This is a genomic window from Mycobacterium sp. NGS49 (genome assembly GCF_059812565.1).
The window spans coordinates 57,672-105,278 of sequence record NZ_JCALCX010000022.1 but is presented as its reverse complement, the minus strand read 5'-3'; the positions used below and the strand labels follow the sequence as shown (position 1 = coordinate 105,278).

Below are 47,607 nucleotides of genomic sequence, written 5' to 3'. Positions count from 1 at the left end.
CGGCGTTCACCACCCCGGCCAATGTGCAGGTGGGTGGCTTCGGGCTGCCGCCGGTCACCGTGCCGTCGCTGACGATCCCGCCATTCAGCACCCCAGCCGACATCGTGGTGGGCGGCTTCAAATTACCCTCGGTGACGGTGCCCTCGTTGACGATTCCGCCATTCAGCACCCCAGCCGACATTGTGGTGGGTGGCTTCAAATTACCCTCGGTGACGGTGCCGTCGTTGACGATTCCGCCATTCAGCACCCCAGCCGACATTGCGGTGGGTGGCTTCAAATTACCCTCGGTGACGGTGCCCTCGTTGACGATCCCGGCGTTCACCACCCCGGCCAACATCGTGGTGGGCGAGCAGCCTGGAGGCTTCGCGCTTCCCGAGATCTACATACCGCCGGTGTATGTCAAAGACTTCATCACGCCCGGCTTCAAGACCGCCTCGACTGGATTCATCGAATTTGGCGGAGTGACCGTCACCGGCTTTACCATACAAAACATAAAGCTAATTCTTCCCAATACATTTGCGGCGTTGCAGTCGGGTGAAAACGGAATTTTGCCTCAGATAGGCGCTTACGTCAATGTACAGGGCAACCTCGTACAAGAACCAGCGTGGTTCTCAACCGGAGAGATAAAATTCGCGGGGGTCAGGATCGACGGCATCAAATTCGAATTGCCGCGACTCCAAGTGTCCGATTTCGGTACCCCGGATTTGTACTTCCAACGTATCATCATTCGGGAATTTGCGTTGCCCCAGATCTCGGTTCCGGAGTTCAACACACCGGCCTTGACGTTGCCGCCGCTGGAGGTGGGGCAGTTCACGTTGCCGCAGGTCGCGGTGCCGGAGTTCAGCACCCCGCCCTTGACGTTGCCGCCGCTGGAGGTGGGGCAGTTCACGTTGCCGAAGGTCGATTTCCCGGGGTACACCACCCCGCCCTTGACGGTGCCGCCGCTGGAGGTGGGGCAGTTCGCGCTGCCGAAGGTCGACTTCCCGGGGTACACCACCCCACCCCTGACGCTGCCGCCGCTGCAGGTCGGCCAGTTCACCCTGCCCCAGGTCGCGGTCCCCGAATTCAGCACCCCGCCCCTGACGTTGCCGCCGCTGCAGGTCGGCCAGTTCACCCTGCCCCAGGTCGCGGTCCCCGAATTCAGCACCCCGCCCCTGACCTTGCCGCCGCTGCAGGTCGGCCAGTTCACCCTGCCGCAGGTCGCGGTGCCCGAGTTCAGCACCCCGCCCCTGACGCTGCCGCCGCTGCAGGTCGGGCAGTTCACCCTGCCGCAGGTCGCGGTGCCCGAGTTCAGCACCCCGCCCCTGACGTTGCCGCCGCTGCAGGTCGGGCAGTTCACCCTGCCGCAGGTCGCGGTCCCCGAGTTCAGCACCCCGCCCCTGACGCTGCCGCCGCTGCAGGTCGGCCAGTTCACCCTGCCCCAGGTCGCGGTCCCCGAATTCAGCACCCCGCCCCTGACGCTGCCGCCGCTGCAGGTCGGGCAGTTCACCCTGCCCCAGGTCGCGGTCCCCGATTTCAGCACCCCGCCCCTGACGCTGCCGCCGCTGCAGGTCGGCCAGTTCACCCTGCCCCAGGTCGCGGTGCCGGAGTTCAGCACCCCGCCCCTGACGCTGCCGCCGCTGCAGGTCGGGCAGTTCACCCTGCCCCAGGTCGCTGTCCCCGAATTCAGCACCCCGCCCCTGACGCTGCCGCCGCTGCAGGTCGGCCAGTTCACCCTGCCCCAGGTCGCAGTCCCCGAATTCACCACCCCGCCCCTGACGCTGCCGCCGCTGCAGGTCGGCCAGTTCACCCTGCCCCAGGTCGCAGTCCCCGAATTCACCACCCCGGCCTTGACATTGCCGCCGATTGGCCTGGGGGCTTTCAACACACCCCCGCTTACCGTGCCGAGCATCCGCTTGCCCGCAACCATCTTGGCGGAATTCGACATACCTTCGGGCCCCGGCTTCCTCAACACGAGCCACGCACCCTCGTCAGGTTTCTTCAACACCGGCGCCGGCGGAAGCTCCGGGTTCGGCAACAACGGCACCGGCTTGTCAGGTTGGTTCAACTCCAACGCTGCAGGCCTGTTGGGCGGATCGGGCTATCAGAACTTCGGGGGCCTGATGTCCGGCTTCTCCAACCTGGGCAACGCCGTCTCGGGCGTGGCCAATACCGCAACCCTTCCCCTGGCCCTGCCCAGCTTGCTCTCCGGCGTAGGCAGTTCCGGAAACGCACTCGCGGGCTTCTTCATGAGGTTCTCGTGAGAACAACAGCCGCTACGCCACGATGCTGGCCGCCACGAAAGTCCCGGTAGTCGGGCGTCGCCCCCAATCCCGCCGATAAAGGAAATCGACATGTCGTATGTAATCGCAGCGCCGGAGTTTCTTGCTGCGGCGGCCAACAACTTAGCCGGTGTTGGCTCGACGCTGGGAGAAGCAAATTCGGTCGCGGTGGCCTCCATCACTCGGGTCGCTGCTCCCGCGTTGGACGAGGTATCGAAGGCCGCGGCAGTGCTGTTCAGTCAGCATGCACGTACGTACCAAACGTTGAGCAGGCAAGCGGCTGAGTTCCATGAGCAGTTCGTGCGCTCTCTGACCGCCAGCGCGAACCTCTATCAGAGCGCTGAAGCCGTCAATGCACTGGGCGCCGCAGCGGCAACCAACCCGATGACCGCGATCAACTCGGCGGCCCAGACTCTCTTGAGCCCGGTCAGGGCGGTAAACGCCGCCGCCAACGCGCAGTCCCTGGCGCTCACCGGCCGACCGCTGGTGGGTAACGGGGCCGACGGGGCGCCCGGTCAGCCCGGCAAGCCTGGCGGGTGGCTGGGCGGCAATGGAGGCCGCGGCGGCGATGGTCTGCCCGGTCAGGCCGGTGGTCGAGGGGGCGATGCCACGTTCGGCAACGGCGGCGCGGGCGGTCGTGGCGGAATCGGCGGTGGTGCCGGCGGCGCCGGCGGCAACGTCCAAACACTGGGTAACGGGGGAGCGGGCGGCGCCGGCGGTGCCGGCGCACCCGGCGCAGCCGGCATCAACCCGACCCAAAGCATCACCCAACCCGCGGCCGCATCCGGCAGCGTCGGAGGTGCGGGTACCGCCGGCGGCGCTGGATCCGACGGTGTCGCCGGGCAAGCCGGTGGTGCCGGTGGCGCCGGTGCTGCTGGCGCTACATCCCCGTCGGGAAGCGGTGCCCACGGCGGAGATGGTGGCAACGGCGGTACCGGCGCTCCAGGCGGAGTCGGCGGCAAGGGCGGCAACGGTGTCACGGGTCAATCCGGCGGCAACGGTGGTGACGGCGGCGACGGTGGTGCTGGCGCGCCAGGTGGCGCCGGAGGCAGCGGCGGCACCGGCAGCATCGGAGGCGCCGGGGGCGACGGTGGGAACGGCGGGGTCGGTGCTCCCGGCGGCAGGGGTGGCGCCGGCGGTGCCGGAACTACAGCGGGAGTCGGTGGTGACGGCGGTGACGGCGGTGACGCCGGTGGTCCCAGAAGTATTGGCGGAACCGGTGGTCCAGGTGGGCGAGGCGGCGATGGCGGGCACGGCGGCGCCCTCGGTGGCAACGGTGGAGCCGGAGGAGTCGGGGGAGTAGGTGGTGCTGGCGGCGCCGGTGCTTCCGGCGCCAGTGGCGGAAACGGTGGGCCGGGCGGCACGTTCGGCGCAAACGGAGGTGATGGTGGCGACGGCGGCGCCGGGGCTGCTGGCGGCCTCGGGGGCGCAGGCGGCGGGGGCGGCAACGGCGGTAATGGCGGACAGTACGGACGCGGCGGCGCAGCTGGAGCCGGGGGTGCTGGTGGTGTTGGCGGTACCGGCGGTGGCGGCGGCAATGGCGGCATCGGCGGTGGCGCGCAGATATCGGGTAGTGGCGGTAGCGGCGGAGCCGGCGGCGTCGGTGCTCCGGGTGGTGCCGGCGGTGTGGGCGGCGCTGCCGGATCACCCGGAGCTGGGGGTCCCGCCGGTCCTGAAGGTCCCGCCGGACCCGTCGGCGCCGTCGCTTCTGGTGGTGCCGGAGGTCGTGGCGGCACGGGCGGGACCGGCGGCCGGGGCGGCAGCGGGGGAACCGCGCTCTACGGCGCAACTCCCGGACCAGGCGGCGCCGGCGGCAAGGGCGGCGCCGGGATGGTCGGCGGGCTGGGCGGGCCCGGTAGCCCGGCCGGAGGCGCGGGTGCGAGCGGCAGCGCAGGTGCCGCAGGCAGCAACGGCGGGGCAGGCGCGAAGCCACCGGTTCTGGGCTTCTAGCGTGCAACCAATTCCTGTGGGGTCACCACCAACGCGGATTACCCGACCACGCGCGGACAATTCGCCGCAAATCTGCTGGGGGCCAGTGGGATTCGCCTCAAGACGTTCTTCAAAGCTGACGATGCACTGGCTGGTTCTGCCTAGCTCGTCGCCGGTTCACCGCCTGCTGGCTTCGACTGCCGCGAATCTATGCCGGCCGCAGCTACCGGACACCGGCGGAGCTCGAACCCCTCATACGCGTCGTCAGCGCGAAGAGCGAAGAGGCATGGCATTCCGGTCGGCGACACCCGGTAAATCGTGCGCTCAGGAGCGGCTCCACTTGACGCGTCGCGGCTGAGCCGCATTGCAGGCAATTCGGACGCGCGACTCTTTCCTCGACCGCAGTCCCCGCCTCGCCCACGGCGAAGCACTCCTGGTGTGGATACCCGCGGATGTGGCCAGTACCTTGCGCGGCGTGTTTCGATTGTTGCGGCCGCGGACGGTTCGATCGGCGCGGTTTCGCAATAGGTGGTCTGGTCGCAGCGGGAGACAAGTGTCTTGCCGTGAGACAGGCGCAGCGTTGAATCTCACCGTCGTTGCTTGTCCGGCGACTGCGGTGAGACGCAGCAAGGCCGGCGGCCCACGCCGACAGATCTCGACTTGTCCGGCGCCGTTGATTTGTCGATCTCTTCCCGTAAGGCTGGCGTGATGACAGTCGCCACCGATGCGATCACCCTCTTCAGTCCCGAGAGCCTGCAGGATCCGTACCCCGGTTATGAACGAATGCGGGCCGCGGGCCCCGTCCACCGCATCGCGGACTCCGACTTCTATGCCGTGTGCGGCTGGGATGCGGTCAACGAGGCCGTACGTCGTACCGCGGAGTTCTCCTCGAACCTGACCGCCACGTTGACCTATACGGCCCAGGGCTCAGTCGAACCCTTCTTTATGGACCCGCTGGGCGGGCCTACCCACGTGCTGGCCACGGCAGACGATCCCGCCCACGCGGTACACCGCAAGCAATTGGTTCGGTACTTGGCCGCCAAACGAATTCGCGTGATGGAACGGTTCGCCGCCGAGACGGCGGACCGGCTCTGGGCCGACGGCGTACAGGAGGGCGGTATCGAATGGATGGGCGCCCTGGCCAACCGGCTGCCGATGATGGTGGTAGCCGAGCTGATCGGTGTCCCCGATACAGATGTTGCGCAGCTGGTGAAGTGGGGATACGCCGCCACTCAACTGCTCGAGGGGCTGGTCGACCACGACCAGCTGTCGGCGGCCGGAGTCGCGGTGATGGAGCTCAGCGGTTACATCACCGAGCAATTCGACAGGGCCGCGGCCGATCCGCAAGACAACCTGCTCGGTGAGCTGGCTACCGCCTGCGCGGCCGGAGAGCTGGACACGCTGACGGCTCAGGTCATGATGGTCACGCTGTTCGCCGCGGGCGGTGAATCCACGGCGTCCTTGCTGGGAAGTGCGGCAATGATTCTGGCCACCCGACCGGATTTACAGCAACGTGTCCGCGACCACCCCGCGCTGCTCGGTGCGTTCATCGAGGAGACGTTGCGCTACGAGGCACCATTTCGGGGCCACTATCGCCACGTGCGCGAGTGCACCACGCTGAATGGTGTCCAACTGCCGGCGGATTCGCATCTTCTGTTGCTGTGGGGAGCGGCGAACCGCGATCCGGCGCAATTCGAGTCGCCCGACGCGTTTCGCCTCGACCGGCCGGAAGTTAAGGGTCATATCAGCTTCGGCAGGGGCGCCCACTTCTGCGTCGGTGCTGCGCTGGCCCGGCTGGAAGCCCAGATAGCACTGCGCATGTTGCTCGGCAGGACATCACATATGGAAGCCGCCGACGTCGGCCCGTGGTTGCCGAGCATTCTGGTTCGACGCCTGGAGCGTCTGGAACTTGCGGTCAGATAACTTCCCGCGCAACAAGATTCGCTTTCGCAGCGGCAGTGCTCGCTATCTGTCTGCAGCGCAACTCATTTGAGTACGAGACTAGGACGGAGGCGGGGCGATGACACCCGGCGACACGATGAATGCCTCGACGGCGGTGGCCTGCTCGTACCCGTCCACCTCGACCCGCCACTCGTAGATGCCCGGTTCCAGCGGAATCCCAGCCGGGATGTTGAGGGTGAGTGGCATCCGGACCGCGGTGCCGTGAATCGCCCCCGGCAGGCGGCCTGCCTCGGCGGCAGCCTCGAACAGGATCCGCTGGGGACCCTGTGGGCCCGAGACCACCACCGGTTGACCGTCGGTGTCCAGCAATTGGCAAGTGAGCTTGTGCTGCTTGTTGGTCTCATCCCAGTCGATGTCCAGAAACATCACCAAAGCAAATGGCGGCGTAGGTGTTTGACACTGCCGCCAGCCCAACCCGAGGGTATGGACCTTGCCTGACTGGACGTCAGCCTGAGCAGCGTCCGCCAGAAACAGGCTGACCCTCATGCGAGTTGCTGCCCTACGATTGCTGCCGTCAGGAGATCCATAGATCCACGTTCCGTTCTCAATCCGTATGCAATTTATGTCGCCGCCGACCTCGAAAGATCATACGCTGCGGCCGACTCGCCCGGATTGCCGCCAGGTGACCCTACCTGCCCGGCGGCAGTTGGCGGGGGCCGTCGGATGACCGCAACTCACGCGGACCTTCCCGCTCGACCAGCTCGCGCCGGGCATCGGTCCCCGCTGCCCCGACTGATAAACCGGCCATATCCCGTGCGGGCACCTGGCCCAGCGATGCCTGTTGCGCCGTGCCGCCGACCTGACCATAGGTGTCGCCGTAGTTCGGCTGCGCCGCCCGGCCACGCGATGAGTCGATCCGGTGGGCGCTGGTGCCGCCGGGTTCCGCAGCAGGGGCTGGCAGTGGTGGCTGCTGCTGGTGCTGCTGTTGGACACCGCCGTCGGAACTCTCGGAATTCACCGTCACTTTGCGGGTCCGCTTGAGCGAGAACGCAATCTCTTCGACTTCCTCGAATACCTGGCGGGCAGTGCGCAGCGGCTGGGTGGTGTTGTCGATTACCCGCGCGACGAAGGGGGGCACCAGCGGACGGATCCACCTGGCGGCCGCCTTGGTGGCGTCCGGAATCGAGGGAATCAGCGGGGCGCCGCGCTGCGCGTCCACTCCGGAAGCGGCCGGTTCTTCGTAATGCTCGACGGTCGCCATCAGGGGTTCAGCCGGTGCCGGCAGGTTCTCGGTAGCCGGTGCCGGCGCGTCCCGCTCCGCTGCCGGCAACTCGGCCACCGCCCGGCTTGCGGCTTCGGCTTCGGCGGCGATCGGCAGATACATGTCTTCCTCCACTGGCTCGAAAGTACGCTCCGATGACGCGTGCACCGGGGCGTCGAGTGCCTCGACGACTCGACGGCGCTGGTGTTCGCGGTCGATCTCGGCCTGGGCCTCGATGGCAAGGCGCGTCTGCGCGAGTTGGTGTTCGGCCCACATGATTTCCGCCTCGCGGCGGACCTCGGCCCGTTTGATCGCGATCGCCGTGTCGGCCTCCAACTCGGCCCGTTCTTGTTCGGCGCGTGCCGCGGCGTGGCGGTCGTGGGTGGTTTCGCCCCGCCATGTCCGCAGGATCAGCGGCAGCAGATACAGCAGTGCGAAGAATGCGATCGTCAGAATCCGCAGGATCAGCGCCCCGGCACCGGCCAGGGTCAGGTCGTTCATCGCGACCCACCGTGCGCCCAGCCCTCGACCGGCGTCGGCGACCACGGCCTGTCGCGCTTGGGTGAGGGCCTGTTCGGCGCGCGACACGTTGGCGTCCAGCGCCGGCGCCTGCCGGTCGCGTGCGGCCAGCGCGGTGTCCAGCTCCCGTTGAGCGTCGGCGAGAAGTTCGTTCGCTGTACGGGTTTCGGGCCCGCGGCCGGGCACGCCGGTGATCCTGGTCTGCGGGCAGGCCGGCGTCGGGTTGTACTCGCAACGGGCGATCACCAGCGCGTTGTCCAGGTGTCCGCGTGCCTGGTCGACCGTGCCGTCCAGCGCACTACGTGCCGAACGCGCCTGTTGCACAGACGCCGCCGCCTGGGCCACGGCCGGTGCGGAGTCCGCCGTGCGCAGCGCCCGCTCGTCAAGACGATGGTCGATCGCGCCGGAGAACAGGACGAGCGCGGCGAGGTCACCGACAACGACTCCGATGAGGAGGGCGACGGCCGCGCGACCCGCGGTGCCGGCCCGGCCCTTGGCCGGACCACCGGCGATGCCGCGAGTGATCGCACCGACCAGCAGTCCGAAGACGAGGGTTGCTGCCACGACGGCCCATATCGGCGCGGTAGCAACCGCGGGGCGGACAGCCAGGGCCGCGATCAGCCAGGCCAGTACCGCCCCGAGCACCACCACGGCTCCGGCGACGGCGTGCGTAGACCGCTCGTGGCGTTCTCCCAGCTCGCGTGCGTGTCCGCCGCCAAGCCAGGTCAGCAGCCCCTCGAGCCGGGTGACGACCGGGCGCTGCTCAGAGATTTCGTGCGCGCGCATGAGACTCCAAACACCTCCAATTACGTCAAGGGTGGCAGCCCACCGCCCGACACACCCAATCGAAGGGCCCGCTTGTGGTGTTGTTCACAACCGGCCGGGTAGTGGCCCAGATCACAGTCGCGATGAGGGGCCCGGCCGAATTTTTCGGCGACTCGAGCGGATCAGCGGCCGATCTTGCAGACGGCATGAGACCGTATAAACCTTATGGAAAACCACGCCTTCCTCAGCTACGAAGAGTTCGGCCGCAGATTTTTCGAGGTTGCCGTAACGCCGGACCGGGTCGCCGCCGCGTTGTCCGACATAGCGGGCAGTGAGTTCGCCATGGAACCGATCGCCCAAGGGCCGGGCGGGATCGCCAAGGTGAGCGCACAGGTCAAGATCCAAGAGCCCCGGGTGACGCGCAAGCTCGGGGACCTGATCACCTTCGTCATCCACATTCCGCTGTCCATCGACCTGCTGCTGGACCTCCGCTTGGACAAGCAGCGGTTCGTGGTGGCCGGCGACATCGCCCTGCGTGCCACCGCGCGTGCGGCCGAACCATTGCTGCTCATCGTGGACGTGTCCAAGCCGCGGCCGTCGGATATCACCGTCAACGTCTCGTCCAAGTCGATCCGCGGCGAAGTGTTGCGCATCCTTGCCGGGGTCGACGGGGAGATCCGGCGCTTCATCGCCCAGTACGTCCGGGAGGAAATCGACTCGCCGCAGTCGCAAGCGGCTCAAGTCATCGACGTGGCCACCCAGGTGGCTGCGGCGTGGGGGACCTAGATGCGGCCCTGACCCTGTCCTACAGGGTCTGGTGCCGGCCGAAGAACTTGTGGTCTTCGCTGTAACCACCGTAGCCGCTGCCGATTTCGGAGTAGTGCGCGACGAACTCGATGCCTTTGATCCATTTGACCTGCTTGAACCCGTGCTGCAATTCGTTGCGCAGCCGTAGCGGTCGGCCGTGCAGGTAGGGGAGCGGCTCGCCGTTCATGTTGTAAGCCAGCATGCTCATGTGGTGCGTCATCTGGTCGAGCGGATGTGCGTTGTAGTAGATGCCGCCGGTAGCGCCCAGGCCCATCGAGTAGAAGACCACCCATCGCGCTTCGGGTAGCGGTTTGACGATGTCCATGATTGTCTGCATCGACACCCCGCCCCACTTGGCCACCCCTGACCAGGCCTGGATACAGAAGTGTTGGGTGATCTGGTCGTGGTACGGCAACGCGCGCAGATCGTCGAGCGAGAACGCCGTGGGGTTCTCGACCAGGCCGTAGACCCTCAGCCGCCAGTCTTTGAAGTCGTTTTTCTCCAGCTCCTTGTACTCCACGGTCTCCGGCAGGCGACCGTTGCGCCAGTGGTACGGGGAGATGTCCTTCTCGGTGAACGCGCCGGGTTTGGGGTTCAGGTGCTCCAGCGCTCGCTGGAAGGGCCCGACCAGCGCGTACCCGACCCGCTGGACCACGCGGGGATGCCGAATGGTGAAGGGAGTCGCGGCGACCCAGCCGATCGCCACGATCACCATGGCCAGGCAGAACACGGCGAAGCCGGCCCAGCCGTTGTCGTCGCGTGCCGCGAACATGTGGTTGAGGTTGCGCAGCGCATCGGTCGCGAAAACCATCGTGACGTGGGTGAGGATGAAGAACAGGAAGTACACCAGGACCAGGAAGTGCAGCGAGCGGGCGTGCTGGATGCTCAAACGCTTGCTGAGCCAGTGCACCCGCTGTGACAGTGCCGGCGACATGCCCAGGCCGGTGATCAGGGCTGCCGGGGCCGCGATGAACACGGTGGTGAAGTAGGTGAGCAACTGCAGGCCGTTGTAGGCGACCCAGCCGTTGTCGGTGGGCCAATCCAGTGACGCGTACTGAATCGCGACGGACAGGGCGTGGGGGAATACGTCCCAGCTTGTCGGCACGAGGTGCCGCCACTGTCCCGTGGCGAACAGCAACACGTAGAAGACCGCGCCGTTGACCAACCACAACACGTCGATACCGAGGTGCCACCATCGCGCCAGCCCAATGGAATGACGGAATCCTGGTAGCCCGAATTGCGGTGGGAGAGCAACGGTATCGGCGTTGGCGGTCCACAGCGGGTCGTCCGGGACGGGCGGTCCGACACGCAACCACTCATCCTTGCCGGGCGTGGCGTTGCGGCTGAAATACAGCCGCGGATGGTCGCACAGGATCTGAATCCCGGAACGAATGATGAACACCATCATGAAGAGATTGAAGAAGTGGGTCCAGCCGATCCAGGCAGGCCGGCCGGCGACGGCACCGGATGGCGCCGTGCCGGGGTACCGCTCGATGAACGAATGCACTGCCGGCATGTGGTGCAGACCCTTGCCGATCGCCACTCCGGCGAGCAGGAAGACGAAGCCGATCGGGATCAGCCAGAGCAGGTTGAACCACTTGTCTCGACCGACCCGCAGCCGCGGGGCGGTGGCACGCCGGGTGAGGTCGAATCCACCGCCGTACGCCTCCACGTCGACGACGTCCTCGGCCGAGTGCACCTCGCTCGCATAGTCCACTCCGAGCTGCCGATTCGCCGCAGGTGTGTCGGAGGCCGTGTCGTGGGTATGCGCGGATGCGGTTACGCGTAGATCTGAACCCGTGTCAATGGATTTACTCACGATCAGCGAATTTACACTATGCCGACTGTATAAATTAGAAACAGTCGCAAGATGGCGCGTTCGGCCGTCACCGCGCGTTTATCCTCCCCGGGAACCCGGGTATGTACCCGCACTGACCGGAGTGCAGAGGAGCGATTGCGGTGGCCAAGGTAGACGTTTCGACCAATTCGGACGTGGAGCCGGAAGCCGCGTGGAAGCTGGCTTCCGATCTGGAGCGATTCGGCGAGTGGATGACCATCTTCGGCGGCTGGCGCGGTGAGGTGCCGTCCACCATCGAGAAAGGCACCTGTGTCGCGTCTCTGATCAAGGTCAAGGGTTTTCGCAATGTCATCTATTGGGAAGTCACGCAATACGACGAGCCCAACGCGATTGAACTGAAAGGCCGTGGTCGCGGCGGCGTCCGAATCACCGTGGCGATGGCGGTCAAGCGCCGAGATCCGGGCTCGGACTTTCAACTCACCGCCGACATTTCGGGCGGAATCCTCAGCGGACCGGTGGGCCGGTTGGTGGCCCGTGTGCTCCGTTCCGACGTCAACAAATCGGTGGAGAATCTCGCACAGCTGCGCTGAGGCTCAACGACGTCGCGAATCGGGTAGCAGCAGCTCACGTTCGGCGGCCCGCACGCGCCGGCGTTCCATGCCCAACCACGACAGCCCGGCACCGAACACCAGCATTCCGGCGCTGGCCAGTGAAACACCCAAGCCAACCTGGCCGAAGGCGAACGCCGCCATCGAGACCACGAACGCCAGGATGGCCCCGGCCATGACCACGAGTACCGGCGTGCGCTCCGCGGCATCCTCGAAGTCGTTCAACTCACCCACGGCGCGGGGCGGGGGCGCGATCTCGGCCATCATCGTCTCCTCTGCAGTCGGCGCAGGCGGCCGTCCCGAAGGCCGATTCGACTTTCTCTAGGCCTACCCGAAATGCTTTCGGAACAAACGATTTCGGCCTATTCGGGCGGCCGCAATCGGCGCACCGCACGGGTTTCGATGGCGTTGACGGACAGCGCCCGCCGGCTGATCCGCCAACCCGCGTCGGTCAGCTCATACTCGTCGTCGTAACGCAGATGCCAAACGACATCGACGATTTCGGTCCCGCCGCTGTCGCCTGGGCGCTGACTCCAGTGGTGCGCGATACCGGTGACACGACCGAGCGCCGAGGCCGGACGCCGGCCCTCGTCATACACTTCGCCGACGATTGCGTGCTCGGTGCGGGCGACGCGGGCCACGGCCGCCACCGCCGCGGCAATGGCGTTGCGGCCCCGGTGCGCGTGCACCGCTTCGAGCACGGACGGCGGGTCGGCCACTATCAGCTCGGCGGTATCGGTGAACAGTGTTGGCACGGAATCGAACTGGCGATCGTCGATGAGTGCGGCATATCGATGCACCAGATCGCTGAGGGCGGCCCGGTCGGCGGGCAGTGGTTTCACCGCGTCTCACCGGCGGTGACGTCGCGGACCGCGTCCAGCAGCGTCGCGGCCCGGGGATCGGTGAACACCTCTTCGAGCAGCACCGGCCGGCCGTCGGGTCCGGTCAGCGGCACCCGCCAATTCGGATACTCGTCGGTGGTGCCCGGCTGGTTCTGGGTGCGCCGGTCACCGACCGCGTCGGTAAGCGCCACACCGAGCAGCCGGGACGGAGTCCGGCCAAGGTAACGGTAGAGGGCAAGAATCAGCTGCCCGGAATCGTTCTCCTCGCCACCGAGCAGACCTACTTTGCGCAGCTCGGCCAACCAGGCCGTTCGCTCGCACGCAGCCGCTTCCCGCTCGACCTGGACGGGCCGGGTCAGCAGCCCCAGCGATTCCCGCAGCCGGACGTGGTCGCCGGACAGGTAACCGGCGGTCGGCGGCAGGTCGTGCGTGGTGACCGACGACAGGCAGTACTCCCGCCAGCGTTCGGCCGCAAGGGGTGCGCCGGTCGAGTCATCCTGCTCGAACCACAAGATCGACGTCCCCAGTAAGCCGCGCAAGAGCAAATAGTCCCGCACCCACGGTTCGACGGTGCCCAGATCCTCGCCGACCACCACCGCTCCCGCCCGCTGGGCTTCCAGGGCAACGATCCCGATCATCGCCTCGTGGTCGTAGCGCACATAAGTGCCTTCGGTCGGCGGCTTGCCCTCGGGGATCCACCACAGCCGGAAGAGCCCGATGATGTGGTCGATACGGACTCCGCCCGCATGGCGCAGCACCGCCTGAATCAGTGCCCGGAACGGCCGGTACTCCAGCTCGTCGAGCCGATCGGGCCGCCACGGTGGCTGCGACCAGTCCTGCCCGAGCTGATTGAACTCGTCAGGCGGTGCTCCGGCGGTCACCCCCAGCGCGAGCGCGTCCTGCAGGGCCCACGCGTCGGCCCCGGTCGGATGCACACCGACGGCCAGGTCATGCATGACACCCAGCGCCATGCCGGCCCGGGTGGCCTGTGACTGCACCGCGGCGAGCTGTTCGTCCAACTGCCACTGCATCCAGCGGTGAAAATCGACGGACGCCGCGTTCTTGGCGGCGAAAGCGGCGACGCCGGGGGCATCGGGGTGCCGCACCGACTTCGGCCATCGAGACCAATCGGTGCCGTGCTTGTCGGCCAGCGCGCACCAGGTGGCGAAATCGTCCAGGGCCCGACCCTGCTGCGCACGGAAGTTGGCGTAGGCCAGGTTCCGCCCGGCTGATCTGGGAACGCTGTAGACCAGCTTGAGCGCCGCACACTTGGCGGCCCAGATGCTGTCGCGGTCGATGGTGTCCAACCGCGCGGCCCGCCGCTGGATACGGTCGCGCAGATCCCGCACCCGGCCGCGTTTCGGCAGTTCGGCATATTCGGGGATGGCCTCTACGCGCAGGTAGAGCGGGTTGACGAAGCGTCGCGAGGTCGGCAGGTACGGCGACGGTTCGATCGGGCCACCGCGCCCGCCGGGGCCGGGGAGAGCGGCGGCGTGCAGTGGATTGACCAGTACGTAATCGGCGCCGTGCGCCGCGGCCGACCACAGTGCGAGGTCGCCGAGGTCGGTGAGGTCGCCCATGCCCCAGGACTGCCTGGACCGCACGCTGTACAGCTGGGTGGCCAGACCCCAGGCGCGCCGGGCGCCCAACTTGTCCGGCAGGCCCAGCCAGTCCGGTGTGACGATGAGGGCGGAGCTGGTGCGGTAGTCGCCTGAGCGCAGGTGCACGCGGTGGTATCCCAACGGCAGGTCGGCAGGCAACACGAAGCTGGCCTCGCCGACCTGTCGGCCGTCCAGGTCGAACGGCGGGGTGAAGTTGTCGACCTGCACCGGGCCGTTGTCCGGGCCCCGGCGCTCAGTGCCGTCCTCGAGCTGCAACCACACTTCGGCCGGAGCGCCGTGCGTCACGTGCACCCAGAATCGCAGTTGGTTACCGGCGCGCCCGACGATGGTCGGTGGCAGCGACCGGGCCCAGTACCTGCGCAGATGCGCGGTCAGCGCCGCGTTGCGCTCGTGCTCGGTGCCGGCCGAGACGCCGAGGGCGGCCAGGACGGCGATCAGGGTGGCTTCGGAGACGAGTACCTGCTGTGCGCTCCAGTCCTGGTAGCTGGTCGCGATGCCGAGTCTGCGGGCGAGTTCGGCAAGCGAGGGCGCAGGCTCGGTCATCCCGACATTCTGACGTCCGGTGGCGAGATCCGCCGGAATACGTCAGCACCGGCGAGCAGTCTGCGACTTGGCGCGCCGACGCGACCATTCGCAGCTAACATGCCCAGTGAAGTCACGATGACTCCAAGGGGGATCGATCGCGCGGATCCAGGCGGCTTCTCGGCGGGTGTTGTCACCTGGCAAGGTCTGCGCGGGTGCCCTACGGTTATCAGTGTGATCAGCGCTTGACAATCAACAAGCACTGCATATCCAGGCGTTTTGACCGAAAGGTGACCAAGCGTGGCCGAACATAGCCGCGGACAGCAGCGGGGGTCGGGTTACGGCCTCGGGTTGTCGACGCGGACCCAGGTAACCGGTTATCAGTTCCTGGCCCGCCGGACCGCGATGGCATTGACCCGCTGGCGGGTCCGCATGGAGATCGAGCCGGGCCGTCGTCAGACATTGGCAGTCGTTGCGTCGGTGTCCGCGTCCCTGGTGATCTGCCTGGGCGCGCTGCTGTACTCGTTCCTGAGCCCGGCCGGCCAGATCAACGAATCACCGATCATCGCCGACCGCGACTCGGGCGCACTGTACGTGAAGGTGGGAGACCGGCTTTACCCGGCGCTGAACCTAGCCTCGGCGCGGCTGATCACCGGCCGTCCGGACAACCCACACCTGGTCAAGGGAAGCCAGATCGCCAACATGCCCCACGGGCCGCTGGTCGGCATCCCCGGGGCCCCGACGGAATTCGCGCCCAAGGATCCCCCGGCCTCGTCCTGGCTGGTGTGCGACACGGTAGGCGGCTCGTCAGGCCCCTCGGGAATGCCGGCAGTGGGTGGTGTGACGGTGACCGTCATCGACGGCACGCCCGACATGAGCGGACACCGCCGGGTCCTCAACGGGTCAGACGCGGTGGTGCTGAGCTATGGCGGGAACGCCTGGGTGATTCGTGAGGGCCGCCGCTCGAAGATCGACGCCACCGACCGCGCGGTGTTGCTGCCCCTGGGCCTTACACCCGAGCAGGTCAGTCAGGCGCGGCCGATGAGCCACGCGCTGTACGACGCCCTGCCGGTCGGACCCGAGCTGTTGGTTCCCGAGGTGCCGAACGCCGGAGCCGCGGCGACCTTCCCTGGTGCGCCCGGTCCCGTCGGGACGATTCTCGTTACCCCGCAGATCAGTGGTCCTCAACAATATTCACTGGTCTTGGTCGACGGGGTGCAGACCCTGCCGCCGTTGGTGGCCCAGATCTTGCAGAACGCGGGCCGCCCGGGCAATACCAAACCGGTGACGGTCGAACCGTCCGCGCTGGCCAAAATGCCGGTGGTCAACCGGTTGGACCTGTCGGCGTACCCGAACGACCCGCTGAACGTGCTGGACATCCGGGAGAACCCGTCCACCTGCTGGTGGTGGGAACGAACCGACGGTGAGAACCGGGCCCGCGTTCAGGTGCTGTCGGGACCGACGCTGCCGATCAAGGCCAACGAAATGAATAAGGTTGTCAACCTGGTGAAGGCTGACATGACCGGCCGTCAGGCCGACCAGGTTTACTTCGGCCCCAACTACGCGAACTTCGTCGCCGTGACGGGCAACAACCCTGCCGCGCAGACGACCGAGTCACTATGGTGGCTGACCAATGCGGGCGCGCGCTTCGGAGTGGACGACACGAAGGAAGCCCGCGAAGCGCTCGGTCTGACGCTGCAGCCCAGCATGGCGCCATGGGTGGCGCTGCGGCTGCTGCCGCAGGGGCCGACCTTGTCTCGCGCCGACGCCCTGGTGGAGCACGACACCCTACCGATGGACATGACCCCTGCAGAGTTGGTGGTACCGAAGTGAAACGTGGATTTGCGCGGCCGACACCGGAGAAGCCCCCGGTAATCAAGCCGGAGAACATCGTCCTCCCGACGCCTTTGAGCATTCCGCCGCCGGAGGGCAAGCCGTGGTGGCTGATCGTGGTCGGTGTCGTGGTGATCGGCCTGTTGGGCGGCATGGTCGCGATGACCTTTGCCAGCGGTTCGCACGTGTTCGGCGGTGTCGGGTCGATCTTCCCGATCTTCATGGTCGGCGGCATGATGCTGATGATGTTCCGCGGCGTCGGCGGCGGTCAGCAGCAGATGAGCCGCCCGAAACTGGACGCCATGCGCGCCCAGTTCATGCTGATGCTGGACATGCTGCGGGAGACCGCGCAGGAGTCGGCCGACAGCATGGACGCCAACTACCGGTGGTTCCACCCCGCGCCCGACACGCTGGCGGCAGCGGTGGGTACGCAGCGGATGTGGGAACGCAAGCCTGACGGCAAGGACCTGAACTTCGGCGTGGTCCGCGTCGGGGTGGGCATGACACGCCCCGAGGTGACCTGGGGTGAGCCGCAGAACATGCCCACCGACATCGAGCTCGAGCCGGTGACCGGCAAGGCGCTGCAGGAGTTCGGCCGTTACCAGAGCGTCGTCTACAACCTGCCCAAGATGATCTCGGTACTGGTGGAGCCCTGGTACGCGCTGGTCGGCGATCGCCCGCAGGTGCTCGGGCTGATGCGGGCGATCATCTGTCAGCTGGCCTTCTCGCACGGTCCGGACCACATCCGGCTGATCGTGGTCAGTTCCGACCTGGACGAGTGGGACTGGGTGAAGTGGTTGCCGCACTTCGGCGACTCCCGGCGCACCGACGCCGCGGGCAGCGCCCGCATGGTCTACAGCTCGGTTCGCGAATTCGCGGCGGAGCAGGCCGAATTATTCGCCGGCCGTGGTTCGTTCACGCCACGGCACGCGAGCTCGTCGGCGCAGACCCCGACCCCGCACCACGTGATCATCGCCGACGTCGACGACCCCCAGTGGGAGTACGTGATCAGCGCCGAGGGCGTCGACGGCGTGACGTTCTTCGACCTCACCGGCTCCGAGATGTGGACGAATGTCCCGGAACGGAAGCTGGCGTTCGACAAGATCGGCGTGATCGAGGCGCTGCCCCGCGACCGCGACACCTGGATGGTGATCGACGACAAGGCATGGTTCTTCGCCCTGACCGACCAGATGAGCACCGCGGAAGCCGAACAATTCGCCCAGAAGCTGGCGCAGTGGCGCCTGGCCGAGGCCTACGAAGAGATCGGCCAGCGGGTCGCCCACATCGGCGCCCGCGACATCCTGTCCTACTACGGGATCAGCGATCCGGCGGACATCGACTTCGAAGACCTCTGGGGGAGTCGCACCGACACGATGGGACGCTCGCGGTTGCGGGTCCCGTTCGGTAACCGGTCCGACAACGGAGAATTGCTGTTCCTGGACATGAAGTCGCTGGACGAAGGCGGCGACGGCCCGCACGGTGTCATGTCTGGTACCACCGGTTCCGGTAAGTCGACACTGGTGCGCACCGTGATCGAATCGCTGTTGCTCGCCCACCCGCCCGAGGAGCTGCAATTCGTGCTGGCCGACCTCAAGGGTGGGTCGGCCGTCAAGCCGTTCGCCGGGGTGCCGCACGTATCGCGGATCATCACCGACCTCGAAGAAGACCAGGCTCTGATGGAGCGTTTCCTGGACGCGTTGTGGGGCGAGATCGCGCGCCGCAAGGCGATCTGCGACAGCGCCGGGGTCGACGACGCCAAGGAATACAACTCGGTACGGCTCAGGATGCGCGCCCGCGGCCAGGACATGGCGCCGCTGCCGATGCTCGTGGTGGTCATCGACGAGTTCTACGAGTGGTTCCGGATCATGCCGACGGCGGTCGATGTGCTGGACTCCATCGGCCGGCAGGGCCGTGCCTACTGGATCCACCTGATGATGGCCTCGCAGACGATCGAGAGTCGCGCCGAAAAGCTCATGGAGAACATGGGTTACCGCCTGGTGCTGAAGGCCCGGACCGCCGGCGCCGCCCAGGCCGCCGGTGTGCCCAATGCGGTGAACCTGCCGGCCCAGGCCGGTCTCGGCTACTTCCGGAAGAGCCTGGAGGACATCATCCGGTTCCAGGCCGAGTTCCTCTGGCGCGACTACCTGCGTATCTCCTCCGTCGACGGTGAGGAGGCGCCGGTGTTGGTGAACACGATCGACTACGTTCGCCCGCAACTGTTCACCAACTCCTTCACGCCGATGGAAGTCAGCGTCGGGGGACCGGCCGTCGAGCCGGTGGCCGGCTACAGCAACGGCGAGGTGCTCAACGGGCGGGTCGACGACGTCGAGGACGAGGAAGAGGAAGCGATCCGGACGCCGAAGGTGGGCACCGTGATCATCGACCAGTTGCGCAAGATCAACTTCGAGCCGTACCGGTTGTGGCAGCCGCCGCTCACCGAGCCGGTCGCCATCGACGAGCTGGTCAACCGTCTCCTCGGGCGCCCCTGGAACAGGGACTACGGGACGGCCCGGAACCTGGTGTTCCCGCTCGGGATCATCGACCGTCCGTTCAAGCACGACCAGCCGCCGTGGACGGTGGACACCTCCGGCCCCGGTGCCAACGTGCTGATCCTGGGCGCCGGCGGTTCGGGCAAGACCACGGCGTTGCAGACGTTGATCTGCGCCGCGGCGCTGACCCACACTCCCGAACAGGTGCAGTTCTACTGCCTGGCCTACAGCAGCACCGCGCTGACGACGGTGGCGCAGTTGCCGCACGTCGGCGAGGTGGCCGGTCCCACCGATCCGTACGGTGTGCGCCGAACGGTGGCCGAACTGCTGGCGCTGGTGCGCGAGCGCAAGCGCAGCTTCCTCGAATACGGCATCGCCTCGATGGAGATGTTCCGCCGGCGCAAGTTCGGTGGGGAGGCCGGCCCGGTGCCCAACGACGGGTTCGGTGACGTCTTCCTCGTCATCGACAACTACCGGGCGCTGGCCGAGGAAAACGAGGTGTTGATCGACCAGGTCAACCTGATCATCAACCAGGGCCCGTCATTCGGCGTGCACGTGATCGTCACCGCCGACCGGGAGTCGGAGTTGCGGCCACCGGTGCGAAGCGGTTTCGGTTCCCGCGTCGAGTTGCGTCTGGCGGCAGTGGAAGACGCCAAGCTGGTGCGCTCCCGTTTCGCCAAGGACGTTCCGGTCAAGCCCGGACGCGGCATGGTCGCGGTCAACTACGTGCGGTTGGACAGCGACCCGCAGGCCGGTCTGCACACTCTGGTGGCCCGCCCGGCGCTCTCGAGCACACCGAACAATGTCTTCGAGAGCGACAGCATTGTGGCGGCGGTCAGCCGCCTCACCACCGCAGCGGCCCCGCCGGTGCGTCGGCTGCCGGCCCGGTTCGGCGTGGAGCAGGTACGGGAGCTGGCGGCACGCGACACCCGTCAGGGCGTCGGCGCCGGTGGAATCGCTTGGGCCATATCGGAATTGGACCTGCAGCCGGTCTACCTCAACTTCGCCGAGAATTCGCACTTGATGATCACCGGCCGCCGCGAATGTGGGCGCACCACAACGCTGGCAACGATCATGTCCGAGATCGGGCGGTTGTACGCGCCGGGTTCCAGCAGCGCACCGCCGCCGCCACCCGGACGGCCGTCGGCACAGGTGTGGCTGATCGACCCCCGACGCCAGTTGCTCACCATGCTGGGCTCCGACTACATGGAGAAGTTCGCCTACAACCTCGACGGCGTGGTCGCGATGATGGGCGAACTGTCGGCGGCCCTGGCGGGACGCGAACCCCCGCCCGGTCTGTCGGCTCAGGAGCTGCTGTCACGGTCGTGGTGGAGTGGCCCGGAGATCTTCCTGATCGTCGACGACATCCAGCAGTTGCCGCCCGGGTTCGATTCGCCGCTGCACAAGGTGGTTCCGTTCGTGAACCGTGCTGCCGACGTGGGGCTGCACGTCATCGTGACACGGTCCTTCGGTGGCTGGTCGTCGGCGGGCAGTGACCCGATGCTGCGCGCACTGCATCAGGCCAACGCGCCGTTGCTGGTCATGGATGCCGACCCGGACGAGGGCTTCATCCGCGGGAAGATGAAGGGCGGTCCGCTGCCCCGCGGTCGAGGCCTGCTGATGGCCGAAGACACCGGGGTGTTCGTGCAGGTTGCGGCCACTGAAGTGCACAAGTAGGGCCGCGCCGGCATATAGCCGAATAAGCGCCGCCGGGGGGCAGAAGTACGGGTTCCGTCCGACCGTCATGGCGCGGCCGCCGTTTGCCGGTTAGCCGACGCCGTCGTTGTGCGCGGCTTCCGCACCCCAGCGCAGCGGCAGTGATTTCAGGGCGAATGTCTTTGACGGAAAGGCGATTTCGGGCCGGTATTGCGGCGCGAGGTCGAAGTCAGGGATCTGTCTCAACCACTCGGCGACGATGACGGTCAGCTCCATCCTCGCCAGATGAGACCCCAGACACCGGTGCGGACCGCCCCCGAAGCCCCAGTGCCGGTGTACCTTTCCATCCAGCACCAGATCGTCGGTGGATGTTTCGTCACTGCCGTCGCGGTTGACGGCGGCGATACACAACCGGACCTGCGACCCCGGAGGCAACGTCATGCCGCCCACCTTGACGAATTCGGTCGTGACGCGGGGAGCCACCGGCGCCGACGGCTCCAGTCGCACCACTTCTTCGATGAAAACCCGGATCTGGCGGGCGTCGCCGCGAAGCTGCGCACGCAACTGCGGCTTGCGGGCCAGTTGCAGCAACGCGAACCCGATGGCTGCGGTCACCGTGTCCAGCCCTGCCAGTATCAGCAGGTGGCTCATGCCCAGGAGTTCGAGATCGGAGAGATTCCCGGGGCCGGTCATGATCTGCGACAACATGTCCGAGCCCGGTTCCGCGCGGCGCTGCCGGACTGCGTCGGTGAGATACTCGAACAGCTCGAGCTGACCCTGCTCCGCCTCGGACATGGTGAGGAAGGACTTGTCGCCGACGACGGCGTCCTTCCAGGCGATCAGCCGATCACGGTCGGCAAGCGGTAGCCCGTAGAGATCCAGGAAAACCTGGAACGGATACAGGCGCGCGAAATCGGCCATCGCTTCACACTGCCCTCGGCCGGCGAGCTCAGCGATCATCTCGGACGCGTGCCGCTGCAGCACCGGACGCGACACTCCGAGCGCGTTGGGGCTGAAGTAGGGCTGCAGGATCCTGCGGTACCGCGTGTGCTCCGGCGGGTCGAACGAAAGGGGAAGCACCGGAAGGGGATTGGTAGGCGGCTGCAGCAGCCGTGAGGAGAAGACGCCGGGATTCCGCAACGCGCTGAGCACGTCCTCACGTCGCGTCAGGTAATAGGACCCGTTCATGAAGACCACCGGACCGGCGTCTCGCAGCGTCCGCCATCCGACACCCCGGTCGTTGGTCAACGGCAGGGCGGAGTACTCGAGCCTGGGCAGGTGGAATGTCCCCCAGGTTGGGGTCCCCCCACTGCTCATGAGCCCGCCCTTCCGTTCGTTGGTCCATGGTCGCTGTCAACGCGACATGCCGGAGACCGTATCAATCTTGTTGCTGCCAGACATATCCGAGGACCGCAGACAGCTACGCTGGCCCCATGAAGGTTCGCCTCGATCGGTCGAGATGTGTTGGGCACGCCCAGTGTTACGCGGTGGATCCAGAACAGTTCCCGATCGACGAGTCCGGTTATTCCCTCTTGGAAGAACACGACATCGATCCCGGGGATGAACAGGTGATTCGGGATGGCGCCGCCTCCTGCCCGGAGATGGCCATCATCGTCGAGACCGAAGACTGAATTTTCGGTTAACAAACATGGGCGAGCAGTGAACAGTTGGCATCGCCGGAGGCAAAGACCCAACCCCGCCTTTAAGTTTCACATGAGTGCGGATTGCCCGACCGCGCCACGCGGCTCACGCCGCGCGGAAAGCGACGCCAATCGTCAGGAGGGGTGTTGTTCGACTTCGGGGCGTTGCCGCCTGAGATCAACTCCGGCCGCATGTACAGCGGGCCGGGGCCGGGTCCAATGCTGGCAGCGGCTTCGGCATGGGACGGCATCGCAACCGAACTCGCTTTGGCCGCAACAGGTTACGCCGCCATCCTGACCGAGTTGACCAGCGCGCCGTGGGTCGGACCGGCGTCGCGATCCATGCTCGCCGCGGCGACGCCCTATGTGAGCTGGCTCAGTGCGGTGGCCGGCGGGGCCGAGAGTGCCGCCAATCAGGCCCGAGCTGCCGTGGCCGCCTACGAGACGGCGTTCGGCCTGACGGTGCCCCCGCCGGTTATCGCGGCCAACCGGGTACTGCTGGCGACTCTGGTGGCCACCAACTTCTTCGGGCAGAACACTTCGGCGATCGCGGCGACTGAAGCGGACTACCTGGAAATGTGGGCTCAAGACGCCGCCGCGATGTACGGCTATTCGGCCTCGTCGGCTCTCGCGACCGAGTTGAGTCGGTTCCCCGAGCCGCCAAGCACCACCAACCCGGCCGCGGCCACTGCCACGCCGGCCGCCAGTTCCGCAGAAAGCACCTCGACCACCATCCCGCAACTGTTGTCTTCGGCCGCGCTGCCGCAGCTGGCGCAGCAGTTCGCCGCGGCACCGGCGGCGGCAGGAACATCGGACGTGGTAATCATCGCCGACACCCCTGTCAGCGCCAGCGCCGTCCCGAGGCTCGGCTGGTTGCCGACGCCGGACAACAACTGGGCGGGCCTATATCCGGGCATGTACACAGCGATCAGGCAGACACTGCAAGCGTATTTCGGCGTGGGCATTGCCAACTTCGGCTGGTCGATCGCACAGCAGTTGCAGCCTGGCCTTGGTACGACGGCCGGTTCGGGTGGCGCTTGGTATCCGACACCGCAATTCGCCGCGTTGGGCGCAGGTGGCTGGACTCACCACAGTGGTATCGGCCTGTCGGCGAGTGTCGCGTCATCGGCCAAGGTCGGCGGGCTTTCGGTGCCGGCAAGTTGGTCAGGGGCACCCGCTGGTGCCGAGCAGGCCGCCACGAAAGTGCTGACCGCCGGCTCGGTCACCGCACCCGGTGAGACACCCGTCAGCAATAGCATGAACGCCGCTATGCCCGGGTTTCCGGCCGGATCGGGCGGCGGCCGGCGCACTGGCAACATGGGCGTCCGGTACGGCCTGCGTTACACCGTGCTCGCCCGACCACCGTCTGCCGGCTGAGCGATGTGGGCAGCATCCGCTGACGACTACCGAGCCGCAACAGTTGAGGAGGAATCGCATGTCACTTGCGACTGATTTTGGCGCACTGCCTCCCGAGGTCACCTCGGCGATGATGTACGCGGGTCCGGGCTCTGCGTCGTTCGCGGCGGCCGCTTCGGCATGGAATGCGCTGGCGGCCGAACTCACCTCGACCGCGCAAGCCTATGAGACGGTGCTGGCCCAGCTGGCCGGTGAAGAGTGGTTGGGTCCCGCCTCGGCGACAATGGCGCAGGCCGCTCAGCCCTACGTCCGGTGGTTGACCACCACAGCCGGACAGGCCGAGCGCGCCGCCGGGCAATCTCTGTCTGCGGCGGCCGCCTTCGAGACGGCGTTCGCCTCGATCGTGCCGCCTCCGCTGGTGGCAGCTAACCGGGCCGAGTTGGCCCAAGCGTTGCAGTCCAACATCTTTGGGCTCAACAATGGCATCATCGCGCAGCTGGAAGCTCAGTACGCCGAGATGTGGGCGCAGAACGCGTTGTCCATGTACAGCTACGCCTCGTCCGCTGCCCTGGCCACCAGGCTCGACCCCTTCACCCAGGCTCCGACCATCACCAATCCGGCGGGAACCACCACCCAGGCAGCCGCAGTGGCGGCGGCGCAGGCCGCCCCGGCGGCTTCCGTCCAGGAATCACTGCAAAGCTTCTTCAACCAGATCACCAGCCGGCTTGGACTACTGGCCACGCCAACTGGAATCGAGCAACTGCTTTCCGAGTCCGCGACCCAGTTTCCGATCCTGACGGAGATCTGGTTCCTGTTGACCGGACAGACCACCCTGCCCAACAACCTCGGCACATTCATGCAGGGCTACTCGAACTACGCGAGCTTCTTCTACAACACCGAGGGTCTGCCGTACTTCAGCGTCGGCATGGGCAACTTCGGGGTGCAGATGGCCAAGTCAGCCGGCCTGCTGAACGGCCCCGCTCCTGCGGCGGCGGCGGCAGCAGCAGCAGTTCCCGGACCTCCGATCAGCGGGGCGCTCGGTACGGCGGGCGGCCAGGTCGCGGCCGGTTTAGGCCAGGGAGCCCACATCGGCCACCTGGCGGTCCCGTCCTCGTGGCCGGGCGCGACGGCAGCGCCGACGGTACGCCCCGCCGTACAGATGATCAGTGAGCCGATAATCGCGGGCGAGTCCGCAACGACCGGAAACGTGCTGAGCGGTATGCCCGTGGTTGGCGGCGGTAACGGCCGTGGTGCGGGCGCGCCGCCCCGGTACGGGTTCAAACCCACTGTGATGCCCCGTCAGCTGCCCTTCGGGTAGTCGCGACGGCGAGCGTCGGCGTCAGGTGATGGCGTTGACCGCTGTCGACAATCGTGACTTGAATGCATCCGGGATGGGAATGTACCCATGATCCGTCAAGCCGTTCTGGCCCGGCCCGATGATGCTCTGCAGGAATGCCCGGACCGCCATGCCAACCTGGGGATCGGGATATTTCGAACAGACGATCTCATACGTCGCCAGCACGATCGGATAAGAACCGGGCTGACTCGGCCGGTAGAACGAGATGGTGTCGAGAATGAGGTCGTTGTCCTTGTTGATGATCCCGGCTGAGGCGATCGTCTTCGCCACCGAATCGGGGGTGATCGCCACCGGGTCTCCACCGGCCGAGGTGATGATGCGGGCCATGTCCAGGTGTTGGGCCTGAGCGAAGGACCACTCGTTGTAGCTGATCGCTCCTTCGGTGCGCTTGACGGCCGCCGCGGTACCGTCGTTGCCCTCGGCGCCTTCGCCGACGCCGCCCTTGAATTGCCGCGCGGCGCCCTTGCCCCATGCACCGCCGGCAGCAGTGTCGAGATAGCGCTGGAAATTGTCCGATGTTCCGGATTCATCGCTGCGGTACACCACGCGAATGGGTTCAGGGGGCAGCTTCACCGTCGGGTTCAGCGCCGCGATCTCGGGGTCGTCCCACGTAATGATCGTGCCGTTGAAGATTTTGGCGGCGGTCGGCCCATCGAGAGTAAGGGCCGACACCCCATCGACGTGATAGGTGATGGCGATCGGCCCGAAGACCACCGGCAGGTTCCACGCGGGCGAGTTGCAGCGCTGCCGGGCGCCGGCGTATTCGCCAGGGGTGAGCGGCGAATCCGAGCCACCAAAATCGGTCTGGTTGTCGATGAATTCGCGGATCCCGGCGCCCGACCCGTTGGCCGTGTAGTCAACCCGCCGGCCCGGGCAGGCCCGCTCGAACTCAGTCACGAACCGGGTCATCGCGTTGGCCTGTGCCGTCGACCCGCTGGCCTTGAGGGTCATCTTGCCGCCACAACTGATCTTCGACGACGACGCGACAGTCGTCGAACTCGGTGCGCCGGAGGTCTCTTCAGCCCCACATCCGGACAACACCAGGACGGCGGCAGCCAGCGAAACAGGAAAGAAGTCGAGCCGGATGTGCCGCAATTCAGATCCTCTGTTTTCGGAACTCGAATTTGATTCCGGTTAACACCGATCGAGCAGTCATTGCCGAGGCTGTGCGCCCGCAAGAGGAAACACTACTGGAATTGCGAGATGCCGAAAATTAACGGCCGGTAGCTTTCCTGCTACCGCACTATGAACGGCACCTCCACTGCCGCGGCGCGCCCCGGCAGACGAAACGACAGATCCCAATCGTGGTCACCGCAGCCGAGATCCGGAGTTCACTCGTCTCACATCGGTTTGGGGCCCGGTATCCGGCGTTGGAGTGACCGTGGGGTAAATAAAGGGTGTACAAGTAACGCTCAACTGGAACTGTGGTGCGGCACTCGCGAAAATTCAGGTTGGCTAGTTCAAGAGGTCATCTCATCGCGGGAGCAGTTGAATGGAATTGGGCGTTATCGCGGCTCGTCTGGTCACCGTTGTGGCGTTGGGCGCGGTGTGGGGCCCGGTGGCAGTCGCAGTCGCGCACGCCGACACGACCGACGACAAGTTCTTGGCCGCACTGCGGTCCGAGGGCATCACCGACCACATCTCCAATGCCCATGCGATCGAAGCGGGCCATTACGTATGCGTCCGCCTCGACAACGGCATGTCACCCAGCGATGTGGCGAACGACGTGCTGAACAGCAGCAGCATGCCCGCGTATCACTCCGGGTTCTTCGTGGGTGCAGCCATCGATGCCTATTGCCCCCGGCACAAGGCCGAACTGCGTGCCTCGTAGCGCCCAGGTCAGGGGTCCTTTCCATCGGCAGGAGCAGGAGCTTGCGACGGACTGCCGGGAGAACCCCTCCGAAGCAGGTCAGGCGCTGTTACTGTGTCGTTACGAGAGGTCAACCCGTATTGCCGTCTAGTGAACAAATGCCAACCAGGCGGCGTCGAAGGCGACCTGGCGCCGAGCAGTCATCTACTCTCGTGCAGAGGCTGGTTGCTGGGATGATTTTAGGGAGGAAACAGCATGTCGTTCGTGACCACACAGCCGGAGGCTTTGGCGGCTGCGGCCGGAAACCTTCAGGGCATCGGCACCACCATGAGCGCTCAGAACGCCGCGGCTGCGGCGCCGACCACGGGGGTGGTTCCGGCTGCCGCCGATGAGGTCTCGGCGCTCACCGCGGCTCAGTTCGCCGCGCACGCCCAGATGTACCAGGCCGTCAGCGCTCAGGCCGCGGCGATCCACGAGATGTTCGTCAACACGTTGTCGACCAGCTCGGGTTCCTACGCGGCCACCGAGGCCGCCAACGCAGCGGCCGCCGGCTGACCGGCGTCACAGATTTTGGAGACGGATCAGCTACGGACGTGAGTTCACACGCGACGTCTCATCAGGCGGTGATTTCGGAGTTGAACGGCCGGTCGGGGCCCTCGCTTCCGGATCACCTGCATTCGCCGTCAACCCGCACGCCGGTGTGCGGGTTCGACACCTTTCCGACCGTGGAGCACCCGGTGGCCGCCGGCTGACCGAAAGGGGAATTACGCAGTACTACCGGTCGGCGGATACGTCCGCGTGTAGCCGATCGGCCATCGTGTCCTAACAAACTGATCTGAGCAGTAATTAGTTAAGGAGAATCAGGTGACTTCACGTTTCATGACCGACCCGCACGCGATGCGCGACATGGCGGGCCGTTTCGAGACCCACGCCCAGACCGTCGAGGACGAGGCCCGTCGCATGTGGGCTTCCTCGCAGAACATCTCCGGCGCCGGCTGGAGCGGTCTGGCCTCGGCCACCTCGCTGGACACCATGGGCCAGATGAACACGGCGTTCCGCAACATCGTGAACATGCTGCACGGCGTTCGCGACGGACTTGTCCGCGACGCGAACAACTACGAGCAGCAAGAGCAGGCCTCCCAGCAGATCCTCAGCAGCTAGCCCTACAGACCCGAATCAGGAGAAAACCGATATGACCATTAACTACCAGTTCGGGGATGTCGACGCCCACGGTGCTCTCATCCGCGCGCAGGCCGCCAACCTCGAAGCCGAGCACCAGGCCATCGTTCGTGATGTGCTGGCTGCCGGTGACTTCTGGGGCGGCGCCGGCTCGGTGTCTTGCCAGGAGTTCATCGCCCAGTTGGGCCGCAACTTCCAGGTGATCTACGAGCAGGCCAACGCTCACGGCCAGAAGGTCCAGTCAGCCGGCAACAACATGGCGCAGACCGACAGCGCCGTCGGCTCCAGCTGGGCCTAAGAACCAACTCCAGGCGCGGCAGCACACCAAATCACTGGTGTGCTGCCGTGTTCTGCAGTTAACTGGAAGTTCTAACGAAAAAGACCTCTGAGGTAGGGATGGATCAACAGAGCACCCGCACCGACATCACCGTCAACGTTGACGGCTTCTGGATGCTTCAAGCGCTGCTGGATATCCGGCACGTGGCACCGGAGCTACGGTGCCGGCCGTACGTATCCACCGACAACAACGACTGGCTCAACGAGCATCCGGGTATGGCTGTCATGCGCGAGCAGGGCATCGTGGTCGGCGACGAGGTCAACGAGCAGGTCGCCGCGCGGATGAGGGTGCTGGCCGCACCGGATCTCGAGGTCGTCGCGCTGCTGTCGCGCGGCAAGCTGCTCTACGGCGTCGTCGACGACGAGAACCAACCCCCAGGTTCCCGCGACATTCCCGACAACGAGTTCCGGGTGGTCCTGGCCCGTCGCGCCAACCACTGGGTTTCCGCGGTGCGGGTCGGCAGCGACATCACCGTCGACGACGTCGTCGTCTCGGACAGCGCCTCGATCGCCGCGCTGGTGATCGACGGTCTCGAGTCCATTCACCACGCCGACCCGGCTGCGATCAACGCCGTCAACGTGCCCCTGGAGGAGATGCTCGAGGCCACCAAGTCGTGGCAGGAGTCGGGCTTCAATGTCTTTTCCGGCGGCGACCTGCGGCGCATGGGGATCAGTGCCTCCACGGTGGCCGCGCTGGGTCAGGCCCTGTCGGACCCCGCGGCTGAGGTTGCGGTGTACGCGCGCCAGTATCGCGACGACGCCAAAGGCCCCAGCGCGTCGGTCCTGTCCCTGAAAGACGGGTCCGGCGGACGTATCGCGCTCTACCAGCAGGCGCGGACCGCAGGTTCCGGCGAGGCGTGGCTGGCTATCTGCCCGGCCACGCCGCAGCTGGTCCAAGTCGGGGTCAAGACGGTTCTGGACACTTTGCCGTACGGCGAATGGAAAACCCACAGCAGGGTTTAACAGCGCCGTTACCAAACACGCAGTGTGACAACATTTCTGAACATAAAATGCGAGCGAGATGCCAAGACGGCATACTGCTCTGGAATAGGTTGCAAACCAATAGCAATACGTCAACCACAACCAATAACCGCGAGGCGAGGCAAATGAAATTGGAGTCAGTCCAGCCGCAGCGCTACCGGGGCTGCAGCGTCGCAGACGCCCCGGCCGGTGCCCTGGCCGAGCCCCACGCGCGGTCAACAACCAATCAAATCGCTATGGCAGGGGGTGCAGGACGATGACCGCAGTAGCTGATGCGCCACAGACTGACATTGAGGGTGTCTCGTCGCCCAGGGCTGTGGTCGTCGGAATCATGGCCGGCGAGGGTGTGCAGATCGGCGTCCTGCTGGACGCCAACGCCCCTGTCTCGGTGATGACCGACCCACTGTTGAAGGTGATCAACGGCCGGCTCCGGGAACTGGGGGAGACCCCGCTGGAGGCCACCGGGCGCGGGCGCTGGGCGCTGTGCATGGTCGACGGCACGCCGCTGCGTGCCACCCAGTCGCTGACCGAGCAGGACGTCTACGACGGCGACCGGCTGTGGATCCGCTTCATCGCCGACACCGAGCACCGGTCGCAGGTCATCGAGCACATCTCCACCGCCGTTTCGGCCAACCTGAGCAAGCGGTTCGCCTCGATCGACCCGATCGTCGCAGTTCAGGTCGGCGCGACCATGGTGGCGACCGGCGTAGCGCTGTCGTCCGGTGTGCTCGGCTGGTACCGGTGGCACCACAACACCTGGCTGACCACGATCTTCACCGCGATCACCGCTGTCCTGGTGCTGGCGGTGGCGGTGCTGCTGTTGATGCGCGCCAAGACCGACTCCGACCGGCGGGTCGCCGACATCCTGCTGATGAGCGGGCTGGTTCCGCTCACGGTCGCGGCCGCCGCGGCACCGCCCGGTCCCGTCGGGTCCCCGCACGCCGTGCTGGGCTTCGGCGTGCTGGCGGTCGCGGCGGCGCTGGCGCTGCGGTTCACCGGTCGACGGCTGTCCATCTACACCGCGATCGTGACGGTCAGCGCGCTGGCGACCATCGCCAGCCTGGCCAGGATGGTGGCGGCCACCAGTGCGGTGACGCTGCTCTCGTGCCTGGTGCTGGCCAGCGTGATTCTCTATCACGCGGCCCCGGCCCTGTCGCGGCGACTGGCCGGCATCCGGCTGCCGGTGTTCCCGTCGGCGACCAGCCGTTGGGTGTTCGAGGCGCGGCCCGACCTGCCGACCACCGTGGTGCGCTCCGAGGGCGGCCCGCCGACCCTCGAGGGCCCGGCATCGGTCCGCGACGTGTTGCTGCAGGCCGAGCGGGCACGGTCGTTCCTCAGTGGTCTGCTGGTGGGCCTCGGCGTGTTGATGGTCGTCTGCCTGACGGCACTGTCCAATCCGCACACCCATGAGCGGTGGCTGCCGCTGCTTCTGGCGGGCTTCTCGGCCGGCTTCCTGGTGCTGCGCGGCCGCTCCTACGTGGACCGCTGGCAAGCCATCACCCTCGCGGCTACCGGGGTGCTGATCATCGCGGCCGTGCTGGTGCGCTATGCGCTGGTGCTTGCTTCGCCGCTCTCGGTGTCGATCAGCGCCGCTATCCTGGTGGCCCTGCCGGCCGCCGGCATGACCGCCGCGGCCGTCGTGCCCAACACCATCTACAGCCCGCTGTTCCGCAAGTTCGTGGAATGGCTCGAGTACATCTGCCTCATGCCGATCTTCCCGCTGGCATTGTGGTTGATGAATGTCTATGCAGCGATTCGATACCGGTAGCCGGCGCTCGCGGCGCGGTCGTGCGATCAGCGCGACCGTCGCCGCGATGTTGCTGACCTCCGGCGCGCTGGCCGGGATGCCACCTGCATATGCGATAGCGCCTCCGACGATTGATCCGGGGGCGCTGCCGCCTGACAGCCCACCGGGGCCGATCGCGCCGATGAAGCAGAACTCCTACTGCACCGAGGTGGGCGTGCTGCCCGGCACCGACTTCAAGGTGCCACCCAAGTACATGGAGATGCTGAACCTCAACGAGGCGTGGCAGTTCGGCCGCGGCGAAGGGATCAAAGTCGCCGTCATCGACACCGGTGTGACGCCGCACCCGCGGTTGCCGCGCCTCATTGCCGGCGGTGACTATGTCATGGCCGGGGGAGACGGGCTGTCGGACTGTGACGCCCACGGCACCCTGGTCGCTTCGATGATCGCCGGGGCGCCCGCCAACGGGTCTTCCCCTCCGCCGGCGTCGCCGCGCCGGCCGGTGACCGTTCCCACCACCGAAAAGCCACCGCCACCCCAGACGGTGACGTTGTCTCCGGTGCCGGGTCCGACCATCACCATGATTCCCGCGCCGCCGCCGTCGCCGTCGGAAGGCGCCGGCCCCGGTCCGGCGCCGGGCCCCGGCCAGGCCCCGTCGGGTAACCGCGGCGGCGGAACGGTGACGATTCCCGGCTACCCGGGCGGCGGGAAGGTGCTTCCCGTCGACTACCCGCGGGGCCCGCACCCGCTGGCTCCGTCGACTACCACCACCACGCCGAGCACATCGGCCCCGTCGAGCACGTCGGGCACGTCGAGCAGCACGACACCGCCGCCGCCGCCCCCGCCGCCGAGTCCCAATGCGGGACCGCCGCCGGACGCCTTCAGCGGCATCGCGCCGGACGTCGAGGTGATTTCCATCCGTCAGTCCAGCCAGGCCTTCGGCCTCAAGGACGCCTACACCGGTGACGAGGACCCTCAGACGGTCGCGAAGATCGACAGCGTCGAGACGATGGCTCGGGCGATTGTGCACGCCGCCAACATGGGCGCATCGATCATCAACATCTCCGATGTGACCTGCATGAGTGCCCGCAACGTGGTCGACCAGCGAACCCTGGGAGCCGCGGTGCACTATGCCGCGGTCGACAAGAACGCGCTGATCGTCGCGGCGGCCGGCGACAGCAGCAAGAAGGACTGCAAGCAGAACACCATCTTCGACCCGCTGTCGCCGAATGATCCCCGCGCCTGGAACGCCGTGACCACGGTGGTGACGCCGTCGTGGTTCAGCGATTACGTCCTCACCGTCGGCGCCGTCGACACCGGCGGTCAGCCCCTGGCGCAGATGAGCATCGCCGGGCCGTGGGTGTCTATTTCGGCGCCCGGGACCGACGTCATGGGGCTCTCGCCCCGGGACGACGGGCTGGTCAACGCGATCGACGGCCCGGATAACACGTTGCTGGTTCCGGCAGGTACCAGCTTCGCCACCGCGATCGTCTCGGGGGTGGCCGCCCTGGTGCGCGCCAAGTACCCCGAACTGTCGGCGTACCAGGTCATGCAGCGGCTGATTCACACAGCCAGACCGCCCGCCCGGGGCGTCGACAATCAAGTCGGTTACGGTGTGATCGACCCGGTCGCGGCATTGACATGGGATGTCCCGCAAGGGCCGCCCCAGGCTCCTAAGCAACTCTCGGCGCCGCTGTCGCTGCCGAAGGCGCCAACGCCGCGCAACATGGCGCCGGTGTGGGTGGCCACCGGGGGCTTGGCTGCGGCATTACTGATAGGCGGAGCAGTGTTCGGTACAGCGTCCTTGATGCGACGATCGCGGAAACAACGATGAAGGCCCAGCGCAAGTTAGGTTTGTCCCTGTCCTGGCCGCGGGTGACTGCGGTTTTCCTGGTCGACATCCTCATCTTGATACTCGCCAGCCACGCCCCGGATTCCTGGCAGGGTGAGAACCGGGTGGCTTGGTGGGTCGGGGTGGGCCTCGCGGTCCTGGTGGCGTTGCTGTCGATCGTCAGTTATCACGGCATCACGGTGGCCTCTGGGGTGGTCGCCTGGCTGTGGGATTGGTCGGCCGATCCCGGCACCGCCCTGGGCGCGGGATGTACGCCCGCGGTCGACTTCAAGCGCCGTTTCGGCCGCGACACGGTCGGGGTGCGCGAGTACCGCGGCCAGCTGGTCGCCGTGGTGGAGGTCGACGGCGGGAACAGCGACCCGTCGGGCCGGCATCGCCATCGAATCGGTTCGATGCCGGCGCTGCCGGTGGCCGCCGTCGCGGATGGCTTGCGCCAGTTCGACATTCACCTCGATGGCATAGACATCGTGTCCGTGCAGGTGCGTGGCGGTGCCGCAGCCGCCAAGGCCTCCGCCTCGCTCGAGGAGTGGCAGCCCGAAGGCTGGGGCGCCAACGAAACCGGGGGGGAGCGCCCCGCCGCCGACCGTCGTCGCACCTGGCTGGTGCTCCGGATGAATCCGGAGCGCAACATCGCTGCCGTGGTGTGTCGTGATTCGGTCTCGTCGACTCTGGTGGCCGCCACCGAACGGCTGGTTCAGGACCTGGACGGGCAGACCTGCGCAGCCCGCCCGCTGACGGCCGACCAGCTGGCCGAGGTCGACTCCGCGGTGCTTGCCGACTTGGAACCCACCTGGAGCCGTCCCGGCTGGCGACACCTCAAGCACTTCAACGGTTTCGTGACCAGTTTCTGGGTGACGCCGTCCGATATCGACTCCGAGACGCTGGAAAGCCTGTGGCTGCCAGACGCACCGGAGGTGGGCGCGGCCGTACTCACCATACGACTGACCACGCGGGCCCGACGGCCGCAGCTGGCGGCGTTCGTGCGATACCACAGCGAGTCCCGGCTGCCCAAAGATCTGACGACGGGGCTCAATCGCCTCACCGGACGCCAGCTGGCCGCGGTGCGCGCGAGTCTTCCCGCGCCGTCTTCTCGCCCGCCGTTGGCCGTACCCGGCCGCGACCTGCGCGACCACGACGAGCTGGTGTTGTCAATCGGTCACGAGCCGGAGCACGCAACCAGCTCAGCAGCACAATGACCCGCGCGCAGTCCGCCGCCGAAGACGCCCGTAACGCCATGGTCGCCGGACTTCTGGCTTCGGGCATTTCGGTCAACGGACTGCAGCCGAGTCATAACCCGCAGGTGGCCGCGCAGATGTTCACCACCGCCACCACGGTCGACCCGGGCATGTGCGATGCCTGGCTGGCACGGATTCTGGCCGGTGACCAGAGCATCGACGTGCTGGCCGGCGCGTGGGCGGCGGTGCGGACCTTTGGGTGGGAAACCCGCCGGCTCGGCGTCACCGACCTGCAATTCCGCCCGGAAGTGTCCGACGGGCTGTTTCTGCGTCTGGCCGTGACCAGCGTGGACTCGCTGGCGTGCGCGTATGCCGCGGTACTCGCGGAGAACAAGCGCTATCGGGAAGCGGCCGAGCTGCTCGACTCGACCGAACCTCGGCACCCTTTCGATGCGGAACTGGTGACCTATGTGCGCGGCGTCCTCTACTTCCGCACCAAGCGCTGGCCAGATGTGCTGGTGCAATTTCCCGAAGCCACTCCTTGGCGGCACCCCGAGTTGAAGGCGGCGGGTGCGGCGATGGCCACCACCGCGCTGGCGTCACTCGGTGTTTTCGAGGAGGCCTTCCGGCGCGGGCAGGACGCCATCGAGGGCGACCGGGTGCCGGGCGCGGCCAACATTGCCCTGTACACCCAAGGCATGTGTCTGCGGCACGTCGGCCGCGAGGAGGAAGCCGTCGAACTGCTGCGCCGGGTGTATTCGCGCGACGCGAAGTTCACCCCGGCGCGCGAGGCACTGGACAACCCGAACTTCCGGCTGGTGCTGACCGACCCGGAAACGATCGAGGCACGCACGGATCCCTGGGACCCGGACAGCGCACCGTCGCGTGCGCAGGCCGAAGCCGCCCGCCATGCCGAGGAAGCCGCGAAGTACCTGGCCGAGGGCGATGCCGAGCTCAACGCGATGCTCGGCATGGAGCAGGCCAAGCGCGAGATCAAGCTCATCAAGTCGACCACCAAGGTGAACCTGGCACGCGCCAAGATGGGGCTTCCCGTCCCGGTGACGTCCCGTCACACCTTGTTGCTGGGGCCGCCCGGTACCGGCAAGACCTCGGTCGCACGGGCGTTCACCAAGCAGTTGTGCGGCTTGACCGTGCTCCGTAAGCCGCTGGTGGTGGAGACCAGCCGCACCAAGCTGTTGGGCCGCTATATGGCCGACGCCGAGAAGAACGCCGAGGAGATGCTCGAAGGCGCACTGGGTGGCGCGGTCTTCTTCGACGAGATGCACACCCTGCATGAGAAGGGCTACTCGCAGGGCGACCCGTACGGCAACGCAATCATCAACACCCTGCTGCTCTACATGGAAAACCATCGCGACGAGCTGGTGGTGTTCGGCGCCGGGTACGCCAAGGCCATGGAAAAGATGCTCGAGGTGAATCAGGGCCTGCGGCGGCGCTTTTCGACTGTCATCGAGTTCTACAGCTACACACCCGAGGAATTGGTCGCACTGACCGTGCTGATGGGCCGGGAGAACGAGGACGTCATCACCGAGGAGGAGGCGTCGGTGTTGTTGCCCTCCTACATCAAGTTCTACAACGACGAGACCTACTCCGAAGACGGCGACCTGATCCGCGGTATCGACATGCTCGGCAATGCCGGCTTTGTCCGCAATGTGGTGGAAAAGGCGCGCGACCACCGCAGTTTCCGGCTCGACGACGAAGATCTCGATGCGGTACTCAACAGTGACTTCAACGAATTCACCGAAGCGCAGCTGCGCCGATTCCGCGAGCTGACCCGCGACGACCTCGCAGAAGGTCTGCATGCTGCGGTCGCGGAGAAGAAGAGCCAGTAGCCCGCGCCGGTTTTCCCCGCGACAGCTAACATTTCCGCGCTGCCCGCACGGCACGCCGAACGGGTTGTGTCTAACTCGCTGCCGCTGAAGCCTTCGCCCGATACGCTGTGTGCACTCGAGCTAGGACGACGGGGATGAGCGCACCTGGCAAATGTCGCCGGGCCATTCATCCTTCAGTGTGCAACCACGGTGGCGCTCCCGTGTGCCCCGACGGTGACGGGAGGTGGTGCCGCACTGAATCAATCGGTAATGACTGCACGAACTCGCTGACCATTTCTTCCCGATCCGGTCGCGGCGCTTTCCCGCCTCATGGCTGGCGCAACTATCGACGTGCGGTGCCCACGGTGTCCACCATGGCGCCCGCGCTCTCGGCAGCACCCCGACACCGCCTCAGCGGCCAAGGCCCCTAGCTGGGTCGGACTGTTCCTTCAGAAGGAGAAGTCCGATGTCCCTGTCCACCACGCGCCCAGCGTCGCCGGGAGCGCCGGCAGATGCACGCCGAATAGCTTGCGCTGCAAGACTCTTCGCCGCCCACACCCTCATCGTGACCGGCTGAGGAGGTGGCGGCAATGGACTTTGGCGCATTACCACCAGAAGTCAACTCGCTGCGGATGTATTCCGGGCCCGGCTCGGCACCGTTGCTGGCCGCTGTGGGGGCCTGGGAGCGACTGGCCGCAGAACTACAGTCGACCGCTGCCGGGTATGACACGGTGCTCTCGATACTGACAGACGATGGATGGTTGGGGCCCGCTTCGGAAGCCATGCTGGCCGCCGTCACGCCGTATCTGGCCTGGATGAGCCGCACCGGCGCGAAGGCCGAGGAGGCAGCCACCCAGGCCGCAGCGGCAGCCGCGGCCTACGAAGCGGCCTACGCGATGACGGTGCCTCCACCGCTGGTGGCGGCCAACCGCGCTCAGCTTCAGGTGCTTGTCGCGACCAACCTGATCGGGCAGAACACCGCGGCGATCGCCGAGACCGAGGCCGCCTACGGCGAAATGTGGGCTCAGGACGCGGCGGCGATGTACGGCTATGCCACCAACTCCGCGTCGGCCTCCTCGCTGACACCGTTCAGCGCACCACCGCAGGTCACCGATCCGGGCGGGCAGGCCGGGCAGGCGGCGGCGGTCACCCAGGCGGCCGGCAATGCGACCGGCAGCTTGACCCAATCAGAGCTGCCGCAGCTGATGACGTCGGTACCGTCGACGCTGCAGGGTCTTTCGTCGCCGGCCGCCGCGATCGACGCGATCCCGGGTGCCGACCTGCTCGCCGACATCCTGAACTTCCTGGACGGCAACGACGGCAATCCGTACGGGATCTTCCTGAACTCCAGCCTTGTGAACGGCTTCGTGTCGGCGGGATACATAAGCCCCGCCGTCGTCGTACCGGCCGTGTGGGCAGGGATGGCGGACATCAATGCGGTGGCACTCGGGTCCCAGGGCAGCGCCCTGCCACCGATGGGCTCCGGCGAAGGAAATCCGACATGGATACCCGCGGACTCGCCGGACGGTCCCATGGGCATTCCCACCCTGGGAGATGTGGCCGAGATCTCGGCGGTTACCCGCGGCGTGACGGCCGGGACGAACGAGGCCGCGCTGGTCGGACGCATGTCGGTGCCACAAAGTTGGATCGCCGCGACGGCGGTGGTCAACCATGCCGGCGCGGCGAACCCTGGCGGCGGGTGGACCAGTACCGCTGCGGCGCCGGAGGCAGTTGCAGGCGTGCCCGGTTTTCCGGGCATGCCGGCGCCCGGCATGTACGGGCACAGCTTCGCCAATCCTCCGCGCTACGGAATCCGGCCCACCATCATGGGGCGACCGCCCGCCGCTGGATGACAGGGGGGAGGCAACCGCGACCTCGGCGATCGGTTCCGCGTGGCACGCGGCTGCCGAGGCCGACACATCGGTTGGTGGAAGGAGGTGCTGACATTGGATTTCGGAGCGCTCCCACCTGAAGTTAACTCGCTGCGCATGTACACCGGGCCCGGTTCGGCACCGCTGTTGGCCGCAATGACGGCCTGGGCCGAAGTCGGCGCGGAATTGCGTTTGGCCGCAACGGCATACGAGTCGGTGATAACGACGTTGGTCAGCGACGGCTGGCTTGGACCGGCGTCGGTGACGATGACCGCTGCGGTCGCCCCGTATCTGACGTGGATGAGTGCGACAGGCCTGCAGGCCGAACAGACCGCCGGCCAGGCCGCAGCCGCGGCGGCGGCCTTCGAGGCCGCGTTCGCGCTCACCGTCCCGCCGACGGTGGTGGCTGCCAACCGCGCACTACTACTCGCATTGGTCGCCACCAACTTCCTGGGCATCAACGCGCCCGCGATCGCGGCCACCGAGGCCGAATACGCCGAGATGTGGGCCCAGGACGCGACGGCGATGTACAGCTATGCCGCCAGTGCCGCAGAGGCTGCGACGCTGACACCCTTTGCCGAACCGGCACAGACCACCAGCCCGGACGGTGCGGCCGGACACGCCGCGGCCGTCGCTGAGGCAGCCACGTCGACGGCCACCGGCCTCACGCAGACGGAACTGCCGCAGTTGATGTCCACAGTGCCGGCGGGCCTACAGCAGCTGGCGTCTCCGGCGGCGGCCTCACCCTTCGACAACATCCCACAGACTGGTCTGCTCGCGGACATCCTCAACTTCCTCGACGGCAACGACGGCAACCCCTACGGCATCTTCCTCAACTCCAATCTGGTGAACGGGCTCGTTTCGGCCGGTTACACAGCTCCCGGACTGATCATGCCCGCGGTGACTGCCGCGCTGGCCGACGTCAACGCGCTGGTCGAAGGCGGCGAGGAGGTCGCCGCTCCCGCGGCGGACGCCGGTTCCGCGGCGGCCGGCCTCACCGGAGCTCAAAGCGGCCCGGGGGGAGTTGCCGCCGGTGCCAACCAAGCGTCCTTTGTCGGGCGCTTGTCGGTGCCGCCGGCCTGGACGGCCGCGGCCGAGACTGCGGAGAACTCCGCCGTGACGGCGGCCGGCGTCAGTCCTCCCGGCGCAGCGGTACCGCAAGCCGCCGCAGGCATGCCCGGTGTACCCGGCATGCCCATGGCCGGCTCTTACTCCCGGAATTGGGGCAACGGTCCCCGGTACGGCTTGAAGCTGACGATCATGCCACGGCCCGTGTGCGCGGGATAAATGCGCGGCGCGATAGCGCGTAGACGCCGGACGGCACGAATAAGTGGTCTATTGCTACCCCATTCGCGGCATTCACAAATTGCCACAAATTGCGCGGTGCGGTGAGTTGACTCTTGACGTCGCGAGTGCCACGATGAACTTTGCATGCACCTCGCTAGGTGAGGCGTCTGCACGGACACAGGCCACTGACCTCGAACGTCGAAAGACGCCCAGGGTCAGGACAGCTCTTCCCGGCTTAAGGGTTGAGCCCAAGTGGCTTCCGACCTCGGTCGGATACGCCGTGTGGTGCCAAAGCTCTGACGAGAGAGGTGCCGACTCAGCAGGTTCCCTGTTGGGTCCTCATCTCAGTGGCGTGCGACCGGCATCCCCGTGTGCCCTGGCCCCGAGGAGGTGAGAGCGGAGTGAGTCCTGGCGATAAACCCTATCCGAGATCGATGACCATTTCGTCTCGATCCGGCCCGGGCGCTGTACACGTAATCTGATTCGGCCCTGCCGGCCATTATCTACGCGCATTAGTTTTGCGGCAGCGCGAAGTCCTGCGTGCCAAAAATAGCTTTCGCAGAAACTGTGTTTTCTGCTGCCCGAAACCGAATCATTCCCGCCAAAGAAATGCCGGTGTCCCTCGGCGGACACCACGAGGTCCTGAAACCGGGATCAGCACCACAGTCAGTAAGTCCGGGAGGGGCGACCGATGACTGCCATGTTGGATTTTGCCGCACTACCACCCGAGATCAACTCCGGGCGGATGTACTCGGGTCCGGGCTCCGGCCCGATGCTGGCCGCGGCGGCCGCCTGGAACGGGCTGGCCGCGGAACTGCGCGCTACCGCGTCGTCCTACGACGCCGTGCTCGCAGCGTTGACCGGCGAGGAGTGGTTCGGTCCGGCGTCGGCGTCGATGGCTGCCGCAGCCATGCCCTACGTGGCTTGGATGAGCGTGACAGCCGCTCAGGCCGAACAGACGGCCGCAAAGGCCGAGGCCGCCGCGGGCGCCTTCGAGGCGGCATTCGTAGCGACGGTGCCGCCACCGCTGATCGCAGCCAATAGGGCTCAGTTGGCGGTGCTGGTGGCCACCAACATCCTGGGGCAGAACTCACCCGCCATCGCGGCCACCGAGGCCCAGTACCTCCAGATGTGGGCGCAGGACGCGGCGGCCATGTATGGCTACGCCGCTGCTTCAGCGGCTGCAACGCAGTTGAGCCCGTTCGCGGGTCCGCAGGAAACCACCGACCCCAGCGGATTGGCCGCCCAAGCGGTCGCCGTCGACCAGGCCGGCGGCGCCGCGGCGGCCAGTCAGCAGGGCACCCTGTCACAATTGATCTCCGCCGTGCCCAACACACTGCAGGGCCTCTCGGGATCCACTGGCGGAACCGGGGTTTCAGAGGTCAAGGATATTCTGCTCACCGCGCTGGGGCTCAACGGCTGGCAGAACTTCGTGGACGTCTGGGGGCCCAATGCGAACATCTGGAACACGATCACGTCGACCGGCACGTTCACCCCGGGCGCCACGGTCGGCACTCTTTCCAGTCTGTTCGGCGCTTCGGCGTTAACGGATGTGGCCGGGGCAGCCCAGGAGGCGCTGCCGAGCGTAACCGGTGCGGCGGCAACAGCGGGTTCCCTCGATGCGGCCGGTGGCCTGCGCGGGCTGGCCGCCGTGGGCAATGCCGGGATCGTCGGCAAGCTCTCGGTGCCGCCGGCGTGGACCGCGGCCGCGCCGCTGCCGGGTCAGCTGCACTCGGCATTGGGGGGTACGCCGATGATCGGCCCGCCGCCGGCTGGCGCCTCCGGAATGCCCGGAATGCCGTTGGGTAACGTCGCCAGCCAACCTTTCGGCCGAGCGGTCCCACAGTACGGCTTCCGCCCCAACTTCGTTGTGCGGCCGCCCGCCGCGGGCTAGCGGCACGGCTACCCCGGGCAACCAGCTGCGGACGCTGCCCCTTTCAGCAAACCGCCAGCAATCAGGCAGTCGCGTTACAGGCGTTCTTGGCTGCCGTTCCCTAACGTCTTACCTAGGTTGACGTTAGGAGTACACGTGGCGACGGGCGGGCCTGCACTGGGCGGCCTGCCGGCTCGCAGCGGCGACCGGGCCGGTGTCGCCGCGAGGCGCAGAGTCTGGCGGTTGGTGAGGACCGGCTACCCGTAGGCATGCGCCGGTGGAACAAATGGTGAGCACAAGCCGGTACGGCAGTGCTCGAAACCCTGAAATACTTTAAGGTCGCGCGTCCGGAATTTGCCGCCGCCGTTGCCGTCAGGGCATTCAATTGATGGTTCACGCTCCCTGTAAATTCAGTGTTGCGGTGCATATACATGCCTACATGGAAAATTGCTGCGTCAGCATCATTACGACCGCTGGCTGCGGGTTTCAATTTTTGCGAACATAGCTGGCTGCAAATATTCACACGCCTCGATGACCCGCAGAGAGGTCTTGTTTACCTTTCGATTACACGACGGGAACTCGAAGACAATACGCGCCTCGAGAATAGAGTGAACAGACAGGGGGGTCTGGAAACCGGAAAGCAGTACTGAAACTTGCCGGAATTTTCAGCCAGGAACTCAAGATCGGCCGTCATCGATTACCTGGGCGGTCGTCACGGGGATAAAGAGGTAATACGTATGGATTACGGGGCGCTGCCACCGGAGATCAACTCCGGTCGCATGTATACCGGTCCCGGAGCGGGACCGCTGTTGGCCGCAGCGGCCGCCTGGGATGCGCTGGGCGCCGAATTGCACTCCACCGCAGCGGCTTACGCGTCCGCGATCGAGAACTTGACCGCCGGGGCCTGGCATGGTCCGGCTGCGATCGCGATGGCGGCGGCGGTCGAACCCTACGTGGCCTGGATCTCGGCCACCGCGGCCCGGGCCGATCAGGCGGGCGAGCAGGCCAAAGTAGCGGTTGGCGCATACGAAACCGCTTTTGCCGCAACGGTTCCGCCACCGGTGATCGCGGCCAATCGCGCGCTGCTGCTGTCGCTGATCGCCACCAACATCTTCGGCCAGAACACACCGGCCATCGCAGCGACCGAAGCGCAGTACCTTCAGATGTGGGCACAGGATGCCGTGGCGATGTACGGCTACGCCGCAACTTCGGCAAGCGCAACACAATTGACGCCCTTCACCGAGCCCCCGCAAACCACCAACGCCTCGGCGGCGCCCTTGCAGGCGGCAGCGGTGTCGCAGGCTACCGGGGCGTCTACCGGATCGGACGTGGCGACTCAGCTATCGCAATTGGTCTCGTCCGTGCCCACCGCGCTACAGAACCTCGCGACAACCGTCGGGGCGTCGCCGACGACCGGGTCCACCTCGTTATTGCAGGGACTTGCCCTACCGCAGATCGCCACCGCATCGCTGCCGCCGTGGCTTGTGACGGATCTGGCGAACTGGAACACCATCATGGCAACCCTCACCGGCCCGTTCTCACTGCAAGGCCTGACGTCCATCCCGGGCGGACCGTTCCTGTCCTTCGGGCAGGTCTATGCGTACGCCCAGAACGGTCAGGGCTTGGCATCCTTCTTCGCACCCCCACAGCCGGTCACCGGGGCGCTTGCGCCAATCGCGGAGTCGATCACGCCGCACCTGACGAGCGCGGGCTCGGTCGGCGGGGCGGCCTCCGGGGCGATGGGACGCGCTGCGCTGGTGGGTGGCTTGTCGGTTCCGCAGGGCTGGACCACCGCAGCCCCGGCCATCCGGACGGTCGCCGCGACCCTGTCCGCCAACTTGGCGGCGGCCCCCGCGGCCACGCTCAGCGCGGAGTCCGGGGTGTTCGGTCAGATGGCTCTGTCAAGCCTGGCGGGACGTGCGCTGGCGGCCACCACTACCAGCTCTGGAAGCGGTGGCGCGGCGGCGGCAGCACTCGGCGGCGTGGTCGCGGAGGCCGACCCCGCGGCGGCGATGATTTTCGTCCTGCCGGCGCTGGAGGATTGACCGGCATGGATGCAACGAATCCTCCGCCGGCGCAGGCGTTTCGCACGTTTCCTCGAGGCAGGGGGTAGACCGAGATGTTCTACGCAGCGTTTCCGCCGGAGCTCAACTCGGGCCGGATCTATAGCGGGCCGGGTGCCGGACCGATGCTGGCCGCCGCGGCCGCCTGGAACGCACTTGCCGCAGAACTGCAGTCCACCGCCGCCTCCTACCTGGCAGTGATCTCCGGCCTGACCAGCGGACCCTGGGTCGGCCCGTCGTCAACGGCCATGGCGGCGGCCGCAATGCCGTACGTGACCTGGCTCAACGCCACCGCCGCGCGAGCCGCGCAAGCGGCGAGCCAGGCCACCGCGGCGGCAGCCGCGTACGAGTCAGCGTTCGCCGCGCACGTGCCGCCGGAGGAGATCGCGGCAAATCGCTCCCAGTTGGCCGCCCTGATGGCCACCAATCTGTTCGGGCAGAACACCGCGGCCATTGCCGCGACGGAGGCTCAGTACGGCGAGATGTGGGCCCAGGATGCGCTCGCGATGGACACCTACGCCGCTTCGTCGGCCGCCGCGAGCCAGGTGACCCCGTTCACCGAGCCGCCGCAGATCGTCAACGCGGGCGGACTGGTCAACCAAGCCGCCGCTGCGGCCCAGTCGGCCGGCACCGTTGCTCAATCGGTCGTGGCTGCGGACGATCCGATCTCGGAGTTGCTACAGGTGCTCGCGAACCTGAGCACGGACTACACCGCCACCATCAACGCCCTGCTGAACGGACTGTTCGGGCCGGCCGGGGCGTCGACGTACACCGCGCTGTATTCGGCAATCAAGGTGCCGCTGGGTTTCACCACCCAGTTCAACGACATCGGGCTGCTGATCAACTTCCCGGTGTCACAGTTCCTCAAGTTCGGCCCCCACTCGGCGGCGGGATTGGGCGAGCTGCCGAAAGATGCGCTCGGCGGGGGGCTCGCGGCCCCCCACTGGGGGCGCGGTTGGCTGACCGGTGCCACCGCCGCTGCGCCGAGCGCGAACTTCGGACGCGGCACGCTGGTGGGCGCCCTGACCGTGCCGCCGAGCTGGGCCGCGAACACGCCGGCCATCCGGACCGTCGCCGCCGCATTGTCGGCGGCAGGACCGGAAGCCGTAGCGGCCGTCGAACTCGGTCAGGGCGGCCTGCTCAGTTCGATGTCGCTTGCCGGCATGACCGGAGCCGCTCTGGGCGCCGGGGCGCCCGGCCCGCGTGGGAGTACGGGCGCGCGCAACCGCCTCACCCCGGTCAAGGACCTCAAAGACCTCAAGTCCCCGGAGATGCTCAAGCGCATGGTCGCCCAGATCTCGGAAAGGCCCGACAGCGTCCAGCACCACACGGTGGATCAAGAAGGTCTCGACAGTCTGCTGGAGCAGCTGGCCAAGAAGCCCGGTATCCACGCGGTGCATTTGGCCAAGGGCGGCAAGTCCTCGGTGGTGCCGTCGGATGCGCAGTTGGGCTAGCGGGCGAACAGCACGTCGGAAACGAAGAAAGGTAGGGCCATGAAACTGCTGCTGACAATGCTCGGTGTGGCGGTCACCATCGCATTCGCCGCCCCCGCCTACGGCGATCCGGATGACGCCGGTGGTGACGACGGGGCCTTCCTGGCGGCGCTACACACCGCCGACATCGGGTACGGCGCACCGGGCCAGGCCATCAGGTCCGCCAAAGCGGTCTGCACGTGCTTGAACAACGGCGAATCCGGTCTGGAGCTCGTGCACGACGTGCAGACCCACAACCCGGCGTTCAATCTGGACGCCGCAGCCGAGTTCGCGGTGATCTCCTCGAAGTACTACTGCCCCCAGCACCTCGCGAAGAGCTGACGCACCCAGCGCGCGGCTCCCGCTCGGACTCTTCCCCGGCTTCCCCGAAAGCCACGGCCCGCCAATACGTGGAATTGCGCGGAGTGTCATTAGGGCATCTGGTGGATTTTGTATGAGATGAGCCGGACCTCCCCGCAGACCTCGGCGGCGACGATTACCATGGCGCCCACAATGGGGACCGGAGGGAATAGATGGACTTCGGGGCGTTGCCGCCGGAAATCAACTCGGGACGCATGTACACAGGGGCGGGATCTGGGCCGATGCTGGCTGCTGCGGTGGCATGGGATGCGTTGGCCGCCGAGTTGCACTCCACCGCGGCGGCATACGGCTCGACGATCGACGGCTTGTCCGTCGGGTCCTGGCAGGGCCCGGCAGCCACGTCGATGATGGTGGCTGCCGCGCCGTTCGTGGCGTGGCTGACCTCGACGGGAACACTGGCGGAACACGCGGCCGCGCAGGCCAAGCTTGCCGCCGGCGCGTACGAGGCGGCGTTCGCGGCGACAGTGCCGCCGCCGGTCATCGAGGCCAACCGCAGCTTGCTGATGGCATTGATCGCCACCAACCTGCTGGGACAGAACACCGCCGCCATCGCTGCCACCGAAGCGCTGTATGCCGAGATGTGGGCCCAGGACGCCGCCGCCATGTACGGCTACGCGGCAGCGTCAGCGGCGGCCACCGAGTTGACGCCGTTTACCGAGCCACCGGAGACCACCGACCCCTCGGGTCTGGGACGACAAGCCGCGGCGGTCACCGAGGCAGTCGGCGCGTCCGAAATACAGGCCGGGTTGTCTCAGCTGATGACCGCGGTGCCTAACGCATTGCAGACGGTGGGTCCGGCCGCTGCGGCACCGGCGGCTTCGACGCCAGTCGGCACGGTGATCGATGCCATCAACCCGTTTATCGTGGGGATTCGGCCCTTCTTTGCTGCCGTCACCGGTGCTTACAGTCCCATCATCGGATTCGTTCTGTTCGGCGGTTGGTGGTTGTTCGCCCTGCAGATCCTCGGGCTGTCGCAGAATGCGCCGGGGGTCGCCTCGCTGCTGAGTACCGGCGGCAAACCCGCGGCCGGTCTGTCGCCGCTGCGCGGCGGCTATGTGGCGTCCGTCGCGCCTGCCGGCGGGGTGTCCGGGTCGATGGGCCATTCCACCCTGGTCGGGTCGTTGTCGGTGCCCCAAGGCTGGGTGACCGCCGCTCCGGTGATGAGGACGATGGCGTCGGTACTCCCCGCAGCCAGCCCCGCTGCGCTGGCCGCTGCACCCGCGGCCGCCGAGGGCGGCTTGTTCGGCGAAATGGCCATGGCGAGTTTGGCCGGACGCGCGCTGGCCGGCGCCAGCATCCGCACCGTCGGTAACGGCGCTGCCGGCAGCAACGGTGGCGTCGCGGCGGCCGACGACGTCGCCACCACAGCGACCATCATCGTGATACCGGCGGACTGACTGATGACGTACGCAGCAGAAAGGCCGCGTCTATGAGTTTTGCGGTGCGACCGCCGGAGATCACCTCCGGCCTGATGTACACCGGCCCCGGCGCCGGGCCGATGATCGCGGCTGCCACGGCCTGGGACAACTTGGCAATCGAATTGCAGTCCACGGCAGCCTCATACGCCTTGATTGTCGACGGACTGGCGAATGAATCCTGGACCGGTCCGTCGGCGGCCGCGATGGCGGCGGCCGCAGCGCCGTATGTGGCGTGGATGTCAGCGACCGCGGCGCAGGCCAAGGCGGCGGCAGACCAGGCCAAGGCGGCCGTGAGTGCCTACGAGGCGGCTTTCGCCGCAGTGGTGCCGCCGACGGAGATCGCAATAAACCGCAGCCAGTTGGCGTTGCTGGTGGCAACCAATATTTTCGGGCAGAACACCGGCGCCATCGCAGCCCTGGAGGCGCAGTACGGGGAAATGTGGGCGCAGGACACCGCGGCGATGCTCGGGTACACCACATCGTCGGCGGCGGCCGCCAGACTGACGCCCTATACCGAACCGCCGCAGATCACCAACGAGTCCGGCCTCGCCGCCCAACAGGCGGCGGTCGGACAGGCCAGCGGCCTGGCGGCCGGTACGGCGGCGGCGACTGCCGCGCCGACCGCGGCACCGGTCTTTCCCTTCGACATCGTCCTGCAGGTCTTCGAGGCTCTCGGCGCCGGCGGCACCGCGTACATCCAAGCGATGGGCCAGCTCCTCAATGCCCTGACCGGTACTCCGTTGGCCGCCTCGACATGGGAGAACAGCTTCGGCATCGTGGCCGACATCGGCCGGTTCAGCGTGGTTGCCAATGACACCATGAGCGTGCCCAACCTGGGCATGACCGAGTTCAAGCTGTTCTGGAAACCTCCGCTCGAGGACATCCCGAAGTCCGCGCTGGGCGCGGGGCTGGGTATGGCGCCGACCGGCGGCCTGACCAGCGCCGCATCGACAACGTCGGCCAGCGTAGGCGCGGCCAACGTGGTGGGGAAGTTGTCGGTGCCACCGAGTTGGGCCTCGGCGACGCCGGCGATCAGGATGGCCTCGACCGCGCTGCCTGCCACCAGCCTGGCCGCAGCACCCTCGGCGGCCATCCCGGCGAACCTGCTCAACCAGATGGCGCTGGGGAGCATGACGGGCGGCGCGCTCGGCGCCGCGGGCGCTCAGGTC

At 66.8% G+C, this 47,607-nt stretch carries 36 protein-coding genes, 1 pseudogene and 1 riboswitch (1 of these 38 cut by a window edge); of the genes and pseudogenes, 28 read left to right on the top strand and 9 right to left on the bottom strand.

The window, feature by feature from the left end:
• Positions 1-325 (bottom strand): annotated as a pseudogene (locus AC5Y7D_RS21910) (hypothetical protein); the annotation flags it as partial.
• A gap of 415 nt (positions 326-740) precedes the next feature.
• On the opposite strand from AC5Y7D_RS21910, the gene AC5Y7D_RS21905 reads away from it, so the two are divergent.
• From AC5Y7D_RS21905 to AC5Y7D_RS21895, 3 genes are all read left to right on the top strand, one after another.
• Entirely contained in the window at positions 741-2,243 is a 1,503-nt protein-coding gene (locus tag AC5Y7D_RS21905; protein WP_499927636.1) for a hypothetical protein, read from the top strand.
• Between the two features lie 90 nt (positions 2,244-2,333).
• The gene (locus AC5Y7D_RS21900) at positions 2,334-4,211 is read left to right on the top strand and encodes a PE family protein (RefSeq protein WP_499927634.1); all 1,878 of its coding nucleotides are present in this window, start codon (positions 2,334-2,336) and stop codon (positions 4,209-4,211) included.
• A gap of 687 nt (positions 4,212-4,898) precedes the next feature.
• A complete protein-coding gene (locus AC5Y7D_RS21895; RefSeq protein ID WP_499927632.1) occupies positions 4,899-6,113 on the top strand; it encodes a cytochrome P450 in 1,215 nt (404 codons plus the stop codon).
• 78 nt (positions 6,114-6,191) lie between these two features.
• Here AC5Y7D_RS21895 and AC5Y7D_RS21890 read toward each other — a convergent pair whose 3' ends face one another.
• Both AC5Y7D_RS21890 and AC5Y7D_RS21885 read right to left on the bottom strand, forming a co-directional pair.
• The gene (locus tag AC5Y7D_RS21890) at positions 6,192-6,638 is read right to left on the bottom strand and encodes a DUF6941 family protein (RefSeq protein ID WP_499927630.1); all 447 of its coding nucleotides are present in this window, start codon (positions 6,636-6,638) and stop codon (positions 6,192-6,194) included.
• Positions 6,639-6,780: 142 nt separating this feature from the next.
• Positions 6,781-8,658, bottom strand: coding sequence for a DUF4407 domain-containing protein (locus AC5Y7D_RS21885; RefSeq protein WP_499927628.1), 1,878 nt, complete (start codon positions 8,656-8,658; stop codon positions 6,781-6,783).
• Positions 8,659-8,862: 204 nt separating this feature from the next.
• Here AC5Y7D_RS21885 and AC5Y7D_RS21880 point away from each other — a divergent pair, with 204 nt between their 5' ends.
• On the top strand, positions 8,863-9,423 hold the full coding sequence (locus tag AC5Y7D_RS21880; RefSeq protein ID WP_459364610.1) for a hypothetical protein: 561 nt from the start codon (positions 8,863-8,865) through the stop codon (positions 9,421-9,423).
• A gap of 19 nt (positions 9,424-9,442) precedes the next feature.
• On the opposite strand, the gene AC5Y7D_RS21875 is transcribed toward AC5Y7D_RS21880, so the two are convergent.
• Positions 9,443-11,161 carry a molybdopterin-dependent oxidoreductase gene (locus tag AC5Y7D_RS21875; RefSeq protein ID WP_499927649.1) on the bottom strand — a complete coding sequence of 573 codons (1,719 nt, stop codon included), beginning with the start codon at positions 11,159-11,161 and terminating at the stop codon, positions 9,443-9,445.
• 242 nt (positions 11,162-11,403) lie between these two features.
• Between AC5Y7D_RS21875 and AC5Y7D_RS21870 the strand changes: the two genes are divergently transcribed.
• Positions 11,404-11,832 carry a type II toxin-antitoxin system Rv0910 family toxin gene (locus tag AC5Y7D_RS21870; RefSeq protein ID WP_499927625.1) on the top strand — a complete coding sequence of 143 codons (429 nt, stop codon included), beginning with the start codon at positions 11,404-11,406 and terminating at the stop codon, positions 11,830-11,832.
• A 3-nt stretch (positions 11,833-11,835) separates the two neighbouring features.
• Here the strand turns inward: AC5Y7D_RS21870 and AC5Y7D_RS21865 are convergent, their stop codons facing one another.
• The 3 genes from AC5Y7D_RS21865 to malQ form a co-directional block, all read right to left on the bottom strand.
• Complete coding sequence (locus AC5Y7D_RS21865) at positions 11,836-12,114, bottom strand: LapA family protein (protein WP_499927623.1); 279 nt, start codon at positions 12,112-12,114, stop codon at positions 11,836-11,838.
• Positions 12,115-12,212: 98 nt separating this feature from the next.
• Positions 12,213-12,692, bottom strand: coding sequence for a nuclear transport factor 2 family protein (locus AC5Y7D_RS21860; protein ID WP_499927621.1), 480 nt, complete (start codon positions 12,690-12,692; stop codon positions 12,213-12,215).
• Positions 12,689-14,857, bottom strand: a complete 2,169-nt coding sequence (malQ, locus tag AC5Y7D_RS21855; protein WP_499927619.1) for a 4-alpha-glucanotransferase — start codon at positions 14,855-14,857, stop codon at positions 12,689-12,691. The genes AC5Y7D_RS21860 and malQ overlap by 4 nt, the downstream gene beginning before the upstream one ends.
• Before the next feature lie 279 nt (positions 14,858-15,136).
• On the opposite strand from malQ, the gene eccB reads away from it, so the two are divergent.
• Positions 15,137-16,669, top strand: a complete 1,533-nt coding sequence (gene eccB / locus AC5Y7D_RS21850; RefSeq protein WP_499927617.1) for a type VII secretion protein EccB — start codon at positions 15,137-15,139, stop codon at positions 16,667-16,669.
• Positions 16,666-20,835, top strand: a complete 4,170-nt coding sequence (eccCa, locus tag AC5Y7D_RS21845; RefSeq protein ID WP_499927615.1) for a type VII secretion protein EccCa — start codon at positions 16,666-16,668, stop codon at positions 20,833-20,835. Before eccB ends, eccCa begins: the two co-directional genes overlap by 4 nt.
• 90 nt (positions 20,836-20,925) lie before the next feature.
• Here the strand turns inward: eccCa and AC5Y7D_RS21840 are convergent, their stop codons facing one another.
• Positions 20,926-22,131, bottom strand: coding sequence for a cytochrome P450 (locus AC5Y7D_RS21840; protein ID WP_499927613.1), 1,206 nt, complete (start codon positions 22,129-22,131; stop codon positions 20,926-20,928).
• Positions 22,132-22,247: 116 nt separating this feature from the next.
• On the opposite strand from AC5Y7D_RS21840, the gene AC5Y7D_RS21835 reads away from it, so the two are divergent.
• The 3 genes from AC5Y7D_RS21835 (at position 22,248) to AC5Y7D_RS21825 (ending at position 25,128) form a co-directional block, all read left to right on the top strand.
• Positions 22,248-22,445: a ferredoxin gene (locus AC5Y7D_RS21835; protein WP_499927611.1), complete on the top strand. Its 198-nt coding sequence runs from the start codon at positions 22,248-22,250 to the stop codon at positions 22,443-22,445.
• A 156-nt stretch (positions 22,446-22,601) separates the two neighbouring features.
• Positions 22,602-23,831: a PPE family protein gene (locus tag AC5Y7D_RS21830; RefSeq protein ID WP_499927609.1), complete on the top strand. Its 1,230-nt coding sequence runs from the start codon at positions 22,602-22,604 to the stop codon at positions 23,829-23,831.
• A 58-nt stretch (positions 23,832-23,889) separates the two neighbouring features.
• A complete protein-coding gene (locus tag AC5Y7D_RS21825; protein ID WP_499927607.1) occupies positions 23,890-25,128 on the top strand; it encodes a PPE family protein in 1,239 nt (412 codons plus the stop codon).
• A gap of 21 nt (positions 25,129-25,149) precedes the next feature.
• Here AC5Y7D_RS21825 and pstS read toward each other — a convergent pair whose 3' ends face one another.
• Complete coding sequence (gene pstS, locus AC5Y7D_RS21820; RefSeq protein WP_499927647.1) at positions 25,150-26,253, bottom strand: phosphate ABC transporter substrate-binding protein PstS; 1,104 nt, start codon at positions 26,251-26,253, stop codon at positions 25,150-25,152.
• Positions 26,254-26,659: 406 nt separating this feature from the next.
• Between pstS and AC5Y7D_RS21815 the strand changes: the two genes are divergently transcribed.
• The 18 genes from AC5Y7D_RS21815 to AC5Y7D_RS21730 form a co-directional block, all read left to right on the top strand.
• On the top strand, positions 26,660-26,998 hold the full coding sequence (locus AC5Y7D_RS21815) for a DUF732 domain-containing protein (RefSeq protein ID WP_499927605.1): 339 nt from the start codon (positions 26,660-26,662) through the stop codon (positions 26,996-26,998).
• Between the two features lie 234 nt (positions 26,999-27,232).
• Positions 27,233-27,532 carry a type VII secretion system ESX-5 target PE19 gene (locus AC5Y7D_RS21810; RefSeq protein ID WP_055579137.1) on the top strand — a complete coding sequence of 100 codons (300 nt, stop codon included), beginning with the start codon at positions 27,233-27,235 and terminating at the stop codon, positions 27,530-27,532.
• Between the two features lie 38 nt (positions 27,533-27,570).
• Positions 27,571-27,729, top strand: a complete 159-nt coding sequence (locus tag AC5Y7D_RS21805; protein WP_499927604.1) for a hypothetical protein — start codon at positions 27,571-27,573, stop codon at positions 27,727-27,729.
• Between the two features lie 112 nt (positions 27,730-27,841).
• A complete protein-coding gene (locus AC5Y7D_RS21800; RefSeq protein WP_499927602.1) occupies positions 27,842-28,138 on the top strand; it encodes a WXG100 family type VII secretion target in 297 nt (98 codons plus the stop codon).
• A 31-nt stretch (positions 28,139-28,169) separates the two neighbouring features.
• A complete protein-coding gene (locus tag AC5Y7D_RS21795; RefSeq protein ID WP_499927600.1) occupies positions 28,170-28,454 on the top strand; it encodes a WXG100 family type VII secretion target in 285 nt (94 codons plus the stop codon).
• Between the two features lie 98 nt (positions 28,455-28,552).
• The gene (locus AC5Y7D_RS21790; protein ID WP_499927598.1) at positions 28,553-29,455 is read left to right on the top strand and encodes an ESX secretion-associated protein EspG; all 903 of its coding nucleotides are present in this window, start codon (positions 28,553-28,555) and stop codon (positions 29,453-29,455) included.
• A gap of 274 nt (positions 29,456-29,729) precedes the next feature.
• The gene (gene eccD / locus AC5Y7D_RS21785) at positions 29,730-31,241 is read left to right on the top strand and encodes a type VII secretion integral membrane protein EccD (RefSeq protein WP_499927597.1); all 1,512 of its coding nucleotides are present in this window, start codon (positions 29,730-29,732) and stop codon (positions 31,239-31,241) included.
• Positions 31,219-33,051 (top strand): type VII secretion-associated serine protease mycosin, encoded by a 1,833-nt coding sequence (locus AC5Y7D_RS21780; protein ID WP_499927595.1) that lies wholly within the window; start codon positions 31,219-31,221, stop codon positions 33,049-33,051. Before eccD ends, AC5Y7D_RS21780 begins: the two co-directional genes overlap by 23 nt.
• Positions 33,048-34,265: a type VII secretion protein EccE gene (gene eccE, locus AC5Y7D_RS21775; RefSeq protein WP_499927593.1), complete on the top strand. Its 1,218-nt coding sequence runs from the start codon at positions 33,048-33,050 to the stop codon at positions 34,263-34,265. Before AC5Y7D_RS21780 ends, eccE begins: the two co-directional genes overlap by 4 nt.
• Positions 34,262-36,094, top strand: a complete 1,833-nt coding sequence (gene eccA / locus AC5Y7D_RS21770) for a type VII secretion AAA-ATPase EccA (RefSeq protein WP_499927591.1) — start codon at positions 34,262-34,264, stop codon at positions 36,092-36,094. The genes eccE and eccA overlap by 4 nt, the downstream gene beginning before the upstream one ends.
• 569 nt (positions 36,095-36,663) lie before the next feature.
• Positions 36,664-37,926: a PPE family protein gene (locus AC5Y7D_RS21765; RefSeq protein ID WP_499927589.1), complete on the top strand. Its 1,263-nt coding sequence runs from the start codon at positions 36,664-36,666 to the stop codon at positions 37,924-37,926.
• A gap of 93 nt (positions 37,927-38,019) precedes the next feature.
• Positions 38,020-39,231 carry a PPE family protein gene (locus AC5Y7D_RS21760; RefSeq protein WP_499927587.1) on the top strand — a complete coding sequence of 404 codons (1,212 nt, stop codon included), beginning with the start codon at positions 38,020-38,022 and terminating at the stop codon, positions 39,229-39,231.
• 143 nt (positions 39,232-39,374) lie between these two features.
• Positions 39,375-39,546: riboswitch (M-box (ykoK) riboswitch) on the top strand.
• 376 nt (positions 39,547-39,922) lie between these two features.
• The gene (locus AC5Y7D_RS21755) at positions 39,923-41,125 is read left to right on the top strand and encodes a PPE family protein (protein WP_499927585.1); all 1,203 of its coding nucleotides are present in this window, start codon (positions 39,923-39,925) and stop codon (positions 41,123-41,125) included.
• A 716-nt stretch (positions 41,126-41,841) separates the two neighbouring features.
• Positions 41,842-43,149 carry a PPE family protein, SVP subgroup gene (locus AC5Y7D_RS21750; RefSeq protein ID WP_499927584.1) on the top strand — a complete coding sequence of 436 codons (1,308 nt, stop codon included), beginning with the start codon at positions 41,842-41,844 and terminating at the stop codon, positions 43,147-43,149.
• 74 nt (positions 43,150-43,223) lie between these two features.
• On the top strand, positions 43,224-44,621 hold the full coding sequence (locus tag AC5Y7D_RS21745; RefSeq protein ID WP_499927582.1) for a PPE family protein: 1,398 nt from the start codon (positions 43,224-43,226) through the stop codon (positions 44,619-44,621).
• Between the two features lie 39 nt (positions 44,622-44,660).
• Positions 44,661-44,981, top strand: coding sequence for a DUF732 domain-containing protein (locus AC5Y7D_RS21740; protein ID WP_499927581.1), 321 nt, complete (start codon positions 44,661-44,663; stop codon positions 44,979-44,981).
• A 191-nt stretch (positions 44,982-45,172) separates the two neighbouring features.
• Positions 45,173-46,417: a PPE family protein gene (locus tag AC5Y7D_RS21735; protein ID WP_499927579.1), complete on the top strand. Its 1,245-nt coding sequence runs from the start codon at positions 45,173-45,175 to the stop codon at positions 46,415-46,417.
• Between the two features lie 32 nt (positions 46,418-46,449).
• Positions 46,450-47,607: the 5' portion of a PPE family protein gene (locus AC5Y7D_RS21730; RefSeq protein WP_499927577.1), read on the top strand. The gene runs 249 nt beyond the window's last position; the window shows 1,158 of its 1,407 coding nt (coding positions 1-1,158); its start codon is at positions 46,450-46,452; its stop codon lies beyond the right edge, outside the window.

Bases quoted from the DNA above. Each gene is read 5' to 3' on its own strand.
- AC5Y7D_RS21900 (WP_499927634.1), top strand. From the start codon at position 2,334: ATGTCGTATGTAATCGCAGCGCCGGAGTTTCTTGCTGCGGCGGCCAAC.
- AC5Y7D_RS21895 (WP_499927632.1), top strand. From the start codon at position 4,899: ATGACAGTCGCCACCGATGCGATCACCCTCTTCAGTCCCGAGAGCCTG.
- AC5Y7D_RS21890 (WP_499927630.1), bottom strand. From the start codon at position 6,638: ATGAGGGTCAGCCTGTTTCTGGCGGACGCTGCTCAGGCTGACGTCCAG.
- AC5Y7D_RS21885 (WP_499927628.1), bottom strand. From the start codon at position 8,658: ATGCGCGCGCACGAAATCTCTGAGCAGCGCCCGGTCGTCACCCGGCTC.
- AC5Y7D_RS21880 (WP_459364610.1), top strand. From the start codon at position 8,863: ATGGAAAACCACGCCTTCCTCAGCTACGAAGAGTTCGGCCGCAGATTT.
- AC5Y7D_RS21865 (WP_499927623.1), bottom strand. From the start codon at position 12,114: ATGGCCGAGATCGCGCCCCCGCCCCGCGCCGTGGGTGAGTTGAACGAC.
- malQ (WP_499927619.1), bottom strand. From the start codon at position 14,857: ATGACCGAGCCTGCGCCCTCGCTTGCCGAACTCGCCCGCAGACTCGGC.
- AC5Y7D_RS21840 (WP_499927613.1), bottom strand. From the start codon at position 22,131: ATGAGCAGTGGGGGGACCCCAACCTGGGGGACATTCCACCTGCCCAGG.
- AC5Y7D_RS21835 (WP_499927611.1), top strand. From the start codon at position 22,248: ATGAAGGTTCGCCTCGATCGGTCGAGATGTGTTGGGCACGCCCAGTGT.
- AC5Y7D_RS21825 (WP_499927607.1), top strand. From the start codon at position 23,890: ATGTCACTTGCGACTGATTTTGGCGCACTGCCTCCCGAGGTCACCTCG.
- AC5Y7D_RS21815 (WP_499927605.1), top strand. From the start codon at position 26,660: ATGGAATTGGGCGTTATCGCGGCTCGTCTGGTCACCGTTGTGGCGTTG.
- AC5Y7D_RS21810 (WP_055579137.1), top strand. From the start codon at position 27,233: ATGTCGTTCGTGACCACACAGCCGGAGGCTTTGGCGGCTGCGGCCGGA.
- AC5Y7D_RS21795 (WP_499927600.1), top strand. From the start codon at position 28,170: ATGACCATTAACTACCAGTTCGGGGATGTCGACGCCCACGGTGCTCTC.
- AC5Y7D_RS21790 (WP_499927598.1), top strand. From the start codon at position 28,553: ATGGATCAACAGAGCACCCGCACCGACATCACCGTCAACGTTGACGGC.
- eccD (WP_499927597.1), top strand. From the start codon at position 29,730: ATGACCGCAGTAGCTGATGCGCCACAGACTGACATTGAGGGTGTCTCG.
- AC5Y7D_RS21780 (WP_499927595.1), top strand. From the start codon at position 31,219: ATGCAGCGATTCGATACCGGTAGCCGGCGCTCGCGGCGCGGTCGTGCG.
- eccE (WP_499927593.1), top strand. From the start codon at position 33,048: ATGAAGGCCCAGCGCAAGTTAGGTTTGTCCCTGTCCTGGCCGCGGGTG.
- eccA (WP_499927591.1), top strand. From the start codon at position 34,262: ATGACCCGCGCGCAGTCCGCCGCCGAAGACGCCCGTAACGCCATGGTC.
- AC5Y7D_RS21765 (WP_499927589.1), top strand. From the start codon at position 36,664: ATGGACTTTGGCGCATTACCACCAGAAGTCAACTCGCTGCGGATGTAT.
- AC5Y7D_RS21755 (WP_499927585.1), top strand. From the start codon at position 39,923: ATGACTGCCATGTTGGATTTTGCCGCACTACCACCCGAGATCAACTCC.
- AC5Y7D_RS21750 (WP_499927584.1), top strand. From the start codon at position 41,842: ATGGATTACGGGGCGCTGCCACCGGAGATCAACTCCGGTCGCATGTAT.
- AC5Y7D_RS21745 (WP_499927582.1), top strand. From the start codon at position 43,224: ATGTTCTACGCAGCGTTTCCGCCGGAGCTCAACTCGGGCCGGATCTAT.
- AC5Y7D_RS21740 (WP_499927581.1), top strand. From the start codon at position 44,661: ATGAAACTGCTGCTGACAATGCTCGGTGTGGCGGTCACCATCGCATTC.
- AC5Y7D_RS21735 (WP_499927579.1), top strand. From the start codon at position 45,173: ATGGACTTCGGGGCGTTGCCGCCGGAAATCAACTCGGGACGCATGTAC.